The sequence below is a fragment of the Cutibacterium sp. KB22876 genome (assembly GCF_059728865.1).
Window position 1 is genome coordinate 2527505 of the sequence record NZ_AP040858.1, and the last position, 57671, is coordinate 2585175.

General features: G+C 64.5%; 47 protein-coding genes, 3 pseudogenes and 1 riboswitch (2 of these 51 running past the window's edge). Of the genes and pseudogenes, 16 read left to right on the plus strand and 34 right to left on the minus strand.

Annotated elements, in window-relative coordinates:
- Positions 1–92, minus strand: partial view of a hypothetical protein gene (locus AC6I1W_RS11485; protein WP_063279507.1) — the 5' end (the start) only. It extends 328 nt beyond the left edge of the window; the window shows 92 of its 420 coding nt (coding positions 1–92); the start codon lies at positions 90–92; its stop codon lies beyond the left edge, outside the window.
- 27 nt (positions 93–119) lie between these two features.
- On the minus strand, positions 120–1331 hold the full coding sequence (locus AC6I1W_RS11490; protein ID WP_036975433.1) for an arginine deiminase: 1212 nt from the start codon (positions 1329–1331) through the stop codon (positions 120–122).
- Between the two features lie 57 nt (positions 1332–1388).
- On the opposite strand from AC6I1W_RS11490, the gene AC6I1W_RS11495 reads away from it, so the two are divergent.
- The gene (locus AC6I1W_RS11495) at positions 1389–2123 is read left to right on the plus strand and encodes an SDR family oxidoreductase (RefSeq protein ID WP_117189665.1); all 735 of its coding nucleotides are present in this window, start codon (positions 1389–1391) and stop codon (positions 2121–2123) included.
- Positions 2124–2202: 79 nt separating this feature from the next.
- On the opposite strand, the gene AC6I1W_RS11500 is transcribed toward AC6I1W_RS11495, so the two are convergent.
- From AC6I1W_RS11500 to AC6I1W_RS11515, 4 genes are all read right to left on the minus strand, one after another.
- Positions 2203–3006, minus strand: coding sequence for a hydroxymethylpyrimidine/phosphomethylpyrimidine kinase (locus AC6I1W_RS11500; protein ID WP_016665956.1), 804 nt, complete (start codon positions 3004–3006; stop codon positions 2203–2205).
- Positions 3003–3317 carry a hypothetical protein gene (locus AC6I1W_RS11505; protein WP_065673796.1) on the minus strand — a complete coding sequence of 105 codons (315 nt, stop codon included), beginning with the start codon at positions 3315–3317 and terminating at the stop codon, positions 3003–3005. The genes AC6I1W_RS11500 and AC6I1W_RS11505 overlap by 4 nt, the downstream gene beginning before the upstream one ends.
- A gap of 172 nt (positions 3318–3489) precedes the next feature.
- A complete protein-coding gene (locus tag AC6I1W_RS11510) occupies positions 3490–4488 on the minus strand; it encodes a magnesium transporter CorA family protein (RefSeq protein WP_004808887.1) in 999 nt (332 codons plus the stop codon).
- Positions 4485–5003: an NUDIX hydrolase gene (locus AC6I1W_RS11515; protein ID WP_036902000.1), complete on the minus strand. Its 519-nt coding sequence runs from the start codon at positions 5001–5003 to the stop codon at positions 4485–4487. Before AC6I1W_RS11515 ends, AC6I1W_RS11510 begins: the two co-directional genes overlap by 4 nt.
- 247 nt (positions 5004–5250) lie before the next feature.
- Here AC6I1W_RS11515 and AC6I1W_RS11520 point away from each other — a divergent pair, with 247 nt between their 5' ends.
- Both AC6I1W_RS11520 and AC6I1W_RS11525 read left to right on the plus strand, forming a co-directional pair.
- Positions 5251–7020: an acetyl/propionyl/methylcrotonyl-CoA carboxylase subunit alpha gene (locus AC6I1W_RS11520; protein ID WP_063279512.1), complete on the plus strand. Its 1770-nt coding sequence runs from the start codon at positions 5251–5253 to the stop codon at positions 7018–7020.
- 56 nt (positions 7021–7076) lie between these two features.
- A complete protein-coding gene (locus tag AC6I1W_RS11525) occupies positions 7077–7799 on the plus strand; it encodes a hypothetical protein (RefSeq protein WP_171023531.1) in 723 nt (240 codons plus the stop codon).
- Between the two features lie 88 nt (positions 7800–7887).
- Here AC6I1W_RS11525 and AC6I1W_RS11530 read toward each other — a convergent pair whose 3' ends face one another.
- Complete coding sequence (locus tag AC6I1W_RS11530) at positions 7888–9267, minus strand: NAD(P)H-quinone dehydrogenase (protein WP_138237684.1); 1380 nt, start codon at positions 9265–9267, stop codon at positions 7888–7890.
- A 177-nt stretch (positions 9268–9444) separates the two neighbouring features.
- On the opposite strand from AC6I1W_RS11530, the gene AC6I1W_RS11535 reads away from it, so the two are divergent.
- From AC6I1W_RS11535 to AC6I1W_RS11565, 7 genes are all read left to right on the plus strand, one after another.
- A complete protein-coding gene (locus AC6I1W_RS11535) occupies positions 9445–10257 on the plus strand; it encodes a purine-nucleoside phosphorylase (RefSeq protein ID WP_138237683.1) in 813 nt (270 codons plus the stop codon).
- Positions 10258–10282: 25 nt separating this feature from the next.
- Positions 10283–11959: a phospho-sugar mutase gene (locus AC6I1W_RS11540; protein ID WP_497743566.1), complete on the plus strand. Its 1677-nt coding sequence runs from the start codon at positions 10283–10285 to the stop codon at positions 11957–11959.
- Positions 11960–12317: 358 nt separating this feature from the next.
- Positions 12318–12491 carry a hypothetical protein gene (locus tag AC6I1W_RS11545; protein ID WP_171048658.1) on the plus strand — a complete coding sequence of 58 codons (174 nt, stop codon included), beginning with the start codon at positions 12318–12320 and terminating at the stop codon, positions 12489–12491.
- Between the two features lie 80 nt (positions 12492–12571).
- Entirely contained in the window at positions 12572–14416 is a 1845-nt protein-coding gene (locus AC6I1W_RS11550; protein WP_117189686.1) for a DUF2207 domain-containing protein, read from the plus strand.
- Positions 14417–14682: 266 nt separating this feature from the next.
- A complete protein-coding gene (locus AC6I1W_RS11555; protein ID WP_117189663.1) occupies positions 14683–15201 on the plus strand; it encodes a nucleoside/nucleotide kinase family protein in 519 nt (172 codons plus the stop codon).
- A 94-nt stretch (positions 15202–15295) separates the two neighbouring features.
- Complete coding sequence (locus AC6I1W_RS11560) at positions 15296–16948, plus strand: MFS transporter (RefSeq protein ID WP_171048657.1); 1653 nt, start codon at positions 15296–15298, stop codon at positions 16946–16948.
- A 729-nt stretch (positions 16949–17677) separates the two neighbouring features.
- On the plus strand, positions 17678–18199 hold the full coding sequence (locus AC6I1W_RS11565; RefSeq protein ID WP_429830924.1) for a 3'-5' exonuclease: 522 nt from the start codon (positions 17678–17680) through the stop codon (positions 18197–18199).
- Between the two features lie 107 nt (positions 18200–18306).
- Here the strand turns inward: AC6I1W_RS11565 and metG are convergent, their stop codons facing one another.
- The 13 genes and pseudogenes from metG to AC6I1W_RS11630 form a co-directional block, all read right to left on the minus strand.
- Positions 18307–20091: a methionine--tRNA ligase gene (metG, locus tag AC6I1W_RS11570; protein WP_117189660.1), complete on the minus strand. Its 1785-nt coding sequence runs from the start codon at positions 20089–20091 to the stop codon at positions 18307–18309.
- Between the two features lie 85 nt (positions 20092–20176).
- Positions 20177–20398 (minus strand): hypothetical protein, encoded by a 222-nt coding sequence (locus tag AC6I1W_RS11575; RefSeq protein ID WP_249361315.1) that lies wholly within the window; start codon positions 20396–20398, stop codon positions 20177–20179.
- On the minus strand, positions 20395–21237 hold the full coding sequence (locus AC6I1W_RS11580) for a polysaccharide deacetylase family protein (protein ID WP_249361313.1): 843 nt from the start codon (positions 21235–21237) through the stop codon (positions 20395–20397). The genes AC6I1W_RS11575 and AC6I1W_RS11580 overlap by 4 nt, the downstream gene beginning before the upstream one ends.
- A gap of 228 nt (positions 21238–21465) precedes the next feature.
- A complete protein-coding gene (locus AC6I1W_RS11585; protein ID WP_065673804.1) occupies positions 21466–22386 on the minus strand; it encodes an RNase H family protein in 921 nt (306 codons plus the stop codon).
- On the minus strand, positions 22383–22796 hold the full coding sequence (locus tag AC6I1W_RS11590) for a cytidine deaminase (RefSeq protein WP_063279522.1): 414 nt from the start codon (positions 22794–22796) through the stop codon (positions 22383–22385). Before AC6I1W_RS11590 ends, AC6I1W_RS11585 begins: the two co-directional genes overlap by 4 nt.
- Before the next feature lies 1 nt (position 22797).
- On the minus strand, positions 22798–24156 hold the full coding sequence (locus tag AC6I1W_RS11595; RefSeq protein ID WP_117189659.1) for an ABC transporter permease: 1359 nt from the start codon (positions 24154–24156) through the stop codon (positions 22798–22800).
- Entirely contained in the window at positions 24153–25415 is a 1263-nt protein-coding gene (locus AC6I1W_RS11600) for an ABC transporter permease (RefSeq protein WP_117189658.1), read from the minus strand. Before AC6I1W_RS11600 ends, AC6I1W_RS11595 begins: the two co-directional genes overlap by 4 nt.
- Entirely contained in the window at positions 25412–27001 is a 1590-nt protein-coding gene (locus AC6I1W_RS11605) for an ABC transporter ATP-binding protein (protein WP_063279525.1), read from the minus strand. The genes AC6I1W_RS11600 and AC6I1W_RS11605 overlap by 4 nt, the downstream gene beginning before the upstream one ends.
- A gap of 139 nt (positions 27002–27140) precedes the next feature.
- Positions 27141–28262 carry a BMP family lipoprotein gene (locus AC6I1W_RS11610; protein WP_171048656.1) on the minus strand — a complete coding sequence of 374 codons (1122 nt, stop codon included), beginning with the start codon at positions 28260–28262 and terminating at the stop codon, positions 27141–27143.
- A gap of 192 nt (positions 28263–28454) precedes the next feature.
- On the minus strand, positions 28455–29693 hold the full coding sequence (locus AC6I1W_RS11615; protein ID WP_117189656.1) for an aminoglycoside phosphotransferase family protein: 1239 nt from the start codon (positions 29691–29693) through the stop codon (positions 28455–28457).
- Positions 29690–31096, minus strand: a complete 1407-nt coding sequence (locus tag AC6I1W_RS11620) for a hemolysin family protein (protein WP_117189655.1) — start codon at positions 31094–31096, stop codon at positions 29690–29692. Before AC6I1W_RS11620 ends, AC6I1W_RS11615 begins: the two co-directional genes overlap by 4 nt.
- A 128-nt stretch (positions 31097–31224) precedes the next feature.
- Positions 31225–32373, minus strand: a pseudogene (locus AC6I1W_RS11625) (hypothetical protein).
- The gene (locus tag AC6I1W_RS11630) at positions 32370–34580 is read right to left on the minus strand and encodes an NADP-dependent isocitrate dehydrogenase (RefSeq protein WP_117189653.1); all 2211 of its coding nucleotides are present in this window, start codon (positions 34578–34580) and stop codon (positions 32370–32372) included. The pseudogene AC6I1W_RS11625 and the gene AC6I1W_RS11630 overlap by 4 nt, the downstream one beginning before the upstream one ends.
- A gap of 206 nt (positions 34581–34786) precedes the next feature.
- Between AC6I1W_RS11630 and AC6I1W_RS11635 the strand changes: the two genes are divergently transcribed.
- The 3 genes from AC6I1W_RS11635 (at position 34787) to AC6I1W_RS11645 (ending at position 38558) form a co-directional block, all read left to right on the plus strand.
- Positions 34787–35638, plus strand: a complete 852-nt coding sequence (locus AC6I1W_RS11635; protein ID WP_065673810.1) for a formyltetrahydrofolate deformylase — start codon at positions 34787–34789, stop codon at positions 35636–35638.
- 152 nt (positions 35639–35790) lie between these two features.
- On the plus strand, positions 35791–36774 hold the full coding sequence (locus AC6I1W_RS11640; protein WP_117189652.1) for a malate dehydrogenase: 984 nt from the start codon (positions 35791–35793) through the stop codon (positions 36772–36774).
- A gap of 428 nt (positions 36775–37202) precedes the next feature.
- Positions 37203–38558, plus strand: a complete 1356-nt coding sequence (locus tag AC6I1W_RS11645) for an aldehyde dehydrogenase family protein (RefSeq protein WP_117189651.1) — start codon at positions 37203–37205, stop codon at positions 38556–38558.
- A 135-nt stretch (positions 38559–38693) separates the two neighbouring features.
- On the opposite strand, the gene AC6I1W_RS11650 is transcribed toward AC6I1W_RS11645, so the two are convergent.
- From AC6I1W_RS11650 to AC6I1W_RS11660, 3 genes and pseudogenes are all read right to left on the minus strand, one after another.
- Positions 38694–39026, minus strand: a complete 333-nt coding sequence (locus AC6I1W_RS11650) for a DUF3017 domain-containing protein (RefSeq protein ID WP_117189650.1) — start codon at positions 39024–39026, stop codon at positions 38694–38696.
- Positions 39023–39886, minus strand: a complete 864-nt coding sequence (locus tag AC6I1W_RS11655) for a bifunctional methylenetetrahydrofolate dehydrogenase/methenyltetrahydrofolate cyclohydrolase (RefSeq protein WP_016665972.1) — start codon at positions 39884–39886, stop codon at positions 39023–39025. The genes AC6I1W_RS11650 and AC6I1W_RS11655 overlap by 4 nt, the downstream gene beginning before the upstream one ends.
- A 14-nt stretch (positions 39887–39900) precedes the next feature.
- Positions 39901–40907 (minus strand): annotated as a pseudogene (locus tag AC6I1W_RS11660) (hypothetical protein).
- Between the two features lie 85 nt (positions 40908–40992).
- Between AC6I1W_RS11660 and AC6I1W_RS11665 the strand changes: the two are divergent.
- Complete coding sequence (locus tag AC6I1W_RS11665) at positions 40993–43554, plus strand: alkaline phosphatase family protein (protein ID WP_249361311.1); 2562 nt, start codon at positions 40993–40995, stop codon at positions 43552–43554.
- A gap of 307 nt (positions 43555–43861) precedes the next feature.
- Complete coding sequence (locus AC6I1W_RS11670) at positions 43862–44182, plus strand: hypothetical protein (protein WP_171048660.1); 321 nt, start codon at positions 43862–43864, stop codon at positions 44180–44182.
- Between the two features lie 77 nt (positions 44183–44259).
- On the opposite strand, the gene purH is transcribed toward AC6I1W_RS11670, so the two are convergent.
- The 11 genes and pseudogenes from purH to AC6I1W_RS11725 form a co-directional block, all read right to left on the minus strand.
- The gene (gene purH / locus AC6I1W_RS11675) at positions 44260–45810 is read right to left on the minus strand and encodes a bifunctional phosphoribosylaminoimidazolecarboxamide formyltransferase/IMP cyclohydrolase (protein ID WP_117189647.1); all 1551 of its coding nucleotides are present in this window, start codon (positions 45808–45810) and stop codon (positions 44260–44262) included.
- The gene (purN, locus tag AC6I1W_RS11680) at positions 45807–46436 is read right to left on the minus strand and encodes a phosphoribosylglycinamide formyltransferase (protein WP_016665977.1); all 630 of its coding nucleotides are present in this window, start codon (positions 46434–46436) and stop codon (positions 45807–45809) included. Before purN ends, purH begins: the two co-directional genes overlap by 4 nt.
- Positions 46437–46445: 9 nt before the next feature.
- The gene (gene ribH, locus AC6I1W_RS11685) at positions 46446–46961 is read right to left on the minus strand and encodes a 6,7-dimethyl-8-ribityllumazine synthase (RefSeq protein WP_016665978.1); all 516 of its coding nucleotides are present in this window, start codon (positions 46959–46961) and stop codon (positions 46446–46448) included.
- A 2-nt stretch (positions 46962–46963) separates the two neighbouring features.
- Positions 46964–48259, minus strand: coding sequence for a 3,4-dihydroxy-2-butanone-4-phosphate synthase (gene ribB, locus AC6I1W_RS11690; RefSeq protein WP_016665979.1), 1296 nt, complete (start codon positions 48257–48259; stop codon positions 46964–46966).
- The gene (locus tag AC6I1W_RS11695) at positions 48253–48852 is read right to left on the minus strand and encodes a riboflavin synthase (protein WP_016665980.1); all 600 of its coding nucleotides are present in this window, start codon (positions 48850–48852) and stop codon (positions 48253–48255) included. The genes ribB and AC6I1W_RS11695 overlap by 7 nt, the downstream gene beginning before the upstream one ends.
- 8 nt (positions 48853–48860) lie before the next feature.
- Positions 48861–49856, minus strand: coding sequence for a bifunctional diaminohydroxyphosphoribosylaminopyrimidine deaminase/5-amino-6-(5-phosphoribosylamino)uracil reductase RibD (gene ribD / locus AC6I1W_RS11700; RefSeq protein ID WP_065673817.1), 996 nt, complete (start codon positions 49854–49856; stop codon positions 48861–48863).
- 71 nt (positions 49857–49927) lie between these two features.
- A riboswitch (FMN riboswitch) is annotated at positions 49928–50062 on the minus strand.
- A 105-nt stretch (positions 50063–50167) separates the two neighbouring features.
- Positions 50168–51751: a cell division protein PerM gene (locus AC6I1W_RS11705; RefSeq protein ID WP_117189646.1), complete on the minus strand. Its 1584-nt coding sequence runs from the start codon at positions 51749–51751 to the stop codon at positions 50168–50170.
- A gap of 154 nt (positions 51752–51905) precedes the next feature.
- Positions 51906–52799 carry a succinate--CoA ligase subunit alpha gene (gene sucD, locus AC6I1W_RS11710; RefSeq protein WP_063279532.1) on the minus strand — a complete coding sequence of 298 codons (894 nt, stop codon included), beginning with the start codon at positions 52797–52799 and terminating at the stop codon, positions 51906–51908.
- 3 nt (positions 52800–52802) lie between these two features.
- Positions 52803–53978, minus strand: a complete 1176-nt coding sequence (sucC, locus tag AC6I1W_RS11715) for an ADP-forming succinate--CoA ligase subunit beta (RefSeq protein WP_117189645.1) — start codon at positions 53976–53978, stop codon at positions 52803–52805.
- Positions 53979–54189: 211 nt separating this feature from the next.
- Positions 54190–56622 carry a DNA helicase PcrA gene (gene pcrA / locus AC6I1W_RS11720; protein WP_462552823.1) on the minus strand — a complete coding sequence of 811 codons (2433 nt, stop codon included), beginning with the start codon at positions 56620–56622 and terminating at the stop codon, positions 54190–54192.
- 68 nt (positions 56623–56690) lie between these two features.
- A pseudogene (locus AC6I1W_RS11725) lies at positions 56691–56921 on the minus strand (hypothetical protein).
- A gap of 139 nt (positions 56922–57060) precedes the next feature.
- Here AC6I1W_RS11725 and AC6I1W_RS11730 point away from each other — a divergent pair.
- Positions 57061–57671, plus strand: the 5' portion of a protein-coding gene (locus tag AC6I1W_RS11730) for a MetQ/NlpA family ABC transporter substrate-binding protein (protein WP_117189643.1). It continues 352 nt past the right edge of the window; only the first 611 of its 963 coding nucleotides appear in the window; it begins with the start codon at positions 57061–57063; the stop codon falls past the right edge of the window.

Sequence of the window (57671 nt, forward strand, 5' to 3'; positions counted from 1 at the left end):
ATGGCCGGGGTGGGCACGGCTCCCTCGTGCGAGGGAGCGCACCCTGCCACGACGAGCAGTGCCGTCGCTACGATCGCTGCTCTGGACCTCATGCCGGTGATGCTATCGCTGATGTCACCTCACAGCTCGTCGCGCAGCACCGGGCACGACATGCACCGTGGGCCACCACGTCCTGACCCCAGCTCCGAGCTCGGAATCGTCAGTACCTCGATGCCGGCGGCCTCCAGACGAGCATTGGTGTTCGTGTTACGCTCATAAGCCACCACCACACGTGGCGCCAGGGCGAGGGTGTTGTTGCCGTCATCCCACTGCTCACGCTCAGCGGTCACGGGGTCGAGGCCAGTGTCGATGACGCGCATTCGCTCGATCCCCAGAGCGTCGGCGGCGGCCGTCAGGAACGGTGTCGGCTCACCGATACGAATGTCGTCACCGACAGGAGTGAGCGGAACAGCCGTCAGACTGTCGGCAATCTGCGGGTACATGACGACGGCGTCGACGTCGACCATGGTGCACACGGTGTCCAGGTGCATGGTGGCGCGCTGCTGATGGATCGGCACGGCCAGCACGGTGTGAGCCACTCCCAGCTCGAAGGCGGTACGCGCCAGACGCTCGGCCCCGGACGGGGTGGTGCGCTCCCCCACGCCGATCGCCATGACCTGCTCACCCAGATGCATGACGTCCCCACCTTCAAGGTTCTCCAGCCGCCAGCCGTAACAGTCACCGTGCCCCCGGAACCTCGGATGGTGACGATAGATGAGGTCGGTCAGTTGGGTTTCGCGGCGCCGTGCTGGCATCGTCAGGGATGTCACGGCCGGATGGTTACCCACCCAGACGCTGGAGTCGCGGGTGAAGAGCAGGTTCGGAAGCGGGTCGATGATGAAGTCCTCGGGAGCCAGCAGGCTCGTGACCAAGCTGCGGGGTGCAGCGGGTTCGACGGTGGCCAGTTCACCATTGGACAGACCGGCCATGAGCACCTTCGTCAACATCTCGCTGGACAGCTCTGACAGACGCTGGCGCAGGTATCTGCGCAGCCCGTCGCCATATCTCAAATCGGTGAGCAGATCGTCAAGGGCCTGCCGCCGAGCAACCTCGTCGTCGAGGGTTTCGCGCAGGAGCTCTCCGAGCAGGAGGACCTCGACGCCGCGGTCCTCAAGGATCGAGGCGAAAATGTCGTGGTCACGCTGGGCCTGGTCGACCCACGGCATTGCATCGAAGAGGAGCTTGTCATTGTTGCGAGGAGTCAGTCTGCGCAATTCGTCGCCAGGGCGATGCAGGATGACTGTCCGTAACCGCCCGACTTCGGATCTGACATCGCACGTGCTTTCTGCCATGACGGTAGCCAACCACAACCCGGGATTGCTCGCTGGCAAGACGAGTACGGTTGCGTCATGGAAAACCCCACGACGTCGGAAACTTCACACAACGACCAGCACACCAAGAAAGTCCTCGTGACCGGGGCGACGCGCGGCATCGGACGGGCGATCGCCGAGGAGCTGGGGCGAGACCACCACATCATCGTGGGAGGACGCCACCGCGAGGCCGTCGAGAAGGTGGTCTCTGAACTGCCTGACGCCTCCCCCTTCGTCGTCGATCTGGCTGACGAGGAGGCCACTGCGGCGGCCGTGTCTCAGCTGGACAGTCTCGATGTTCTCGTCAACAGCGCCGGGGTGAGTGCCGCGTCTCCCGGTGAGATCGCAGCTCAGAGCCGTGAGGAGTGGCGTCGAGTGCTGGAGATCAATGTCGTCGCCGTCGCCGACCTCGCTCACCTCGTGCTGCCCCTGCTGAGGGCCAGCCATGGCGACATCGTCATGATCAATTCAGGATCTGGTTTCTTGCGGACCCCGGCTGGCGGCGGCGTCTACGCGGCCTCGAAGTACGCCTTGCGGGCCCTCACACATGCCCTGCGTGAGGAGGAGCGTGGTGTCGTACGGGTGACGTCAATCCACCCCGGTCGTGTCGACACCGACATGCAGGTGGAACTGCAGGCCCAAGCCGGACGTCCCTACGACGCCTCCGAGCACCTGCGGCCACAGTCCGTCGCCGTCACCGTCCGCGCGGCCCTGGAGGCCAGCCCCGAGGCCATGATCGAGGAGCTGTCAGTGCGTCCGGTCTTCCGACGCTGACCCCCAACTTCTGTGATCATGACGGATCGAGACATGACTTGACCCCGGCGGATATCCGCCGGGGTCAAGTCATGAATGATCAGGCTCGGTAATTACCTTGGTAGACGCAGTCGAACGGGGCGTTGCCGTGCATCCGGTTCTCGATGGCCGAGACGACGACCTGCTTGGCAGTGCGAGCGGCGTCCAGCGGACTGGCTCCCTTGGCGATCTCCGCGGTGATCGCGGCAGCCAGCGTGCAGCCAGCACCGGAGACGCGCTCCTGACCGACGGCGGGAACCTCGAGGACCTCGCAGTCGTGGCCGTCGTAGTAGACGTCCAGAGCGGTGCCGGTGTTCAACAGGGTGCCGGCCTTGGCGATGACGACCGGAACTCCCTGGTCACCGATCTTCTTGGCAGCGTCCTTGAGGGCCTCGACCGAGGTGATCTCGTCCACGCCGGCGAGGGTCTGCGTCTCGAAGAGGTTCGGCGTGATGACGTCGGCATGCGGCAGGATCTGCTCGCGCAGGGCGTTGTCGGTGTCGAGGGCGGCACCCGTCTCCTGGCCCTTGCAGATGAGGACGGGGTCGAGGATAACCTTGGGGAACTTGTAGGCCTCCAAGGCCTCGGCGACGACGCCGATGGTCGTCGGGGTACCGAGCATGCCGATCTTGACGGCGTCGATCTGGCCGTGGACGGCTGCAGCGGCCTCGATCTGATCATGAATGACCTGCGGATCGACCGGCACGAATCGGTGTCCCCAGTCGTTGTCGGGATCGAAGGAGACGATGCAGGTCAGGGACGTGCATCCGAACACCCCGAGTTGGTGGAAGGTCTTGAGGTCGGTCTGGGCTCCGGCGCCACCGGAGGCCTCGGACCCGGCAATGGCTAGTGCAATCTTCGTCACGTCGGCCAGTCTAGGAGTCTTGCCCGGTGATGTCGGGAGTTGCCGGGGAGTGACCACGACACCGTCTGAAATTGACGGAACCGCCCATGGCGGCGTCGCCAAGACTCGTCCTTGACCGTCGCCTCAGGTGGGATGAAGTAGTACGCGGCAACCAGCGTGTCGTCGATCCGGCTGACCGGTATGCGCATGTCGCGGGGAGCGGCCAGTTGCTCTATCGACAGTGACCTGGCCGTCGACATGGCTTCGTCAGCAGGTCCCTTCTTGGGTCGTCCGCGGTCCTTTCCGGTGGGCAGCAGGGCCAGGAGGAGCATCCCCGCTACACAATTCGATGACGATGGACAGGGACGACCCGAGGTCAACCTGGCGCAGCACGATCTGTCCGGCCTCGGGGTGTCTCACATGTGCCGATACGGTAAGCGGCCTTACCCAATTGATGCAATCTGAGGACAAGAGTTCTGCACTGTCAGGCGCCTATTGGTCTCCTCAGATCCAGTCTTCCTTACGGAAAACCAGGTACAGCACGAGGCTCGACACGATGATGAGCCCGACCGAGATCCACAACCCCAACGGTCGGCCATCACCCAGGAAGGGAACGTTCTGTCCGAACCACCCCGTGATGAGGGTTGGGACGGCGATGATGGCAGCCCACCCGGCCAACTTCTTCATGACGGTGTTGAGTTTGGCGTCCTGGATGGACAGATTCGTCTCGAAGATCGTCGCGACGAGGTCCCGCAGGGAATCGGACCATTCCGAGACGCGCATGGAGTGGTCGTACAGATCGTTGAAGTACGGCTCGAGGACCCGGGGAACAGCCATGGCTTCCCTGCTCGGACGGCTGATTGTCGAGACGATCTCGCGCATCGGGAGCACGACTCGACGAAACTGCACCAACTCCTTGCGCAGCCGATACACCCGCAACTGCACTTTCTGGGTGTCAATCGAGTCGTCGAAGAGTTGATCCTCGACGAGCTCCACGACGTCGTCCAGGTGCTGGACGACGTCGAAATGACCGTCGACGAGGACGTCGAGAATGGCATGGACGATGCCCATCGGGCCGTTCGAGACCAGATCGGGGTTGGCGTCGAGGCGGTTGAGCATCTCCTTGACCTCGGGCAGGTCGTCGCGATGGACACTGACGACGCCATGTTCGAACACCCACACCGAGACCCGTGACACGATGAGGCGACTGTTGGGGTCATTCGTCTCGCCGATCGTCGCGGCATAGGTCGTCAGGAAGAGATGGTCGGGATAGCGGGTGACCTTCGGACGCTCGCCGGGGGCCTCGGCATCCTCGACGGTGTGGAACTCCAGATCGAGTTCGTCGGCAAGGGTGTCGATGGCCTCGCGATCGGGAGCGGTGAGGTCATACCAGCTCAGTGTCTGATCATCGGCGAGTTCGTCGCTCAGAGTTTCCAGGGGGACTGATTCGGCAACGACCTTCCCGTGCTGCCACACCCGGGAGGAGAGGTGGGAAAGACTCATGGGGTCTCCTCACGTAGAGCGCCGTCGTCATCCCCATCCGAGCTGAAGATGACGTGGTCAGACGAGTGCAGCGCGGTCTCGATGCGACGGCGATGACGCGGGGCCATCTCGGGCAGGTCGTCGACGTCGAAGAAACCGGTCTGGCTGGACTCGTCGTCACCCACTCGCGGCTGCCCGCTGATCCATCGGCACAGGAAGTCGTGATCGAGGAACTGGCAGCGGTCGCCATTGGGGTAGGTGATGGGGGCCGCGACATTGACACGGACCAGGCGGACGATCTCCGCCGTCACCCCGGTCTCTTCCCGAATCTCTCGAAGGATGGCCTCGTCAGGTCTCTCCCCCGGCTCGATGATTCCGCAGACCGGTGTCCATGCTCCGGTGTCGGCACGTTTGACGAGCAGAACCTGGGGTCCGCGTGGCCCCTGGCGCAGCACGACCGCGCTACTACCGGACAGCCACAACGGGTCATGACCGATGTGACGTCTGAGGTCCACGATGAACTGCGGTGTCGCCATGACCGTCAGGCTAGCGGCCGAGTGAGCCGTCACGACGGCCTCGCGGCGCATTCGCGATGGCAATCCCGGTAATCCGAGCAGGAGCTGCCACCACACCTGGCCGTTGCCATCGGATCTTCCGGGTGTACCACGCGACGTCGATACGGCACTTTCGGAGCCAGAAGACGTGGACAGTGACCATGGACGAACGCTGACCCTTTAGACTCACCGTGAGGGGCACCCGCCCCGAGAGCCGATCGGAGGAACCGTGGACAGGACCATCAAGCGGGTACTCGTCGCAAACCGTGGCGAGATCGCGGTGCGCGTCATCCGTGCCGCCGAGGACGCCGGTATTACGAGCGTGGCTGTCTACGCGGACTCCGACTCCGAGGGTTTGTTCGTCAAGCTTGCCGACGAAGCCTTCGCCCTCAACGGTGTGACCCCTGCTCAGACCTACCTTGACGTGGACAAGATCCTCGACATTGCCCGTCGGGCCGAGGTCGACGCGATCCACCCCGGGTACGGGTTCCTCTCCGAGAACGCCGACTTCGCCCAGGCTGTCATCGACGCCGGGTTCGTCTGGATCGGCCCGCCGCCGGAGGCCATTCGGGCCCTCGGCGACAAGGTTCAGGCCCGTCACATCGCCCAGAAGGTCGGCGCCCCGCTCGTTCCCGGCACCGCCGACCCGGTCAACGGCCCGGAGGAGGTCGTCGAGTTTGCCAAGGAACACGGCCTGCCGATCGCCATCAAGGCCGCCTTCGGAGGCGGCGGTCGCGGCCTCAAGGTCGCCCGCTCGATGGACGAGGTCATCCATCTCTACGAGTCTGCGGTGCGCGAGGCCGTCACTGCTTTCGGACGCGGCGAGTGTTTCGTGGAGCGCTACCTCGACAAGCCGCGTCACGTCGAGACCCAGTGCGTCGCCGACCAGTACGGCACCGTGCAGATCATCTCGACCCGTGACTGCTCCCTGCAACGTCGCCACCAGAAGCTCGTCGAGGAGGCCCCGGCGCCGTTCCTCAGTGACGAGCAGCTGACCCGTCTCTACGAGTCCTCCCGAGCCATCCTCAAGGAGGCCGGATATGTCGGTGCCGGAACCTGCGAATTCCTCGTCGGCCTGGACGGGACCATCAGCTTCCTCGAGGTCAACACCCGTCTGCAGGTGGAGCACCCGGTCTCCGAGGAGGTTGCCGGAGTCGACCTGGTGCAGATGATGTTCCACGTGGCCCAGGGCGGCCACCTCGAGCCCGAGGATCCGAAACTGCGCGGCCACTCCTTCGAGTTCCGCATCAACGCCGAGGATCCCGGCATGGGGTTCATGCCTGCGCCTGGCACCCTGACCTCGTGGCAGCCGCCGTGTGGCCCCGGTATCCGCGTTGACGAGGGCTACCACTCCGGCATGACTGTTCCGGGAGCCTTCGACTCCCTCGTCGGAAAGCTCATCGTCACGGGGGACTCCCGCGAGCAGGCTCTGGCCCGCGCCGCCCGGGCCCTCGACGAGATCGTCATCGACGGTATGCCGACTGTCGTCCCCTTCCACCGTGCGGTCGTCAAGGACCCTGCCTTCACCGCAACCGACGGTCACTTCGGCGTTTTCACCGACTGGATCGAGACCGAGTTCGACAACAAGATCGAGCCCTACACCGGATCTTTGGGGGAGTCCGCCGACACCGAGCCCCCTCACGAGGTTGTCGTGGAGGTCAACGGCAAGCGGGTCGAGGTGCGCATCCCGGCATCCCTGCACGGCGCCCGTCAGGCCCCCAGCACGAAGTCTCGTCGCCCCACCCGTCGCAACCGCGCGGGACGTCACACTGCGGCAACCGGCACCTCGGTGGCATCCCCGATGCAGGGAACCATCGTCAAGGTCAATGTCGTCGAGGGCGAGCAGGTCAACGAGGGCGACCAGATCGTCGTCATGGAAGCCATGAAGATGGAGCAGCCTCTGGCCGCCCATCGCTCAGGCGTCATCCGTGACCTCAATGCCACGGTCGGCTCGACGGTCGCCTCGGGCGAGGTCATCTGTGAGATCGTCGATGAGTGAGGTTTGCAGCGTGATTTTTCTTGTGAGTGTCCATTTCAGAGAGCATTCTGGTGATCATGTCCGGTGACCTCCTGCTCTTCCTGCTGTTCTTCGTGGGGCTTGTGGCAACGACGGCATCACTGATGCGTGCCCAGCGTCAGTCCCGCGAGATGGAGGCCCGACGCGCCAAAGCCATCGAGGCCAAGGTCTCGCAGATGCGCCAGGAGACTGAGGAGGACGTCACCACCTTTGGCGAGGCCCTGCGCGATCTCGACATGGAGATGATCGGCAAGGAGGTGTCGGCCGAGGGTCGCAAGGACTGGAACACGGCCTTGGACTGCTACGACCGCGCCAAGACACTCATGGCCCAGGACAAGGGCACCCGCTCGATCCCGCTCGTCACCGAGACCCTCGAGGAGGGTCGTCACTCCATCGCCTGCGTGCAGGCCCGCGCCAATGGCGAGCCGATTCCCGAGGTGCGTCCGCCGTGCTTCTTCGACCCGGCTCACGGCCCGTCGACCACTGACGTCATGTACTCCCCCGACGGCGGAGTCGCGCGCAAGGTTCCGGCCTGCGCCGCCGACGCCCAGCGCATCCAGCAGGGGCGCTCCCCGTGGATCCGCACCGTCGACGTCAATGGCGCCCAGCTGCCCTACTGGCAGGCTGGCCCGGACTACGCGCCGTGGGTGCAGGGCTACTACCGCCGGTATGAGTCCGACCCAGTCATCAGCGGACTGGCCGTCGGTGGTCTCGGCCTTGTTGGTCTGGGGCTCTTCTCAGCCCTCTTTGACGACTTCTGATCCATTGTCGACCCCCAGAAGGCCCCCTCGACGATTCGTCGAGGGGGCCTTCTCACGGTGTGTCTCGTGGCAGGTTCACACCACGACGTCACTCCACAAAGTTCTGCAACCGTCGGGCAGCCTCTGACACCGATCCCGACAGGGACGGGTAGACGGTGAAGTCGTGCTGGAAGGCGTCGACGGGGATCCGCTCGCCCACCGCGACCGAGATCGGATGGATGAGTTCGCTGGCCCGCGGGGAGACGACGACGCCACCAATGATGTTGCCGGTAGCAGGACGGCAGAAGAGCTTGACGAAACCGTCTTGGATTCCCTGCATCTTGGCCCTCGGGTTAGTCGACAGGTCGAGTCGGGTGGATCGGGCCTGGACCTTTCCGGAGTCGACGTCGGTCTGCGTCACACCCACCGTGGCGATCTCGGGAGAGGCGAAGACATTCGAGCACACCAAGGACAGGTCGAGGGGCTGGAGGGCCTGGCCCAGGGCATGCCACACGGCGATGCGCCCCTGCATGGCTGCCACGGATGCCAGGGCGAAGACACCGGTGCAGTCTCCGGCAGCATAGATGCCCGGCACACTGGTGCGCGAGACCTTGTCAACGGTGATGTGACCACGCGGACCGACGGCAACACCGACCTCCTCCAAGCCGAGGTCCGAGCTGTTCGGCGTTGACCCGACGGCCATCAGAACGTGGGATCCGCGCACGGTCCGGCCGTCCTCGAGACCGACAACGACACCATCACCGTCACGCACCGCAGAGACCGCGCGAGAGCGGGACAGGATCTGCATGCCGCGAGACTCGAAGACCTGCTGCAACACACGAGCTGCGTCGGGGTCCTCGCCGGGGAGCACCTGGTCACGCGAGGACACCAGGGTCACCCGGCATCCCAATGAGTCGTAGGCCGACGCGAACTCAGCACCTGTCACACCCGATCCCACCACGACGAGGTGCTCGGGGATCTCCGTCATCGAGTACACCTGCTTCCAGGTGAGGATGCGGTCCCCGTCGCAGCGAGCCGCCGGGAGCTCACGCGGGGTCGTGCCGGTGGCGAGCAGGACGATGTCGGCGTCGATGATCTCGTCATCATTGATGATGACCCGGTGCAGGTGGCCCGGGGCACCCGCGGCCAGACGGGCACGACCACTGACGAGGCGCACTCCCTTGCGCTCCAGGCCTCGACCAATGTCGTCGGACTGGGCCTGAGCCAGACGGCGTACGCGGGAATTGACGGCGTCGAGATCGACCTCGAACTTGTGGGTCTGGCGAAGGCCGAGCTCGGGTGCGCGCCGCAGGGCCGCGGTGACCTCGGCAGTGGCAATGAGGGTTTTCGAGGGAACACAGTCGGTGAGGACGGCAGCTCCTCCGATGCCGGTTTCTTCCACGACGGTGACGTCAACGCCACCTGCCGCCGCTACGTTGGCGGCCTCATAGCCCCCGGGCCCAGCTCCAATGATCACCATGGACGTCATGGCCGCATTCTTTCAGCCATGGCGAGATTTCTGTTGACATCGAGAGAAATTGCTTGCCCCGACAATGAGGTTGCTCCAACACACGTATCGACGCTGCTCCTCCGGACTCGGAAGACGGCTGCGAATGGGCCGGGGGTTCGCGCGCCCGGATCGGCGAAAACCTCTAGGGTTGACCCCATGACGACACCGGATTTCACCGATCCCCAGGCCATCGCCCGCGATGCTGCCGATGCCATCCGTTCCCGCCTCTCGCTCACCAGCGTCGATGTGGGCCTCGTGCTCGGCTCGGGCTGGTCCGCCGGAGTTAATCGCCTTGGCGAGATGATTGGACGGATCCCGCTCGGCGAACTGCCTGGATTCTCGACACCGGTCGTTGCCGGGCATGGCGGCGACCTGGTTGCTGTCAAGCTGCCCACCGGCAGGACCGCCGTCGTTCTGACCGGACGCACCCACTTCTACGAGGGACGTGGAGTCGAACCGGTTGTCCATGGAGTGCGCACCGCCGCGGCTCTTGGCGCCAGCACGATGATCCTCACCAATGGCTGCGGAGGCCTCGACCCGTCCTGGGGCCCGGGAACCGTCGTCGCCATTCGCGACCACATCAACCTCACAGGTGCCACCCCGCTGCGTGGCGCCACTTTCATCGACATGTCGAGGGCATGGACCCCGACACTGCTCGAGGTCGTCGAGAAGGTCGCCCCAGGCACCCCGACCGGCGTCTACGCCCAGTTCCGCGGCCCCCAGTACGAGACTCCTGCCGAGGTACGCATGGCTCGCACCATCGGCGCCGACCTCGTCGGCATGTCGACCGCACTTGAGGCCATCGCCGCCCGGGAAGCCGGACTCGACCTGCTCGGCCTGTCCCTGGTCACCAATCACGCTGCTGGTGTCACCGACGCCCCGCTGGACCACGCCGAGGTCATTGCCGCCGGTAAGGAGGCCGCCCCCCGGCTGGCGGGTCTGCTCGCTGACATCACGGCTGCCATCTGATCCACCCCACACCCATCGAGGAACCATGACCACCACACAATCCGAGGGGCTGTCCCCCGAACTCGTCACCCAGGTTCAGTCCTGGCTCGACCAGGACCCTGATGAGGCCACCCGCACCGAACTGTCCGACCTGCTCACCCGTGCCCAGCACGGTGACTCCGAGGCCGTCGCGGCCGTTGAGTCGGCCTTCTCCGGCCCGTTGACCTTCGGTACCGCTGGCCTGCGTGCCGCTCTCGGACCCGGACCGTCCCGGATGAACAGAGTCGTCGTCCAGCATGCAGCTGCCGGATTCGCAGCCTGGCTGCGTGCCCACGGCGAGAAGGAGGGGTCGGTGATCATCGGCTTCGATGCCCGGCACAACTCCGACGTCTTCGCCCGCGACACAGCCGAGATCATGGCGGGGGCCGGGTTCCACGCCCTGCTGGCCGACTCCCCCATCCCGACCCCGGTAACCGCCTTCGCCATCAAGCATTACGGCGCAGTTGCCGGCGTCATGGTGACCGCCTCCCACAACCCGCCGGCCGACAACGGCTACAAGGTGTACCTGGGCGACGGCTCCCAGATCGTGCCTCCCACCGACACCGAGATCGCCCACGAGATCGAGGTCGTGTCGGCCGATCCTGTCGGGGCGATCCCGCGTGGTGACGACATCGAGCTCATCGGCGACGAACTCATCGACGCCTACGTCGCCCGTGCTGCCGAACTGACCACGGCCAATCCGGACGTCACCTGGGTCTACACCGCCATGCACGGTGTCGGAACCCGCGTCGTGCGTCACCTCGTCGAGACAGCCGGTCTGCCGGAGTTCGTCGGTGTCGCTGAGCAGCTCGACCCAGACCCGGACTTCCCCACCGTGGCCTTCCCGAACCCCGAGGAGCCGGGCGCCATCGACCTGGCCATCGCCCAGGCTCGCAAACATGACGCTGACGTCGTCATCGCCTCTGACCCTGACGCCGACCGTTGTGCCGTTGCCGCCGTCATCGACGGTGACTGGCGGATGCTCACCGGTGACGAGCTCGGAACCCTGCTGGGTGACGATGCCCTGCGTCGTGGTCTGGACGGGGTCTACGCCAATTCGGTGGTCTCGTCGACCTGTCTGGGACGCATGGCCAAGGCAGCAGGACGCGAGCACCGGATGACCCTGACCGGTTTCAAGTGGATTGGCCGCGTTCCCGGCCTCGTCTTCGGTTATGAGGAGGCCATCGGCTACTGCTGCGACCCCTCCCATGTGCCGGACAAGGACGGCATCACTGCCCTGGCGACGATCATGCGTCTGGTGGGTGAGCTCAAGGCCTCCGGCACCACGATCTCGGAGCGGCTCGACGAGATCTGGGCCACCCATGGTCTGCACCGCACCAGTCAGCTGGCCGTGCGCGTCACCGACATGTCGATCATCTCCGACGCCATGGACCGTCTGCGCAGCCAGCCTCCGGCCACCCTGCTGGGCGACCCCGTCGACGTCTGCGACCTCGACGACCCCAGCAATGGGTCCGGGCTGCCCGAGCAGAACGCCATCGAGCTGGCTGGACCTCGCGTCCACGTCGTTGCTCGTCCCTCCGGCACCGAGCCCAAGCTCAAGTGTTACCTCGAGGTGCGGGCAACTCCTGAGGAGTCGTCGACCGACCTGCCGGCTGCCAAGTCCAAGCTGGACGCCGAAATGGTCGCCCTGCGCGGGGAGATGGCCAAGGCGCTCGGGATCTGACGCGATTCTGACAAGGAATTCCGACCCAGTGTCACCGCCCCGAATCGAGTCCGGGGCGGCCTCCCCGTCCGGATCAGCCATCGCCGGATGGTCGAAGGGGCGCAGGCCGGTGTTCCAGACGGTATCGGTGGTGCCGTATCCGTTGGAGATGCTCGACGTATGGGCGCAATGGCTCCGGATCAGAACCCATGAAAAGGGTCCTTCCGCATAAGCCGTAATAGCCACCGGTAGATTCCCCTTTCTCACCGTGTGAGGTCACTTGTACGCGGCGAATGAACCCTTTGCTCCTACATCGTCGATCGTGCGACATCCCCGGTGTGCCGTGATAGCTCGCCTTCCTACCGACCGTCTGCCTCCGATGACCCATTCCGTCGAGCTGTCACGCATCACCGAATATGACGCCGGTACCGTTCTCGACGCTGGTGGGGATGCCCAGGTCAGTCTCGACGAGGATGCTTCCGAAGGGCCACGGGAAATGGTCATCAGGTCAGCGGCACCACCTCACCTGGGAGACGAAAAACATCTCGGATAGCGATCCCCAAGTCCACTCACTGACCACCACTCCTCTTCAGAAAGGGTGTCGGTCGAATTAGGGTGCCTCACACTGATTCCATGCGACGTACCCCATTCGCCGTATTAACAGCATTCCTGCTGACGCTTTTTGTCGCTGTGGTCCCGGCCGTTCCGGCCCATGCCCAGGGCGACGAACGCATCACGGCTTACAACGTCAACGCCACCCTCGATCGAGACGGCGACGCTCGAGTCACCCTTGACCTCACCTACGACTTCGCTGACGCGGACAGACACGGGCCTTACCTGACCTTCGTCACGAGACAGTCACTCACCGACAATCCCGGCCACGTCCGCCATGTCACCTACAGTGACATTCATGCCTCGAGCCCGTCGGGAGCTCCGGCCAACCTCCACAAGGAGAATGGCGGCGCACTACAGCTGCGCATGGGGTCTAAGGACCAGACCGTCACCGGTATGCAGAAATACCGGATCACCTACATGGTTCACGGTCTCATCGGTCGGGACAACAAGGAATCTCACCTCGACGAGATCAACTGGCGCATCTTCACCAATGTGGGCGTTCTCGTCGGCAACTCCAAGGTGACCATCACGGCACCCGCCAATGTAACGAAGGTCTACTGTGAGGTCGAGGACGGCGAGTGCGACACCTCCTCAACGGGCACGAAAACCGTTACCTTCTCGGCCCGCAAGATTGATGCCAACAAGACCTGGCGGGTGGTGGCCGGTGTCCCTGCCGGTACCTTCACCTCCGCTGCTGACGCCACGGTGACCGAGGCCACATCGGGCTCCCGGGCCGACCTCCCGCAGTACCTCACCGTCATCCCCTACGTTGTCGCCGTTGTTGTACTAGGCCTCATCGGCCTCGGGGCGTCCCTGTTCCGCAAGCGCGACATGGAATTTGCCGACGAAGCCCCTGGGTTCATTCCGGCACCTGATTTGCAGCAGGTCCGGCGTCGACGAGGAAAGGTCGAGGCGCCCATCCTCGTCCATCCGCCGGCTGGCATCACCCCGGCACAAGCAGGAGCCCTCCTCAACGGCAATGCCGACACCAATACCGTAACCGCCGGCATGCTCGACCTTGTCGCTCGGCACCATCTGTCAATCAACCAGGAAGAGCCTTCCGGCCTGGTGTTCAAGAAGCCGGAGTGGCGGTTCAACTGGCTGCGCGGGGAGGACTCGTTGGCGCCTTGGGAAGCTCGTCTCCTCGGTTCCCTCATCGGCAGCGGCAACAGCATCACCACCAGAGAACTGCGTCGCCAGAATGGCAACATTGCTCTGCCGAACGCCAAGAAGGATCTCGACGAGCTCAACGACCAGGCCGGCTACTTCACGAAGTCCCATCGCCAGGCACGGCTCGGGATCGTCGCCATCGGGGTCGCCCTGATCATCCTCGGCATACTCGGGTTCGTCTCCGGATTCCCCTTCCTTCTCGGAGGCGGAAGCACCATTGTCTACTTCGTCCTGACCTTCGTCACATTCGTGGCCGGCATCCTCTTCCTCGGCCTGTCCCGGAAAGTCCGACCACCTCGCAGCGCTCTGGGCACCGCGGTAACCGATCAGGTGCGGGGATTCCGCGACTACTTGGCTACCATCGAGGCGGAGCAGATCCAGATCGAGGAGGACCTCGACATCTTCTCGGCCTACCTTTCTTGGGCCGCGGCCTTCGGCATCGTCGACCGCTGGGTCACCCTGTTCGAACGGCTCGAGGCTGAGGGACGCTGGTCCCCCGACCCGATGTGGTACCCGCTGTACGGCTACGGCTATCACCGCAACCAGTCATTCACCTCGGCCTTCAACGACATGACCGAAGCGATGTCGTCGTCCATGACGGCAGCAGCGTCGTCCAGCACCTCGAGCTCCAGCTCCGGATTCTCCTCGGGATCCTCCGGCGGCTTCGGCGGTGGGGGCGGTGGAAGCTGGTGACACTCTAGACTCCCATGGTGGTCGAGGGCGACGACACCGTGCCACCGGGATCAGCGAATTCACCAGGAAACTGAGCCACGCCATGCGGTTGGCAGCGAGCGCCCTGCGAGACCAACCCCCTGAGGCGGTGCTGCCTCTTCCATCGTCGGCAGATTCGTGGGCGCTCCATGGTCATGATGGGCCTACCGATAGACTGATCAGCCGTGGCGCGCACGATCATCCTGTTGGCAGGACCCTCTGGGGCCGGGAAATCCCGTCTGACCCATATGGCTAAGCTGCCTGAACTGCGCCTTGACGACTTCTACCACGATCATGACGAGCCCGGCCTCCCCCGGGTGCGCGGCATGGTCGACTGGGACGACGTCGCCTCCTGGAACCTTCCAGCGGCTGTGGACGCCCTCGGTGAACTCGCGGCCGACGGGCAGACCGTCGTTCCCTGCTACGACATCTCGAGGTCTCGGGCCGATGGCACCCACCTCGTCGATGTGGGAGATGCGACAGCCGTCGTCGCCGAGGGGATCTTCGCCCTCGACCTGCTCGATCCGTGCCTGCGAGCCGGCATGGAGGTCCTGCCCATCTGGTTGGATCGTCCCCGCTGGTTCAACTTCGCCCGTCGTCTCATCCGCGATCTGCGACAGCACCGCAAGTCCCCACCCGTGCTGATTCGTCGTGGTCTGGCCCTGTGCCAGGCAGAGCCTGCACTGCGATCACGGGCCATCGTCATGGGATTCCAGCCGATGAGCATGAGGCGGGCGAGTGCCACCGTCGCGTCCCTCATGGACTAGTCACCATGGGTTGAGTGCCGGAGGGTTTTCAACCTTTTGATCGATGCTGAGGAGCCTCGTGCTCCGTAGTGTCGGTGGGGTCGAAAGGAATGCCGTGACAGACAGATCCTCCGCCGCCACCGCGGCCCAACGCGTCCCCGGACGCTGGAAGGCCCTCGCCGTCCTCGCCGCCGGGCTCTCACTCATCATCCTGGACGGGACGATTGTCGGTGTCGCCCTGCCGACGATGATCTCGGCCCTCGACCTGGACCTCACTGACGCACAGTGGGTCAACGCCATCTACAACGTCATCTTCGCCGCTCTGCTGCTTGGCGCCGGGCGTCTCGGTGACCGGGTTGGCCGTCGTACCACCTTCGCCGCCGGTGTCGTGCTTTTCGTCGGAGGCTCCTTGCTCGCCGCGATGGCGTCAGGTTCTGGTTCACTCATCGCCTCGCGTGCCGTCCAGGGTGTTGGTGGTGCGCTGGTGCTGCCGTCCACCCTGTCCTCGGTGAACTCGCTGTTCCAGGGCAAGGACCGCGCCGCGGCTTTCGGCATCTGGGGCGCCGTCATGAGCGGTATGGCCGCTCTCGGCCCGCTGCTCGGTGGAGTCCTGACCGAGTACGCCTCCTGGCGCTGGATCTTCTGGGTCAACCTGCCCTTGGGTCTGCTCGTGCTGGCGGGAATCGCCGCATGGGTGCCACAGACTCGTGGCAAGCAGGCCGAGAAGGGCGTTGACGTCGACGGTCTGCTCACCTCGGCCATCGGCTTCGGCCTGCTCGTCTTCGGCCTCATCGAGGCCACCTCGCTCGGCTGGTGGACCAAGAAGGAGCCCCTCAAGGTCTTCGGCTGGTCGTGGCCGGAGAGCTGGTCGATGTCCCCGGTGCCGTGGGCGATCGCCATCGGTCTGGTCTTCATCGCACTGTTCATCGTGTGGAAAAGCCACCGCGCCAAGATCGGCCGTGACGCCCTGATCGACCTCACCCTGTTCCGTGTCGGCACCTTCTCCTGGGGCAACCTGACCGCAGCGACGGTGGCCATCGGTGAGTTCTCGCTGATGTTCGTACTGCCCCTGTTCCTGGTGAACTCGGTCGGTCTGTCGACGGTGCGCACTGGTGTCGTGCTGGCCGCGATGGCCCTGGGTGCCTTCTTCTCCGGGGCCTCGGCCCGTCACCTGGCAGCCCGTGTGGGAGCTCCTGGCGTCGTCGTCCTCGGGCTGGCCCTGGAAGTCGTCGGCGTCGGACTGCTGGCCTGGACGGTCGGCGCCCAGGCATCGACGTGGTTCGTCATGCTGACTCTGGTGGTCTACGGCATTGGCCTCGGCCTGGCATCGGCTCAGCTCACCTCGACGGTGTTGCATGACATTCCCCAGGAGCACTCGGGAGCGGGCTCGGCCAGCCAGTCGACGGTGCGTCAGCTCGGCTCGGCCTTCGGTGCTGCGATCGCCGGGTCTGCCCTTGGCTCTGCGATGAGCCACACCATTCCTGACGAGGTGTCCTCGACCAGCGGTGTGCCGACCAAGGTGCTCGACAAGCTGGTCCGGGCCACCCAGGACTCGGCTGGATCCGCCATCACCGGACTGCGCAACGCCTCTCCTGACAGCCCGTTCATCCGTTCACTGGGTGACGCCCGGAACGCCGTCATCCACGGCCTCGAGACTGGTTTTGCACACGCGGCGGCATGGTCGATCGGGTTCTCCGCACTCTTCCTGGTGCTCGGCCTGCTCGGATCCTTCATGGTCATGCGTCAGGCCCGAAGGCAGGAGGCGTGACAACGCACGGGGACGCTGTCGGCCCCGAGGAATACCCTGAGCGGAATCCTTGGTCGCACCTGACCGGTGATGGTTTCTGGAAGGGCGTTCAGCATGGCATCAAGCATGACAGTGCCGCAGTGGCTGCGCAGGCTGTTGCGTCATCCCGAGCGTGCGACACCGAAAGACCTTCGCGATCTCTTCGCGATGGTGGACGACTCCGACCGGATTGTCCCGATGTACCGAGGCCGAGACAATGGCCGGTGGCGTCAGGAGATCGCGGCCCTCAAGCGTGAGGGTGACTACGAACAGGCGTTGATCCTGGCATCCGGATGCATGTTCTCGATGATCTCGATGGCACGGGAGGCCCCTGACACCGCCGACGAGTCCTGGGTCATCGAGGTGGCGAAGATCCTCCACAGGATGAGGTGCTACCCCGAGGAGGCGCGGACGATCGAGTTCTGGCTCAACCTGGGTATCGAGTCCTATCGGATCGACGAACACCTAGACCTGCGGAAACGTCGGGCCAAGGCCCAGGAACTGTGGGCCAAGGTGGAGGAACGCGACGCCACGGAATACCACGAGGAATGGAAACGTCTAGTGGAAGCCGGCAAGCGGACGAAGGACACCATGTCCTTGGACTGGCCCGTCGTTAGTCAGCCCCCGGCGCCGCACACCGTGGCCCCCATCCGGAAGGGCCGCGCGACACGAACGCCTCGGCATTCCAGACTGATTCCCTCACCGGAACAGATGGCCTGCGACACCTTCGTCGCCGTGGACTTCGAGACGGCCAACCGGCAGGGCGGGGTGTCCGCATGTCAGCTCGCCATGGTCAGGGTGAGTGAAGGCCGAATCGTCGACCGATTCAACTCCCTGCTGCGTCCTCCTCCCGGATGGGACGCTTTCCAGTTCACCTACCTGCACGGCATCTCCGCAGCAGATGTCCAGCACTCCCCGATGTGGCCTGCGGTGGCCGACGAGATTTCGGAATTTGTCGCCGGCTCCCCCGTCTACGCTCACAATGCCATGTTCGACTCTCGGGTGTGGCGCCAGCTCGACGAGTACTTCGGCACTGTCACCCTGCCGTCCCCGTTCTTCTGCTCCTACCGGACGGCCCAACGCCTCATCCGTGGTCTGCCCAATTACAAGCTTCCGACGGTACTTCAGGCCTGTGAACCGAATTACCACCTGAATCACCACCGGGCGGACTCCGACGCCGAGGCGTGCGCCCTCATCGTCTGCCAATTGCAGCGACTGGCCAGCCAACTCTGACCTCTTGCCCCAGCCGGTACCCGCCGGGTACTACACGGAGCTGCCAAAAACTGCCCGGAACCGGCGATGGTGACGTTGCCATCGCCGGTTTTTGGCAGCTCCGTGTATCAGGACTGCGGGTTGACCGGGGCCCACTCCGGACCAGTCTCGGCAAGCTTGGCGTCCAGCTTCCGGAAGATCGGGCTGGGCTTGACCAGCAGGGTTCCGACCGCGATCTCGCGACGTCCCCACGAAGCCTTCTCCGAAGCGTAGTCACCCATGAGGATGGGGGCAGCACCGTCGGTCTCGACGAGCTCGGGCTGGGCCGCCCACACGCCTTCGCCACCCAGCGCCTCGTAGATCTTCTGGGCCGAGTGCGGCATGAACGGGGTGAGCATGGTGTTGACGTCACTGACGACCTGAAGGGCCACGTGCAGCACGGTGTTGCGGCGCTCCAGGTTGTCCTTGAGCTTCCAAGGCTCCTGGGCGGAGATGTAGGCGTTGGCCAGTCCGACGATCCTCATGGCCTCGGTGATGGCGGCCTTGAACTTGGCGTGGGCCAGCAGGTCCCCAACGGTGTCGAATCCGCCAGCCGAGGCGTCCAACAGTTCGCGATCGGCGTCGGTCAGCTCACCGGCAGCCGGGATCTCGCCACAGTTCTTGAAGGCCATCGAGATGGACCGGTTGACGAGGTTGCCCCACTCATTGGCCAGCTCGAAGTTCACCCGCCGGACGAACTCCTCCCAGGTGAAGTCGGTGTCCTGATTCTCCGGGCCGGCCACCGCGATGAAGTAACGCAGGGCGTCTGGTCCGAACTCACGCAGGAAGTCCCCGACGAAGATGGTGGCACCACGCGAGTTCGAGACCTTCGAACCACTCATCGTGAGGAACTCACTGGAGACGATCTCGGTCGGCAGGTCGAGGATGCCGAGCTCCGCGGAAGGCTCGCCTCCCTTGTCACCACGTCCGTTGGTGCCCAACAGAATGCCGGGCCAGATGACGGAGTGAAAGACGATGTTGTCCTTGCCCATGAAGTAGTAGGAGCGGGCATCATCGTCGTTCCAGAACTCGCGCCAAGCATCTGGCTTGCCGATGCGCCGGGCCCACTCGATGGAGGACGACAGGTAGCCGATGACAGCGTCGAACCACACATAGATGCGCTTCATGGGCTCGTTCTCCCAGCCCTCGACCGGCACTTTGACGCCCCAGTCAAGATCACGGGTGATGGCGCGCGGGCGCAGCTCCTCGAGGAGGTTGTGGGAGAACTTGAGAACGTTGGGACGCCAATCGGTGCGGGTGTCGATCCAGGCCGTCAAGGACTCGGCGAGGGCGGGGAGATCGAGGAAGAAGTGCTCGGTCTCGCGGAACTCGGGAGTGGCCCCGGTGGTCTTGGAACGCGGGTTCAGCAGATCGGCCGGGTCGAGCTGACGGCCACAGTCGTCACACTGGTCACCGCGGGCGTCGTCGTACCCACAGATCGGGCAGGTGCCCTCGATGTAACGGTCTGGCAGGGTGCGGCCGGTGGACGGCTCGAAAGCACCCATCTCGGTCTTCTTGACGACGTAGCCGTTGTCGTGGAGGCGGGTGAAGATCTCCTGGGTGACGTGAGCGTGGTTGTCCGTCATCGTCGAGGTGTACAGGTCGTAGGACAGGCCAAGGCCCTGCAGGTCAGAGGCGATGATGCGGTGATACTTCTCGGCGCACTCCTGGGCCGTGAGACCCTCCTGATCAGCCTTGACCGAGATGGCGGTGCCGTGGCAATCCGAGCCGGAGACCATGAGAACTCGGTGGCCCGACATTCGCATGTACCGGGCAAAGACGTCAGAGGGGACACCGAATCCGGACACATGGCCGATATGTCGAGGCCCATTGGCGTAGGGCCACGCGACGGCGGCAAGAATGTTGGCACACATGGTGCGAAGTCTATCGGAACGCACCCTAGCGGCCGCATCGTCCCGCGGCCGGCGTCACCGCGACGTCACCAGCGTCGGTGGGCCGTCACAAGTGGTGGTGGCCCCACCTGGCCAGCCGGTGACGGTGGTCGAAGACCTTGTCGACATCGAAGAAGCCCCGGTAGATGTGGGGGGTGTGACGCATCCCGTATCCGTCGACGTGCACTCTGCTCTGCACGACGAGGCCGAGGTCGGGCCACTGGTCCACCGTCGTGCCGTCGGACACGTCGCAGATGACGTCGAAACCAGCCTCGCGGATGACCTTCATGAGGGGCCATCCAAGGCGGCCAGGGAACCGAACGGGGTGATGTACAGGGACGTGGGGCCCAGGAGTTCGCCGACTTCCCGCTTCCATTTGGCGGTGTCATCGGTAACCCACTCCCGGGTCATCCGTTTCGAACCCAGGTCGATGTGTCCGTAGGAGTGACTGGCGAAGGTCCACCCCCGTTTCCTCATGAGGGCGATGATGGGCTTGACGGCCTCCTGTTGGGCGGCCCGGTTGCGCTCGTGACGGTCGGTTCGGTAACCCATGATGCCTTCGTACCCAGTGAGAGCCAGGGTCGCGGCCGCCCCGTTGAGGCTGAATTCAGGATGGGCACGCAGGTACCCGTCGAGCAGTCCGACGATGCAGTTCGTGGGTTCTTTGACCTGTCTGCCGGTCGACGGGTCCTTGCCGATACTCGACAGGTGCCCGGTCGAGTCGATGATGATCCGGTCCATGAACCCCTTGCCCAGGAGGAAACGGTTGAAGCTGAGGTCGTCGATCGACAGGACGGGGGCTTGTGACCGCGAGGCACGCGCAGCTCGGGGTTGGGCACCACGGCGTGACCGCGATGCACGAAGCAGTCGGCCAGCGACACGAGGACGTAGTGACGGGCGCGCAGCTCGTCGAGCAGGGCGACGGCCTCCGACCTGGTGATGTACCAGTCGTCGAAGTCCTGCCCCTCCTCGCTGGCGAACGCCACGTGGGGGAAGGGGGATGATCTGGTGGATGAACAGATGCTGGACGGTGCCGTGGAAGGGTTCCAGGTCGGACTCGGCCCAGTGCTCGCGCACCGGTTGCCAGTCGTCGACATGGGCGGGCGAGGTCGCGGAGGTCGGCGACACGGGAGCCGCCCCTCGGCGGGTCGGCGTCCCATTCGGGGCGGTCGACGCCCCGGACTCCTCGCCGGACGAGCCGCTCGCGGCCCCTCACTGGAATTCTCCGCGCATCCGGTGAGAGCCATGAGGGTGGCCCCCATGAACCAGTCACGCCTCGAGAACCGCTTGTGCACCATGCCCACGCTTTCCCCGACCAAAGACAGGACAGTCACCTCATGGCGGCAGATATGTGTATTACCGGTATCCCCCACCATCTCGTACGACCGTACCCTGATGGAAGATCAGCTTCCACCCATGAGGGCCGCGCCGCCACAGCGACGCGCGCAACGACTCCCGCGCCCCGGACCGGTGGCGCCAGCGCAGCAGGACGGTCTGCTCGGACAGCCTCACCACGCCCAGCGCCTCGATGCCGACACGGCTTCCGAGTGTCTGACTTCGGGCCTCGGCCAGCACACGGCCCCTCGTCCAGATCCTCCCGCTCACCCCGTGTTCGACGAAGTCCTCGTCGAGCAGCTCGGTCAACGCCCTCTGACGCCGGTAGGGGTCGGGGTCGACGAGTCGGCGCTCCAAGGCGACGAGTTCGGCAGTGAGCACCTGGTCGGGATTGGCGGGGGCGGGCGGAAGGTCGAACAGCTCTGACTGGGCTTCGACGGCCTCCTGGGACCGGTCCGATCCGGGCGAGAGGGAATCGTCGGCAACTGTCATCCCCGGTCCGTGGTCGACCGGGGTGCCGTCCCGGAAAGCGGTGGCAGCGGCCCGGGCTCGCATGTCCGCGGCCTCGTTGAGGGCATGGCCCGCATGCCCCTTGACCCACTCGAAGGTGACGTCACGCCCACGCAGCTGGACGTCGATCTGCTCGAGCAGGTCACGGTTGAGGACGGGTTTTCCGTCGGCCTTGCGCCACCCCTTGCGCTTCCATCCTGGCATCCACTTGGTGCAGCAATTGATGGCGTACTGGGAGTCACACAGGATTGTCAGCGACTCGCCGAGGCCGCCGGTGGACCGTAGCAGGTCGAGGACGGCCATGAGCTCGCCCATGTTGTTCGTGCCGCGCGGCCAACCGCCCGCAGCCCAGGTGTCGTCGTCGATGTACCAGGCCCAGCCGGCTGGTCCCGGGTTGTCGAGGGAGGACCCATCGGCGGCGGCCACGATCATGACTTCTCCTGTTGGTTGGTTACTCGGTCCAGGTCGTCGATGCCGAATGCCTGCGGCAGCACCTCGGCCATCGTCTGCACCCCTGCCGGGGTGTCGATGAGCATCGTCGGACCGCCATGTTCCCACAGCAGCTGACGACACCGTCCGCACGGCATGATCGTCGCACCCATCGCATCGACGCAGCAGAAGGCGAGGAGATGTCCCCCTCCCCCGGCCACCAGATCGCTGATCAACCCGCACTCGGCACACAGGGTGACGCCGTAGCCAGCGTTCTCGACATTGCACCCGACGACGACGCGACCATCCTCGGCAAGTCCGGCCGCGCCTACAGGGAAGTGGGAGTACGGCGCATAGGCACGCTTGGTCAGTTCACGGGCGCGACGGCGCAGCGCCTCCCAGTTGACGTCCACGTCACTCCTTGATGTACGGGGTGCCGTCGGCTGCTGGCGACCTCACCTTGCCCACTAGCCCGGCGACGGCGACGATCGTCGCGATGTACGGCAGGATGAGCAGGAACTGCGAGGGCATCGGGGCGCTGATCGTCGACAGCTCGGTGGACAGCTGTGTCACGAAGCTGAAGAACAGTGCCATGACGGCAGCCAGGCCCGGACGCCAGCGGCCCATGATGAGGGCCGCCAGGGCAATGAAGCCATTACCCACCGTGATGTCCTTCGAGAAGGATCCGACGGTACCGATGGTGAAGTAAGCACCGCCCAGACCGGCGAAGACGCCACCGACAAGCACGGCCGACCAACGAACACTGGCGACGGAGATACCGACGGTGTCGGCAGCCTCGGGATGCTCACCCACGGAACGCACCCGCAGACCCCACTTGGTGCGCCACAGCAGGAACCACACCAGCGGGATGCAGAGGAAGCCGATGTACACCAAGATCGTCTGGTCGAAGAAGATGGGGCCGAAGAACGGGATCTTGGACAGCACCGGAATCGGCACCGCCTCCATAATCGGCGCAGTGTTGTACTTCTCGGCCTCGGGCGAGAGCAGCTGAGTGTAGAGGAAGCCTGTCAGGCCGGATGCGAAGAGGTTCACCACCACGCCCATGACGACCTGGTCGACGAAGTACTTGATGGTGAAGACGGCGAGCAGGGCGGCAGTCAGCACCGAGGCGATGATCGCCGCGACGATGGCCGCGAAGACCGAGTGGGTCATCGATCCGACCAGGGCCGCAGCGAAGGCTGCAGTGAGCATCTGACCCTCGATGGCGACATTGACGACGCCGGCACGCTCGCACATGACACCGCAGAGGGCGCCGAGGACCAGCGGGGTGGCCACCGACAAGGTGCCCTGCAACTGGCCGGCCACCTGGAAGGGCAGTTCACGGCCGGCGGCCGCCCAGCTCAGGAATCCGATGATGATCGCGACGCCGGCCACCACACCGGCGGTGACGGTGAGGGTGTGACGGCTACGGCCCATGAAGAAGGCAGCGGACGCCAACAGACACGCGATGGCGCTGACGAGGGCGATCGGGAAACCGGAGACGGTCAGGGTTCCCAGTTCCTTGCCGGCCAGGGCATCCGTGAAGGCGAAGTGGGCCTTGCCGGAGGTCTTGCTCAGCAGGAAGAACAGGATCACCGCCATGATGGCGATGAGCACGCCCGCCGACAGACGGTGGGTGCGACCCTCGCGGGATTCCACCCGCTCGAACTCCAGCTCCTTGTCGAGGCCCTCGCTGGCCTCGGGGGGCAGCTCCACACCAGTCTTGGTGATGTCGGACGTGGTGGGACGAGGAAAACGCGATGCCGGGCTCATGCCAGGGCCCCCTTCGTGGTGGTGTCAGCCGGGACCGGACCGCGGTCACGGTTCCTGCCTCGCTTTTCCTTGCGCGTCTTGAGGAAGGGCAGGATCGTCTTGACCAGCATCGGCGCTGCCACGAACATGACGATGACGGCCTGGATTACTCGGACGAGGTCCAGAGAGGTCTGGGTCATGGCCTGCATGCGCAGACCACCCTGGTTCATGGCTCCCCAGAACAGACCGGCCAGCACGATGCCGAGCGGCTTGGAGCGGCCCAGCAGGGCCACCGTGATGGCGTCGAAGCCGATGGTTCCGACCAGGCCGATGGACAGCTGGGTCGGGGTGGCTCCCGAGATCGGGCCCAGGGCGACCTCGACCCCGGCCATACCTGCCAGGCCACCGGAGATGACCATGGTCCAGGCGATGATCGAGTTGGTGTTCATACCGGCAGTGGCCGAGGCATTCGGGTTGGCACCGACTGCGCGGATCTGGAAGCCCAGATGGGTGCGATCCAGCAGCCACCAGGTGCCCACGGCCAGCAGCAGAGCCAGGAAGAATCCCAGGTGCAACTGGGACCCGGCCAGCCGTGGGAAGGTGGCGTTCCAGTCGACGATCGGGGCGATCGGGTCGGTACGACCAGGCATCTGGAAGGCCTTCGTCGTCAACAACCACGCCAACAGACCACTGGCGATGTAGTTGAGCATGATCGTCACGATGACCTCGTTGGCGCCAGCGCGGGCCTTGAGGACGCCGGCGATGGCACCCCAGATGGCTCCGCCCACGAAACCGGCAATCACGGCGAACAGCAGGTGGATGGGCAGCGGCAGGGAGTGGAAGTTGAATCCCACCCAGGCAGCCAGCGTCGCTCCGGCAATGGCCTGGCCCTGACCACCGATATTGAACAGGCCAGCCTTGAAGCCCAGACCGATGGCAAGACCACCACAGATGAGCGGCGCGGACTGGGCCGTCGTCGCAGTGAGGGCCTGCCAGGACCCGAAGGCTCCCTGGAACAGGGCGGCGTAGGCCGAGGAGACCTGAGCCCAGGAATCGGTCAGGGCGTCAGGACGGGAGAAGAGATAGCTCCACTCCTTGTTGATCTCCGGATCCGCAGCGACCATGACGATGGCCGAGACGATGAAGGCCAGCACGAACGCGGCAATCGTCACCCACAGGTCATTCCACCGGAAGGAGCGAGGCGGCTTGGGCTCCACCTTGGTCGCGGCAGGCGCCGTCGTCTCCTTCGACGGGGTGGGCTTCGGGGATTCGGTACTCATTCCGAGACCTCCTTGTGTCCCTTGGCGACGCTGTCACACGCCTCGTCATAACTGAATCCGGCCATCATGAGGCCGAGGACGTCGCGGGGAGTTCCCGTCGGGGCGATGCCGACGATACGACCGCGGTACATCACCGCGATGCGGTCCGACAACGCCTCGATCTCGTCGAGCTCGGTGGAAACGATGAGCACGGCGGTGCCGTTGTCCCGTTCCTCGACGATCCGCTGGTGCAGGAACTCGATGGCGCCAACGTCCACCCCACGGGTCGGCTGTGATGCCACGAGCACACTCAGCGGACGCGACAGCTCGCGAGCCAGGACGACCTTCTGCTGGTTACCACCCGACAGGGAGGACACCGGAAGCGATGCCGAGGGAGTACGGATGTCGAACTCCTCGACGCGGTCGCGGGCGTTGTCAGCGATGCGCCTGAGCTGAAGGTTGCCGTGCTTGGAGTAGGCACCCACCTGGTTCAGGATGAGGTTCTCCGCGATGGAGAACTCCCCGACGAAACCGTCACGCTGACGATCCTCAGGCACGAATCCCAGGCCAGCTCCGATGGTCTTGATCGGGGCCGCGCCGGTGGTGTCCTTGCCGTCGATGCGGATGGACCCTGAGGTCGGCTTGATGAGACCGAGCAGGGACGACGCAAGTTCGGTCTGGCCGTTGCCCTGCACACCGGCGACACCAAGGATCTCCCCGCCCTCGACGGTGAGAGAGACATTGTCGACGACGACAGATCCGAGGTCATCGGCCACCGTGAGGTTCTCGACCTCGAGACGTGGCCCGGTCGGTCTGGCCTCGTCCTTGTCGACGACCAGCTTGACGGCTCGACCCACCATCATCTCGGCAAGCTCGGCCTCGGACTGATCGGCAGAGGCCTCGCCGACGATCTTGCCGCGACGAACCACCGTGATGTCGTCAGCAATGGCACGGACCTCGCGCAGCTTGTGGGTGATGAAGACGATGGCTCGGCCCTCGTCGCGCAGCGTCTTCATGACCGCCATGAGCTCGTCGATCTCCTGCGGGGTGAGCACGGCGGTGGGCTCGTCCAAGATGAGGTACTTGGCGTCATTGGCCAGGGACTTGAGGATCTCGACGCGCTGCTGGACGCCGACCGGCAGGTTCTCGATCACCGAGTCCGGGTTGACGTCGAAGTGATAGCGATCAGACAGCTCGCGCACCTTCGAGCGGGCTCGTCCCATCGACAGCACACCGGCAGTCGATTCCTCTCGTCCGAGCACGATGTTCTCGGCCACCGTGAACACGTTGACGAGCATGAAATGCTGGTGGACCATCCCGATACCGGCCGCCATGGCCTGCTTGGGATTGTCGAAGTGCTGCTCCACGCCATCGATGTAGACCGATCCCTCGTCCGAGGGCAGCAGCCCGTACAGGATGTTCATGAGGGTCGACTTGCCGGCACCGTTCTCACCGAGCAGGCAATGGATGCGCCCGGGAACGATGTCGAGGTCGATGTGGTCGTTGGCCGTAAGCGTCCCGAATCTCTTCGTGACTCCGCGCAGACTCAGTCCTTCCTTGACTGGAGCGCGGTCGCCGGGTGGGACAGCGGTGGTGTTCATTGTCACGGGGCAGATCCTTCCACGTCTGTTCCCTGATGTCGTGTGAACCGACGACGACGCGCCGACCTCCCGTGGAGATCGGCGCGTCGTCGGCTCACGTGGTTGGCAACTCAGGAGCTGCGCGAACCGAGTTCGCGCTTCACGCTCACTTGGGCTGAGCCTTCGAGGTGATCTTGATCTTGCCGGAGGTGATGTCGGCCTTGATCGTCTTCAGCTCGTCCTTGACCTCAGCGGGGATCTTGGAGTCGAACTCGTGGAACGGGGACAGGCCGGTGCCATTGTCTTCGAGGGAGCCGATGTACGGCTTGCTGTCGAAGCTTCCGTCCTTGGCAGCCTTGATGGCGTCGAACACGGCGACGTCCATGCCCTTGTACACCGAGGTGATGATGTTGGAGCAGTAGGAGGGCTGGGTCTTGCAGCCGTCGCCGTCGACCCAGATGGCGTTGGCCTTGCCGCCGGAGGACTTCACGGCCTGCAGAGCGCCGTTGCCAGCGTTACCAGCGACCGGGAGGATGATGTCCGCACCCTGGTTGAGCAGAGCCTGAGCGGTTGTCTTACCACCAGAGACGTTCTGGAACGGGTTGGGCTGCGGAACGAACTGGCCGTCCTGCTTCTCGGCGTTCCAGCCGATGACCTGCACCGACTTGCTCTTCTGCTTGTTGTAGTAATCGACACCCTGGGCGAAGCCGTCCATGAAGATGGTCACGGTCGGGATCTTCATGCCGCCGAAGGTGGCCACCTTGCCGGTCTTGGTCAGCGAGGCGGCCAGGTAGCCGGCCTCGAAGGAGGACTGAGCGGTGTTGAAGATCAGCGGCTTGAAGTTCGACGGGGCGCCCTGAGGGTTGTCGTCGACAATGGCGAACTCGACGTTCGGGTTGGCCTTGGCAGCAGCCACGGTGGGCTTCTCGAGCAGGAATCCGACGGAGACGATGATCGAGCACTTGGCGTCAACCATGGACTGCAGGTTGGTGGCGTAGTCCTTGTCGTCCTTCGACTCCACCTTGGCGGTCTTGACACCGAGGTCGCTGGCGGCCTTGCTGAGGCCCTGCATAGAGGTCTCGTTGAAGGACTTGTCGTTGAAACCGGCGGAATCGGAGACCATGCAGGCCTTGAACTCACCAGAGTTCGAGTTGTCCTTTGCGGTCGCCGAGGTGGCGGTGGAACTCGACGAGGACCCCGAGGACGCGTCCGGAGCCTGCGCGCACGCCGACAGCGACAGCGCTGCGGCTGCAAGAACAGCGGGAATAGCGAGGTGTGACTTCTTCACGGACTGCCTCCTGGAGCAGACGATGATCCGACGAATGGGGAGCCCATGTGGCAGGTTTCGCCGATCGGGCCATCAAACTGTAACCCTTCCGTAGCGGAATCGACACCTCAACGGACAAACTGAGCCCAGGAAGTGGGAAAATGCCACCCCACTTCTCGCCGGTGCGTCCAATTCATGGGACGAATGAGGCCATCACGCGACCTGATTGACCAGGGCCTCCGCCGCGTCGATGATCGACAGCGTCTCAGGGCCCCAGTTCGCCTCCTGGCTGCGATAAGGACCGGTGGCCAGTGATATCGCCACCGCGGCGGAGCGCAATCTCAGCTCCACCGGGTCAACTCGGGAATCGAAGACGGGCACCCAGGCCGCCAAGATCTGCCGCACCCGGTCGGCCTGGACGGCATTCATGTGTTGCACCGTCGACAGATGGGCCACCAGGCAGGCGAGATCGTCGGCACGACGGCCCGGTCCGATGGTGTCGACGTCGAGAATCCCGCACACCTGACCATTCCAGACATGGATCTGACCTTCATGGAAGTCACCATGGGTGGGTTCGTTGCCCTGTGGCACACCCATCAACCCCTGGGAAATGATCCGCGCCATCCTGTCCAGGCGAGCTTGTTGATCGGGCATTGCGGCAGCGACCATGCGACAGTAATGGTCCACCGAGTCACTCCACGAGGATCGTCGGGGCAGGTCGCACACCTGCGGAGGGAGCTGGTCGAGCAGCCCGACAAGACTCTCGGCGGTGCAAGGATTCCCGAGTTCGAAGAGGGCCTTGCTGAGAGGGTGCCCCGGCAATTCGGTCAGGAAGAGCAGATTGTCGTCAGTGATCCCGGCGACGCGGGGACTCGGCACGGAAGCACGCGTGAGGAGATCATGTCGGGCCACGGTCGCCTGGAAGATGCCATCGCGTAGCACCTTGACGTAGAGGCGTCGGTTGGCGACCTCCACGCATAACACCGCGCGACGCCTGGGCCGGTACCCGATCATCCGAAGGTTGATCTGATCGGCACTGACGCGACCGTCGACCAACCCCAGGTCCGAGATGATGGCCGCCATCTGTTCGGGATAGGCGGCCCGGGACAACCCCGGCAGGTCGGGATCGTCGGGGTACCGCCACACGGCGACCTCCCGCGAGCCGTCAACGTAGATGTCCGCGCGAGAATCGGTCATCGCAGGACCACTGGCACGAGCACTCATACCAAAGAGCTCCTGCCGCTCCCCCGTCGGCCAGTGCACACGCGCCTGGTAGGTCGCTGTGGTGGACTGGCCGGGGTTGGCGTCGACATGGTCGAGGTGCCATTCCAGCAGGATCCCGCCGGCGTGCTCGACGGCCGCCTTCAGCAGTTCTTCGGCTTCCGGGCTGGTGAGCAGAACCGCCCCGTCAGCGTCCTTCCCAGGACCGCCGAGCCACGCAGGTCGTCTCACGCGCTTGCCGCCTCCCGCTGGGGGCGCGGGGCAGCAGAGGCTCCAGCGGTCACGATCGGAGCAGCCGGCGCGTCGAGCCTACGAATCCTCAGCCATGCAGCACGAAGGCCGTCGGCCTCGGTCACCGTCAGTTCGACATTGGGAGTGGGTTCCTCGTCCTCGTTCTCCTCCTCGGCCACGAAACCGACCGGGTAGAGGTGGACGTCGACCTGGGCCCCCTTGACAGGAACCTGTCCGGTCTGGGCCATGAAGTATCCGGCGACGGTGTCGTAGGGCCCCTCGGGCAGTACCAGACCGACCTTCTCCGCGAACTCCTCGATGGTCGTCAGACCGTCGATGTCACGCTGTCGGACGTGGGCCAAATCGGAGGGCTCGACGGTGTCGTACTCGTCAGTGATGTCGCCGACGATCTCCTCGACGAGGTCCTCCAAGGTGACGATGCCGGCCGTGCCGCCGTACTCGTCAAGGACGATGGCCAGGTGGGCATGGGCTCGACGCATCTCCGTGAGGGCCTTGAGCACCTTCACGGTGTCGGGCAGGGAGACGACGGTGCGCACGAGCTGGGACACCCGGCTGTTACGGATCTGGGGATCGAGCTCGAGCAGGTCACGTACGTGGACGAATCCGAGCACTCGGTCCGCCGAGCCGTCGATGACCGGGTAGCGGGAGTGGGATCCGTCCCGGACCACCTGGGCCCCCTGAACGGCCTTCATCGACCCCTGCAGGAAGTCCACCTCGGTTCGGGGCACCATGACCTCACGCAGGGACTTCTCCCCGACGGCGAAGACCTCGTCGAGGATGGTGCGCTCCTCGTCACCCAAGGTGGCCGACGAGACGACCATCGAGCGGATCTCCTCGTCGGTGACCTCCTCGCGGGCAGCTGCGGGGTCACCACCAAGGATCTTGACGACGAAATCGGTCGAGACACCCAGGAACCAGATGATCGGGCGGAACAGGGTCGCAATGCCGTTGACCATCGGGCCCAGCACCAGGGAGAACCCCTCGGCTCGTTGCATGGCCAGCCGCTTGGCGACCAGCTCTCCCAACACGATCGAGAAATAAGAAATGATGATCGTGATGATGACGAGGGCGACGGTGCCGGCAACGGAGGCCGACATTCCCCAGGACTCAAAAACCGGCGCGAGCTCATTCGCCAGTGTGGCACCACCGAATGCCGAGGCCAGGAAACCCGACAGGGTGACGCCAATCTGGACAGCAGACAGGAAGCGGTTGGGATCTGATTGCAGCTGCTGGATCGAGCGGCCGCGCGATCCACGGGTGGCCGCCAATTGCTTGACCTGGGAATCGCGGAGGCTCACCAGCGCCATCTCGGCAGCCGAGAACACTCCTCCCAGGAGGATGAACAGCAGAATGATGGCGGCGTTCTCAAGGACGTCAGCCACGGACCTTCACCATTCCTCTCGTCATGGAGGCAAGGATGAAGGTGTCGGGACTATCGCCCTCCCGGTCATCGTTGTGCATAGGACCAAGAATAAGGGTTCTGCGCGGCAAAACTCCAAGGAAGAAGTGGTCAGGGCGAAATATTGCCGCTCAGAACGTCCAAGCTCCACCACGTCGAGATCCCCGTCACAGCAAAGACGAAAACCACCTGGACCCATCGCGGACAGCTGGCCAACAGTCTCGCCACCGGCAGAAATGCCGGGAACGCGGGCAGGAGAAACCGAGCCTTCGCATTGAAGAATCCTTGCATGAGCCCCACGAAGACCACGGTGACGAGAACGTAGACCGTCAGCCAGACATTCTCCTGGCGAACCGCCGTGACGAGGCCGAGGAGGAGGTACAGGCACCATGACAGTGCGACGAGACCAAAATACCGCCAGTCACATGGCGGTTGTGACAGCTTCCCCTGAATGAATGTCCAGGTATCGGCTGGGGTACCCATCTCGCTCCCCCAGGCCTTCTGGACCAGTAGGTAGCCATTCCACTTGCCAGTTCGACAGGCGACGATGAGGAACCATGTCAGCAATCCGAGTGGGCTGAGCGCCATTCCCACGAAGCGACGCCACCGCTGGTCGCGCTGCACCGTGGAGAACACGCTCGTCAACCATGCCAGTCCAAAGACGATGCACACCGGGGCCACGGATGCCCGGAAAAGCCCCGCGGCTCCGACGCAGGCTCCAGCAAGGAGCCACCGTTCCGACAGGATGGCCAACAATCCCAGCCCGACGAGAGCGATGAACCACCCCTCGGTGTACCCCATCGACTCGACAACGGCTCGCGGCGCGGCTCCCCAGCACACCACCAGCATGACGGCCGCCGTCGGCCCCGCGATCCGTAGACCGATGGCGGTGACGACCCCGGCGGCCAGCAAGAACCCCATCTGTCCGGCGACGAAGACGGCCGGTCGAGCGGACAGACCCGTCGTCAGCATGACGGCTCGGCCCAGTGCTGGCAGGCCTGGTAGGAAGGCGAGATCGGACGACCACGGGTCAGTGTGCCCGAAGACGGTGTGTGGCCAGTGGTATCCGCCCACAGCAATGATCGAGTACCACTTCCCGTCCCATCAGGTCAGGCGCGAAATGACCTCACCGTCCGGCGCCAGGGCCGCAACAAGGACGAGGCGTTGGGTCACCCACACGAGAAGACCGACGCCGATAGTGATAAACCACCGGCATCGGTCGACGTCGTCAGGCACGGCCGGAGTCCGGCCAGTGCTCACAGGGAGTCAATGATGGCGTTGAGGGTGGTGCTGGGGCGCATGGCATCCTCCACGAGTTCCTCGTCGGGGTGGTAGTAACCGCCCATGTCCACCGGATTGCCCTGGACACCGTTGAGCTCGTCAAGGATCTGGGCCTCGCGGGCGGCCAGCTCGGTGGCCACGTCGGAGAACCGGTCGGCGAGCTCGGGGTCATCCTTTTGGGCAGCCAACTCGCTAGCCCAGTATCGGGCCAGCCAGTAGTGCGAGCCACGGTTGTCGATCTGACCGAGTTTGCGTGCGGGAGAGCGGTCGTTCTCCAGGAAGGCACCGATGGCCTTGTCCAGGGTGGCGGCGAGAACTCCGGCCTTGGTGCCATCGGTGGTCTGGTCGATGTGTTCGAGGCAGGCGCCCAGGGCGCAGAACTCGCCCAGTGAATCCCAGCGCAGGTAGTCCTCAGCGACGAACTGGGCGACGTGCTTGGGAGCCGAGCCGCCAGCACCGGTCTCGAACAGGCCGCCACCGGCCAGCAGTGGGACGACCGAGAGCATCTTGGCGCTGGTGCCGATCTCAAGGATCGGGAAGAGGTCCGTGAGGTAGTCACGCAGCACGTTGCCGGTGACCGAGATGGTGTCCTCTCCGCGACGGATGCGTTCCAGGGTGAACTTCATGGCCTCGGCGGGGGCGAGGATTCGGATGTCCAGACCCTCGGTATCGTGCTCGGGCAGGTATGCCTTGACCTTCTCGATGACCCGGGCGTCGTGGGCGCGATTCTCGTCGAGCCAGAAGACGGCCGGGGTGTTGGTGATGCGGGCTCGCTCGACGGCCAGACGCACCCAGTCACGCACCGGGACGTCTCGCACCCGGCTCATGCGCCAGATGTCGCCCGTCTCAACCTGCTGGCTCGTCAGCACCTCGTCTCCGGACCGCACCTCGACGCGGCCATCGTGGACGACCGTGAAGGTCGTCGGGTGGGAGCCGTACTCCTCGGCCTTCTGGGCCATCAGGCCGACGTTCGGGACATCGCCCATGGTGGCAGGGTCGAGGGCGCCGTTCTGACGGCAGTCGTCCATGATCGCGGCGTACATCGTCGCGTAGCTGCGGTCGGGGATGCAGGCGAGGGTCTCCTGACGCTTACCCTCGGCATTCCACATGCAGCCGGAGTCGCGGACCACGACCGGCATCGAGGCGTCGATGATGACGAGGTTGCCGGCGTGCAGGTTGGTGATGCCGTGGTCGGAATCGACCATGGCCAGGGCCGGACGGGCCTGGAAGGCGGAATCAATGGCAGCCCTGACCTCTGCGGCGCGGTCGGTCGGGAGCTTCTCCAGACGGGCGTAGAGATCGCCCAGGCCGAGATCCGGGTTGACCCCGACGGAGTCGAGATCATCGCCGTACCTGTCGAAGACGTTGGCCAGGAAGGTACGCACCGCGTGTCCGAAGAGGACCGGGTCGGAGACCTTCATCATCGTCGCCTTGAGGTGGACCGACCACAGCAGGTCCTCCTCCTTGGCCAGGGCCAAGGAGGAGGCATAGAACTCGTCGAGGGCATCGACGGACATGTAGGTGGCGTCGACGACCTCTCCCTCGAGGGTCTTGATGCCATTGGCGAGGGTGGTCTCGGAGCCGTCAGCCCCGACGAGAACGATGTCGAGGTCCTGGCCCTTGGAGACGAAGGACTCCTCGTGGTCGAAGAAGTCCCCATGATCCATGTGGGCGACGCGAGCCTTGACCTGATCGGACCACTTACCCATGCGGTGCGGATGGGCCTTGGCGTACGCCTTGACGGCGGCGGGGGCACGACGGTCAGAGTTACCCTGACGCAGCACCGGGTTGACGGCCGAGCCGAGCACGGCGGCGTAGCGGGCGGCTGTCTCCTTCTCCTCGTCGGTGGAGGGCTTGTCCGGGAAATCCGGCAGGTCGTATCCCCGGGACTGCAGCTCAGCGATCGCGGCCTTGAGCTGTGGGACGGAGGCGGAGATGTTCGGCAGCTTGATGATGTTGGCGTCAGGGGAGCCAGTGAGCTCGCCGAGCTCGGCCAGATGGTCGGCCACCTTCTGACCCTCGGCCAGACGATCCGGGAACTGAGCCAGGATTCGCCCGGCCAGGGAGATGTCCGAGGTCGTGATGTCGATACCTGATTCGTCGAGGAATCCCTCCACGATGGGCAGCAGGGAATACGACGCGAGGGCGGGGGCCTCGTCGATCTTGGTCCAGACGATGGTGGGCATGCACGAACTCCTGTGGTCGAGGGAACGCCGCGATGCGGCCGTCGAAGGCCCGGTGCGGCACTGTTCATCACAATAGTGGAGGAAGTGGGCAAAACAGCCCGAGCAGCGATGAAACATTGCGGAACACCCCGAAGGCCGCAGCCGTCCCTCAATCCGCTCCTCGAAACTACACTCCCCATGGGGTTGGGCCGACTACCGTACCGGTCATGTCGGAACCCCACGAGCTCGTCGTCACCTGGACCAGCCCCGATCAGCCAGGACTCGTCCATGCCGTCACCGGGGCGTGTGCTCAGGTTGGCGGAAACCTGACCGAATGCCAGCAATTCACCAGCGCCGACACCGGAAACTTCTTCATCCGGTTGCAGGTCGAGTCGGTGAGCAGCCGAGCTGACCTGGAATCCGCTGTGGCGGAACTGGCTCAGCGCTACCACGCGACATTCCGCATCGACGAGCTGGGACGTCCGGTCCGCACCCTCGTCCTCGCGTCCACGGCACCTCACTGTCTGTCGCACCTGCTGTTCAACCGAGATACCGGACGGTTACCCATAGACGTCGTGCAGGTGATGGCCAACCATCCTGATCTCGCGAACCTGGCGGAGTTCCACAGGGTGCCGTTCCGGTGGCAGGAGGTCGACAAGGAGTCCAAGCCGGCCTTCGAGGAGGAGGTACTGCGCACCGTCGACGATCTCGACGTCGAGTTGGTGGTCCTGGCCCGCTACATGCAAATCCTCTCACCCGAGCTCTGCGAGCAGCTGTCGGGCCGATGCATCAACATCCACCACTCGTTCCTGCCCGGCTTCAAGGGGGCCAGCCCCTACCGCCAGGCCCATTCCCGCGGGGTCAAACTCATCGGCGCCACGGCCCATTTCGTTACCGTCGACCTCGACGAGGGGCCCATCATCGAGCAGCGGGTCCAGCGCGTCGATCATTCCCAGACCGTCGCCCAACTGACGGCCGTCGGACAGGACACCGAGTCGGCGACCCTCAACGAGGCGGTGCGCCTCTTCGCCGAACATCGCACCTTCCTGGATGGCATGCGTACCGTCATCCTCAGCTGAGGGCCCGCGCAACCGCTGGGCGCACGACGGGAGAATTCTCACCACAGCGACCTGTTCCTGATGCGAATGACTCCCCCGACCAATCTCGCGCTGCCGCCGCGAGTAGGCTTTGAAATAGCCAAGTGTCATCGAGGACTTTCAAGGAGAGATCCATGACCCAGACCCCAGTCAAGATTGCCGTCACCGGTGCTGCCGGCCAGATTTGCTACAGCCTGCTGTTCCGCATCGCCTCCGGTTCGCTGCTCGGGGACACTCCCATCGAGCTTCGTCTTCTCGAGATCACCCCGGCCCTCAAGGCCCTCGAGGGTGTCGTCATGGAGCTTGACGACTGCGCCTTCGGCAACCTCGTGAACATCGAGATCGGCGACGACCCGAAGAAGGTCTTCGACGGAGCCAACGCCGCCTTCCTCGTCGGCGCCATGCCCCGTAAGGCCGGTATGGAGCGTTCCGACCTGCTCACCAAGAACGGTGCCATCTTCACCGCCCAGGGCAAGGCCCTGAACGAGGTCGCCGCCGACGACGTTCGCGTTCTCGTCACCGGCAACCCCGCCAACACCAACGCCCTCATTGCCGCCACCAACGCGGCCGACATCCCGAACGATCACTTCGCCGCCCTGACCCGTCTGGATCACAACCGCGCCAAGACGCAGCTGGCCCGTAAGACCGGCAAGACCGTCAACGACGTGCGCCACATGACCATCTGGGGCAACCACTCCTCCACCCAGTACCCCGACGTCTTCCACGCCGAGGTCGCCGGCCAGAAGGCCACCGAGCTGGTGGATGAGGCCTGGATCGAGAACGAGTTCATCCCGACCGTCGCCAAGCGCGGCGCTGCCATCATCGACGCACGTGGCGCCTCCTCGGCTGCTTCAGCTGCCAATGCCACCGTCGAGTGCATGCGCGACTGGATGGGCTCCACCCCCGAGGGTGACTGGGTCTCCATGGCCATCCCGTCCGACGGCTCCTACGGAGTGCCGGAAGGCCTCATCTCCTCCTTCCCCGTGACCATCAAGGACGGCAAGGTCGAGATCGTCCAGGGTCTCGAGATCGACGACTTCTCGCGCGCCAAGATCGACGCCTCCGTCAAGGAGCTCTCCGACGAGCGCGACGCCGTCAAGGAGCTCGGCCTCATCTGATCGACTGACTACTGACGAACGGGCCCGGGAACTTCGGTTCCGGGCCCGTTCTGCGCGTTGTGACGCCATTTTCGGAATTATGAGCAGGTTGTCGTCCGTCTGGAGAGATGCACCACACCCCTGCACGAATGTGCAGTGATTCAGACCACCGAGACCGCTCGCAATGATGCTTGTCATCCTGTTACAACAGGATTTGACGAGGTTCTACCGCCTTCGGAGAACAGTGGCAAAGACCACAACTGATTCTTCCTTTGAAATGCACATCAGTGCACACACAGGTTTGCCTCCACTGCACCTCGGACCCGTTCTTGGTTTAGCTCTGGACGAACGAGATTGGCCATTCCTATGGTCGAGGCATCAGATGTCCTGATGTCCACCGCAAGGAGGCGGATCTCCCCAGGACTCCACACCCGAAGGAGCCAACAGCCATGACCATCACAGCCGAACGTCCCGTCACCGAACCCAGCGTCGAGGACCTCGCCGGAGTCTTCAACGATGTCAATTCTGCAGTGGGCGCCGCCCGTAGGGCCTTCGTCGCCTTCTCGGAATGCTCCCTGGCCCAGCGTCGCGCCTTCGTCGATGCCGTCCGCGAGGCCGCGACCCAGCAGGACCGCCTGGAGTACATGGCCAGTGCGGCCGTCGAGGAGACCAGGATGGGCAACGCCCATCACAAGGTACTCAAGAACCGCTACGCTGCGACTCGCACTCCCGGTGTGGAGGACCTCGTCATGGAGGCCCATCAGGGTGATGACGGACTCACCACCCTCGAGTACAGCCCCTACGGGGTCATCGGCGCCGTCACCCCGACGACCAACCCCACCGAGACCATCATCTGCAACACCATCGGCATGCTCTCGGCAGGTAACACCGTCGTCTTCAGCCCCCACCCGAGGGCCCGACACCTCAGCGCCTGGTTGGTCGACGTCCTCAACCGCGCGATGATGGCAACCGGCGCCCCCGCCAACCTCATCACCCTCATCGCGAACCCGACCCCGAAGACCACCAAGAAGCTCATCAGCCACCCGGACATCACGATGTTGGTGGCGACCGGTGGGCCGCAGATCGTCAACATGGTGCTCTCGAGCGGCAAGAAGGCCATCGGAGCCGGGTCGGGCAACCCGCCTGTCGTCGTCGACGAGACCGCCAACATTGCCAAGGCCGCTGCTGACATCGTCCAGGGAGCCAGTTTCGACAACAACCTGCCGTGCACCGCCGAGAAGGAGATGATCGTCGTCGCCTCGGTGCTGCCAGAGTTCATGGCCGCGCTGCAGGCCAATGGCGCCCAGGTCATCAGCGATCGTGAGGACCTCGTCAAGCTGCGGTCCTTGCTGCTCGATCCCTCAGGCACCAAGCCCAACACCGCGTGGGTGGGCCAGGATGCTCAGAAGATCCTGCGCGCAGCAGGCATCGAGCCCGAGCAGGACACCCGACTCATCACCATGATCACCGACCCGCTGGACCCCTTCGTCCAGGTCGAGATGCTCATGCCGGTCGTCCCGGTGGTGCCCGCCACCGATTATCTCGCCGCCATCGACCTGGCCGTGGAGCTGGAGCACGGCAACCGCCACACCGCGATCATGCACTCCAAGGACGTGTCGCGCCTCGACCTCATGGCCCGCCGCATCCAGACCACGATCTTCGTCAAGAATGGACCGTCCTTCGCCGGCATCGGCATCAACGGCGAGGGGTTCGCCACCTTCACCATCGCCGGGCCGACCGGTGAGGGATTGACCTCGGCCCGCAGTTTCGCCCGTCGGCGTCGTTGCGTCTTGGACGCACATTGAGCTGAGCGTCTTGGACGCACATTGAGCTGAGTGTCCTGGACGCACATTGATCCAACAGTCACCTGCGCCACTACTCCCAGGTGGAGCAGAGCTGGCGCAGGTGCGTTTCTGGTGACATGTACGTTGTCGGAACTGTCACCTCGTCAGGATGACGACGACCATGAGGGATCCCAGCCCTAGCAGAAACACCGAATCCACCCACCGTGCCCGTACTGCCAGCAGTCCGGCGAGATTGTCAGGCAACACAGCCCTCAACACGCCTCCCAGCAGCACCGAGGCAGCGAAGACCACCGCCCCGCGCCTCCAGTGCCCCGTCCCCATGACGATTGCGGACGCGGCGACCCCCAGCAGGCACACGGTCAGCGCCCACCAGGACTCCAGGTGCCTCTTTGACGCGGCACGACGGTCATTGCGTCGCGGTCGTCGGGTGGCACGTCCGGTGGGCGCTTCAGGCGTCAGTCGGCTCATGAAGGATCCGCAGCGAGCCGCTCAGCCCTGTCGACGACGTTGGACAGCAGCATGGCGCGGGTCATCGGACCGACTCCGCCCGGGTTTGGCGAAACCCACGCGGCCTTGTCCCACACGTCAGGGGCGAAGTCTCCCTGGATCTTCCCCTCCGCCGACCGCGACACCCCGACGTCGACGAGCACAGCTCCTTCGCGGATCATGCTCGCATCAATGAGTCCCGGAGACCCGGCCGCGCCGACGATGATGTCGGCCTGCCGGGTGTGGTCAGCGAGGTTGCGGGTACCGGTGTGGCACAGGGTGACGGTGCAGTTCTCGGTACGCCGGGTCAACAGCAGTCCCAGCGGCCGACCAACCGTCGTTCCGCGACCCACCACGCAGACATTGGCTCCCGGCAGCTCGATCCCGTGCCGGGTCAACAGCTCGACGATCCCACGCGGAGTGCACGGCAACGGAGCCGGCTCGTTGAGCACCAGACGCCCCAGGGAGGCGGGGGTCAGACCGTCAGCGTCCTTGTTGGGATCAATGAGGTTGAGAGCCCAGTTGGTGTCGATGTGGCGAGGCAGCGGCAGCTGGACGATGTACCCGGTGCAGCGCGGATTGGCGTTGAGCCCACGAATCTCCTGAGCAAGATCCTCCGCCGTGACATCTCCCGGTAGGTCGACCCGAATCGACTCGATGCCCACCTGGGCACAGTCACGATGCTTACCGGCAACGTATTGATGCGACGCCGGATCATCCCCGACGAGCACCGTTCCCAGCCCCGGGACAACTCCCTTGTCGCGTAGGACTGCCACAGTTTCGGCAAGCTCGGACTTGATGGCGGCGGCGGTGGCCTTGCCGTCGAGTTTCTGAGCGGTCATGGATCCTCCTTGTGTCACGGCCTCAACGGGCCACCATCTTTCCACGAGACACGGTCCCTCACCTGTCGACGACCGTGGTGACAACGTCAATGACCCGATCAATGGTGTTCACGTCCATCACCGGCGGAAGGCTGACGAGATCGTCGGGCCACTCGACGTCCAGGTGACGCGGGCGATCCCAGTGCAACGGGCCGACGACACCGACACCTCGCAATCTGTCAGCGATCTCCCCGGCATCCGGATGTTGAAAGACGACTGGACAGGAGGCTCCCGGATTGACCACACGGATCGCCCCCGTCCCGGACAGCCCGGCCACCACGTCGTCCCTGGTCCTTTCGACGAGCCGGGCGTACCCGGCCAGATCACACGCCTCGAACTCTCGACGTGCGTCGTCATTGGGTGGTACTGGGGCCCAGCACTCGTCGGCAAGGTCCTCCGCCGCCTCAAAGGCGGCCAGTCCCCGTCTGGCCAGGAACTGTCGTCGCGCGGCCGTGAGAAGCTCATCCCTCTCATCGCGTGCTCCCACCAGACCCGACAGGTCGTGAGCGGCTTTGACCCACGCGGTCTCGGGCAGGGGCAGGAGCTTTCGGGTGCTGACGACGTCGACGTCAGCCGGTGACGACGATGGCCCCAGGAAGGAGTGGGTGCGATCGACGACCACGGGAATGTGGTTTCGTCGGGTTTCTTCGAAGACCTCAGTCAAGGCCGAACCGGGCTGGATGCCAAAGGTCTCGCAGCTCAGCACCACCGGGTGTTCACGTCGTTGTCGACATGACGCGATGGTTGCGGCCACGGAGTCAGCGTCGGCCAGGAAATCGTCCCCGATCTCCACCCGTCGCACCCGGTACCCCTCCAATTGCCACGGAGTGACCATCGTCTGACAGCAGAACCATGGCACGACGAGGGTGTCCGCAGGAATCCACTGGAACGGTGCGCCACCGAGACAGTAACCGTCACGAAGCCATCTGGCGGCCACGGCAGAGGCTTGACGTCCCAGTGCCACCCACGTCGTCACTGGCATGTCATCACCACACATTCACCAGCACTTCCCTCACTGTTTACCGGCTACTCTCTCATCCTCCGACTCCTGCAGGTAGACCGGTGCCATGCACACACCGCATTCTCGCCTCACCCGATTGGTGAGCGCCTCAGTTGCTGCCGGCATGGCTGCCTTCGGGTTCGTCGCGCCGATCGCAAGCCATGCCCAGCCCGAAAACAAAGCCACACCTGGCGCATCCAGCAGCGCCAAGAAACACACCACCATCACCTCGACGAACGTTGCCAGCGGCAAGATCAAGCACGTCTGGCTCATCATCCTGGAGAACAAGTCCTACGACGCCACTTTCTCCGGACTCAACCAGAACTCCTACCTGTGGAAGGAGCTGCCGAAGCAGGGCGCTCTGCTCCCCCACTACTTCGGCACCGGCCACTACTCGCAGGACAACTACACCTCGATGGTCTCCGGACAGTCCGCCGAGATGGACCTCCAGTCCGACTGCGACGTCGCCAACACCAGTTTCGGCTCGAACGCGTCGATCATCGACCGTCACACCGGCAAGGAGTTCGGGCGCGACGACAACTACGGTCAGGTTCTCTCGTTGGCTGGTCCGAACGCAGCCGACGGCAAGAACGGTTGCACCTACCCCAAGGACGTCCCCACCCTCTTCAACCAGTTCGATGCCGCCGGCGTCACGTGGAAGGGATACGCCCAGGACCTGCGCAACCACTCCGGACGCGAGGACGGCCTGGCTGGCTCTCCCGGCACCCTGGAGAACACCCCGGACAAGAACCCCAAGGCCATGAAGCCGACCGAGGAGGACAAGGCCAAGGGCATCACCTCCTTCACCGGCGCTCAGCCTGACGACCAATACGTCGCCAAACACTTCCCCTTCCCGTGGTTCCACTCCATCATCGGCAATGACGGCACTGGCAAGGACTCCTTGACCAAGCCGACCGACGGTGGCATTCCGTCGGACTCCAAGCACATTGCCAACGCCGACGACCCGTCCAACGGACTTCTCGCCGATCTGGCCAAGCCCGCGGACGAGGTGCCTGCCTTCAGCTGGATCACCCCGAACAACTGCTCGGACGCCCACGACGCCACCTGTAAGGGCAACAACCTTTCCGGTCTCTTCGACGCCGACGGCAAGCCGGACTACTCCAAGCCGCTGAGCACCCCGCCGAAGAACCACACTGGTGGCCTCTACGCCGCTGATCTGTGGCTGCGCTACTACATCCCGCTCATCGAGAAGTCGGATGCCTTCAAGGACGGTGGACTCATCGACGTCACCTTCGACGAGGCCAACCCACCCTTCACGAACATGTCGTTCAACAACGCCACCGATGACACCGACGTTGCGAAGGCCGCTCGCAAGGAGGAGCTGTACAACTACTCCCCGCAGACCATCAAGGATCTCGCGGAGGGGTACAAGAAGTACGATGCCAACACCTTCCCGAAGCCGTCCAAGATGTCGAAGAACTACGTCAAGGCCGACCTCGCCGGGCAGAACATCAACGGTGAGAACGTCGACTGGGAGCCGACCGGCCCGAACTCGACCCTCGAGACCGACGAGCACGGCAACCAGTTGTTCCCAGGACCGGGTGACAACGGTTACATCACCCGCCCGCCGTCCTGTGAACAGGACACCGATCTGGTGAACGCCGACAAGTCCAACTGCGTACACGGTGCCAAGAACACCGGTGCCGGCTGGGGCTACTCCAAGGCCAAGACGATTGACGTCAGCAACACTGCTGGCACCTCCAAGCTGACCGGCAAGGTCACCGTCACTGATCTAGGTCGCAAGGTCACCGGCGAAGGCATCCCCGAGGGTGCCCACGTCGGCAAGGTCGCCAACCAGGGCCCGAACATGGTCGCCGATCCCAAGGATGATGTGACGAACTCCTCCTTCGTCATCGTCGATGCCAACGACAAGCCTCTGAAGACCACCGCCGACGTCACCTCAGTGACCTTGTCGGCAACTGGTGTCCCCGGCCATCTGGCTAACGACGAGTCCCCGCTGGCCACCTTCAACGCCCAGGACGCCACCCCTGGCGGCGGCGCCACCGGTTCCGTGCTCATCTCCCCGTACATCAAGCCGGGAACCGTCTCGAACACCTACTACAACCACTTCTCATGGCTGCGCACCATGGAGGATCTCTTCGAGGTCTCCAAGGGCAATGACACCCGCGAGCTTGAGGCTGGCACCGTCTCCACCGGTCTCGATGGAGACGGCCACCTCGGTTTCGCTGCTCAGGCTGGTCTGGGGACCTTCGGCAAGGACGTCTTCAACAACCTACCGACTGAGCCGAACCCGTCCGCCTCGGCCAGTGCATCCACGCCCGCCTCCGCTGCCCCGACTGCCACCGCCACCTCGAGCACCTCGGCCAGTGCATCCACGCCCGCCTCCGCTGCCCCGACTGCCACCGCCACCTCGAGCACCTCGGCCAGTGCATCCACGCCCGCCTCCGCTGCCCCGACTGCCACCGCCACCAGGAGCACTGCCCCCGGCGCTGCTCCTGGTGACGACGGCAACGGTTCGCGCCCCAGCCTGCCGCGCACCGGTAATGGTGAGGTTTCCGACCCGGCTGCCGCGGAGTCCGCAATTGCCGGTCTGGTCGTCGTCGGTGCCGCCGTCTCCGCCTGGGCTATCCGCCGCAAACGACGCTGAGAGGTGGGGAATGAGTAATCGTCACGCAATCGCCACGGGCCTTCGCAGGGCTGTCGTCGTCGGTCTGTGCTCAGGTGTCGTCCTGATCTCGGGATGCTCGGCGTCTGGTCACGACGCTGCCTCGCCCGCGCCGTCGGCCTCGGCCGAGGCTGGCAGCCCCGCCGAGCAGCTGGCTACCCAGTCCATGCCTTCCTGGTTACCCTCGCAGAGCGCCCCGGGAACCGTCGTCGGAACCCTCCAGAAGCCGGCCCTCTCCTATCAGGGAGTCGAGGTCAAGGTGAACCTTGATCGTGGCAACTCGGTGGTCATGAACGTCAACGGTCCTACTGCCCCGCCTGGAACGAAGGTTGGCGCGGAGGAAGCAGACCTCACGTGGACGGTGACGGTCTCCGAGGCAACCGGGACGGTTCCGCTGTCGGTCAAGCAGTTCAACGTCCAGGACGAAGCCGGTGAGTACCACTGGGCTCAGCCGGTCAAGGGATCGACGATTCCCACCAAGATTGACAAGGGCCAGAAGGTGACCTTCAAGATCCACACCATTGCCTCCTCGGGCGAGGGCATGGTTCGCTGGGCACCTGACGGCAAGCGCGTCGTCGCCCTGTGGGATTACATCGCTGAGCTCGACTGACCTTCCCGAAGAACCACGAGGGGCCCGGACCATCATGGTCCGGGCCCCTTCACGTGTCGTTGGTCCTCGAGCCGGGATCAGTGGAAGAAGTGCCTCGTTTCAGTGAGATAGAGAGCGACGCCAGCCTTGCGGCAGGCCTCGATGGTCTCGTCGTCACGAATCGATCCGCCCGGCTCGACGATGGCCTTGACGTTGGCATCGATGAGAACCTGAGGACCGTCGGCAAAGGGGAAGAAGGCGTCGGATGCGGCCACCGATCCGGCGGCGCGATCGCCGGCCCGCTCCACGGCCAGACGGCATGAGTCGACGCGGTTGACCTGACCCATGCCGACGCCGACCGAGGCTCCGCCATGGGCCAGGAGGATGGCGTTGGACTTCACCGAGCGGCAGGCCTTCCACGCGAAGAGTAGATCGGCCAGGGTGGCATCGTCGACGGCCTCACCAGCTGCGAGGGTCCACTGGCTCGGGTCGTCGCCCTCGGCCTGGAAGACGTCCGCCTCCATGGCCAGCAGCCCACCGTCGATCTGGCGCAGCTCCCAGCCGGCCACCTCGGGCGCGGGTGCCTCCAGCAGGCGGATGTTCTTCTTGCGGGACAGGATCTCCACGGCCCCGTCCTCGTATCCGGGAGCGACGACAACCTCGGTGAAGATCTCAGCGACCTGCTCGGCCATCGCGACACTGACCGGGCGGTTGGTGGCGATGACGCCGCCGAAGGCGCTCAGCGAGTCACAGGCGTGGGCCTTGCGATGGGCCTCGGCAATGTCCGAACCGGTGGCGATGCCGCAGGGATTGGAGTGCTTTATGACGGCGACGCACGGCTCCTCGAAGTCGAAAGCGGCGCGACGGGCCGAGTTGGTGTCAACGTAGTTGTTGTAGCTCATGGCCTTGCCATGCAGCTGCCGAGCTCCGGCCAGACCGGGCTCGCCGGGGCTCTGGTAGACCGCAGCAGCTTGGTGGGAGTTCTCGCCGTAGCGCAGCGGATGGATGAGCTCACCAGTCATGCCGACAAAGGCAGGCACTCCCTCGCCGGAGACCCCGTTGCGAGTGGTGAACCAGGTGGCCACCGCGACGTCGTAGGCAGCGGTGTGGGCGAATGCTCGGGCTGCCAGGACGCGACGCTCCTCGCCGGTGTAGCCGCCCTCGGACAGGGCTCGGGCAAGGTCCTCGTACTGGTCAGGGTTGGTGACGACGGCAACGCTCGCGTGGTTCTTGGCGGCCGCGCGGACCATCGACGGGCCACCGATGTCGATCTTCTCGATGCACTCGTCGAAATCTCCCCCGCGCGCCACGGTCTCGGAGAAGGGGTAGAGGTTGCACACCACGAGGTCGAAGGGTTTGACGTCGAGCTCGGCCAACTGATCACGGTGGGACTCCAGTCGGCGATCAGCAAGGATGCCGGCGTGAATCTTCGGGTGGAGGGTCTTGACGCGACCGTCGAGGCACTCCGGGAAGCCGGTGACCTCACTGACCTCGGTCACCGTCACCCCGTGGGAGGCCAGCTCCTTGGCGGTCGAGCCGGTCGAGACGACCTCGACCTTGGCGTCGATGAGGGCCTCGGCCAACTGGCCAAGGCCAGACTTGTCATAGACGGAGACGAGGGCTCGACGGATGGGTTGACGTTCACTCACTGTGGATCCTTCCGGGACGGTTCGGTGCCGAGTTCTTGTGTACCGGGGCGAGCCCCGGCAAGTTCTGTGACGACTTCGACGAGCATCTCTCGTTCCTCCACCTTGATACGTTCGTGGAGGGACTCGACGGTGTCGTCGGTCAGGACGGGCACGGCCCGCTGGGCGAGGATCCGACCAGTGTCGACCCCGGCGTCGACTATGAAGACGGTGGCACCGGTGATCTTGACTCCGTAGTCCAGGGCATCGCGGGGGCCGTGTATCCCGGGGAAGGACGGCAGCAGGGCCGGGTGGGAATTGATGGTGCGTCCCCCGAAACGATCCAGGAAGGTCGTCCCGAGCAGCTTCATGAAGCCAGCACAGACGACCAGGTCAGGATCGAACCGGGAGACGTCATCGGTCAGTCGCGCATCCCAGGCCGCCCTCATGGTGACCCGCTGGTCGGCGTCGGCCCTGGGGAGGGGCTCGGCAAAGGTGGGGATGCCGGCCTTCTCGGCTCGTTGCAGGGCGACGGCGCCAGGCTGGTCGGAGCCGACGGCGACGATGGTCACCTCTTCGGGCAGGTTGTCGATGAGGGATTGCAACAGGGTTCCGGTGCCCGAGACGAGCACGACAACACGAACGGTCACGCCCCCACCCTAAGCCCTCAAGGCCTGTGTGGGGCGCGAGGCTGTGACGGCGGACAGGGTCGTGAAGGTGGCGACTGCGGCTTGAGCGGCCTCATGTCCCTTGTCCTCGTGGGACCCTTCCAGCCCCGCGCGGTCGAGAGCCTGAGCATCATCATCGCAGGTCAGGACGCCAAAACCGATGGGGGTCCTGGTGCGTACGGCGACATCCGTGATGCCCCGCGTGGCGGCGTCGCAGACGTAGTCGAAGTGCGGTGTTCCTCCCCTGATGACCACGCCGAGGGCAACGAGGGCGTCGAAGTGGTCGGCGAGGGCGGCACAGGCCACCGGGAGTTCGAAGGACCCCGGCACCCTGACGACGACGGGATCGGCCACCCCTGCGTCGGCCAGGCCACGCAGGGCACCGGCAAGCAGGCCATTCATGACCTTGTCATGCCATTGCGATGCGACGACGGCGACCTGAAGGCCACTGCCGTCAAGGTTGCTGAAATCAGGGGCGGCGGGCCCCGCATTAGTACGAGAGCTCATGATCATTCTCCTTGGGTGCTCAAGGTGGGTTCAGGGTGATTCGGGTCGGGCGTGGTGATCTCGGGCATGTCGTGGTCAAGTGCCAGCAGATGTCCCATCCGATCGCGTTTCGTACGCAGGTACCGCTCGTCCTCGGGACGGGCCGGAATCTCGAGAGGCGACATCGTCACCTCAAGTCCTCCTTCACGCAGGGCGTCCACCTTGGCAGGGTTGTTCGTGAGCAGGCGGACGGCAGAAACACCGGCATCAGCCAGAATCGCCACCGCCGCGCCGTACTCACGAGCGTCGATGGGTAGGCCAAGGTGAGTCTGGGCATCGACGGTGTCGAGTCCACCATCCTGGGCCCGGTATGCCGCGATCTTGTTGAGCAGACCAGTCGCCCGTCCCTCGTGGCCACGCAGCAGGATAATGGCCCCACCATGCTCATTGACGTGGGCCTGTGCGGCTGTCAGCTGGTCGCCGCAGTCGCAACGCAGGGATCCCAGAGCATCACCGGTGAGGCATTCCGAGTGCACCCTCACCCAGGCTGGGCCACCGTCGTCGGGGTGGATCCCCTTGTCAGACATGAGTAGGACGTGTTCTGCCCCGGTGAGGTTGTCGCGGTAACCGGTCATCGTGAATTGGCCGTGCCGGGTCGGCAATTCCGCGCTGGCAAGGGCCGTCACGCGAGGTGCCGCAGTGGTGTCAGCCGGATCATGGGAGAGCCGCCACTGCGCCAGTTGATCGATGGTGACGAAGGCCAGATCCTCGGTGCGAGCCAGCTCGGCTATGGAGTCGGTACGCAGACACATACCGTCATCCCCCACGAGTTCGCCGATGAGACCGACGGGTTCCAAGCCGGCCAGCCGGGCGAGGTCGACGGCGGCCTCGGTGTGACCGCGCCTCTCCAGCACTCCCCCGGCGCGGGCCCGCAGCGGCAGGACGTGACCGGGGCGGACGAGGTCAGCGGAGGTCGAGGTGGCGCTTGCGAGTACTCGGGCGGTGCGAGCACGCTGGGCGGCATCGATACCGGTCGTTATCCCGGACGCCGCGTCAACGGCGACGGTGTAGCGGGTTCGCAGCGGGTCCTGGTTGGCGGGCCACATGAGGGGCAGACCGAGTTGGTCAGCGTGCTCGTCGGTCATGGGTGCGCACAGGTACCCGGAAGTGTGGCGGACCATCCATCCGACCCAGCGTGGATCAGCCAGCTCAGCGGCGAGGATGGCGTCTCCCTCGTTCTCCCGGTCGGCGTCGTCGGCAACCAGCACCGGACGTCCGGAGCGCAGCTCGGCCAGCGCCTCCTCGATGGTGTTCAGCATGACTTCTCCTTGTTCACGAGGGATTCCAGATACTTCGCGATGACGTCGACCTCGATGTTCACGGGTTCGCCAGGTTCGAGACCACCGAGGACCGTGCCGGTGAGGGTGGTCGGGATGAGGCTCACCTCGAACCACTCGGAACTGACCTCGCAGACCGTCAGAGATGTGCCGTTGATCGCGATCGACCCCTTTTCGACGACGTACCTGGCCAGCGTGGTGGGAAGGCTGAATCGGAATACCTCCCAGTGGTCGCCGGGAGTACGGGAGACAAGTTCGGCGACCCCATCGACATGCCCCTGGACGATGTGCCCACCGAGGCGTCCCGCCACAGCCACCGGGCGCTCCAGATTGACCCTGCTCCCTGGGGCCAGCCGCCCCAGGGCAGTGCGGTTGAGGGTCTCGGCCATGACGTCACAGCCGAAGGTCACCTCGTCGAGATCGGTGACCGTCAGGCAGGTGCCGTTGACGGCGACGGACGACCCGAGCCGGGCGTCGGAACAGACCACGGGTCCGCGGATGGACAGTCGAGCCGACTCCTGTCCCTTGTCGATGGCGACGACCTCGCCAATCTCCTCGATGATTCCGGTGAACATGGGTCTCCTCACTCGTGGTGTGCGCGGATTTGGATGTCAGGGCCCAGCCGGCGCACGTCGTCGATGACGAAGTGGTGGGCCAAGGTCAAGGTGGTGACGGTGGGATCGATGACGGCTGCCCGACCGTCTCCCAATACCGTCGGCGCGATGTGGGCGACGACCTCGTCAACGAGGCCGGCGGCCAGGAATGCTCCGGCCAGGCGTGGACCGCCCTCGAGCCAGACCCGGTGGATGCCGCGATGCCACAACACGTCAAGCACCTCGACGGGGTCGTGGCTGCGAATCTGCAAGGTCTCGGCGGAATCGTCGTGGAGATGGCAACCAGCAGGCAGGTCCCTCATCCCCACCACGACGCGCAGCGGCTGACAGGTGACCTCGGACAGCCGGACAGTCAGTCGAGGATCGTCAGCCAGAGCTGTTCCGGTACCGACGACGATCGCCCCGCACCGGGAGCGGCCGATCTGCACTTGGTGACGCGCCTCTTCCCCGGTGATCCACTGACTTGTGCCGTCGGGAGCGGCGCTGCGTCCGTCGAGGGTGGCGGCGTACTTCCAGCACACCCGGGGGCGTCGGTGGATCTGGCTGAACGTCCAGTCGGCGTTGAGAGCCATGGCAGCCTCGGAAAGAACACCCGTGACGACCTCGACCCCGTTGGTGCGCAGGAACTGTTCTCCCCCAACTGCCACCGGATTGGGGTCGGACTGGGCGATGACGACGCGGGAAACCCCGGCCTCGCGCAGGGCATGGCTGCATGGACCGGTGCGTCCGGTGTGATTGCACGGTTCCAGGGTGACGACGGCAGTGGCTCCCCGGGCAGCGTCGCCAGCCTGATGCAGTGCCTCTACCTCGGCGTGTGAGGTTCCCGCCCCGTGATGCCATCCCTGTCCGACAACCTGACCATCGGCGACGATGACGCAGCCGACACGCGGATTCGGGTCAGGGCATGGCGAGTTCGTTGCCAAGTTCAGGGCGAGCGTCATGGCGTCGTCCCACCGCTGGTCCATCTGTCCTCCCGGGCCGTTGCGACTCCGGGGGTGCGCAGGGACGACACACGGGGCTGACGACGCCAGCCACCTGCCGTGCTGCCTCCCATCCGGACTTTAACCGTCGGTACCGGAATTCCACCGGTTCAACCTCACCGTCACGAGGACGGCTCGGGTCGCGGACTGTCACCGCCGGTTCGGACTTTCACCGACCCCGGAGCACGTGTGCTTGAGGACAAGTATGCACCCATTTGCCACGGCGTGTGGCGTCATCCCAGGAGTTCATGTCGGCAGGGGGGGCGACGCCACCCCTGAAGGCGGTCTCGCCCGGCTCAGGAATGGTGGGTGGTGTCCCCGTTGTCGGGGTTCCCGTGATCGTTCTGAATGGAGTCGTAGATGCCGTGGCCGATGGTCTCTTCCTCGACCGCCTTGATGTCCTTGGACGCAGCCGTGGGACGGGTGGTCCTCCTCGACCCGGTGTCCTTCCACGACGACTCATTTTCGACCGAGGTCGCACCCTCACCAGCATCTAGGTCCTCGGCCTGAACGGCGCGGGTCTCCTCCGCGTCAGCTGCTTTCGCAGCAGCTTTCTTCTCGGCCTTAGCCTGTTTCCTGGCAGCCCGGCTCCGGGCCCTCTCCTCGGACTTGGCTGCGTGGGCTTCCTTGTGTGCCTCGCGACGCTCTGCACGCCCCTGACGCGACTCCTCGGATTGCAGCTGGCGAGTCATACCGACGGCGAACCCGCACAGCATCGTCACCAGGGTGAGGATACCGACCGCGCATCCAGCCATAGCCGGCATGATCGTACCGACCTCACTAAGGCGTCCATCACCCAGGCTGCCACGACTCAGCAGGCCCAGGATGGCCAACACGAGCCCGGACAACAGACCAGAAAGAGCACCGATACCCGCTCCTATCTCAAACCCGGCCTCCGGCAGGGACTTCATGACAAGAATGCCACCGACGATTCCGGCAACCACCGGGACGGCAAACCAGGCACAGGCAGCCGGGCTCAACGGACCGTTGGAGGGCAAGGCCCCAAGCACTGGCAATGCCGGGACGATCCCGAGGTGTGTTCCGAGCGGGGAGACGAAGGTCTCGGTTCCAAGGGCAAACCCCGGGCCGACCGTCCATGAGGTTCCCCACAGTGCCATGGTGGGCAGCCAGGCCAGTTGCAGCAGGATGAGGCAGACTCCCCCCCATCCGGTGGCTCCGATCTGTTGGTGCAGGTGGACCACGTTGCTCGCATGAACGAGCAGGGCGACGGCTAGTGCGGCTGATCCGCCTGCCAGGCAGATGGCAACGGTCGACCCAACAGCCTTCGGCAGTCCACGAGCCCAGTGGGGCAAGCCGCCGAACGGGTTGACGCGTGCACCGCGACTAGCCCCGACGAGACCTGAGCACAGTCCAATGAGAAGGGCACCAACCATGGCCGTCACCCAGTGGGACGTACCGGCGGCAGCCGTCATGATGATTGCCGCGAGAAGCTCGATGGTGGCGTGGAGGGCAATCGCCTCACCGATATGTCGACGTGGCGGGTGTCCGTCGTGGCGATGCCACAAGACGCGGGTGCCATAGCGGCAGGCTTCCTCACCGAGCAGCAGGCTGACGCAGGTGAGCCCCAGCGGGATGAGGCCGACGTGGATCCCGATGATGTCGATGGGCACACCGTGGCCACTCAGCCAGAGGCTCGACGCCGCAACAAGGATGCTCGGGAAGGACCGACCGTTACTGGACAACCACTCCGGGACGATGATCCCGGCCAAGGCGAGCCATTGGGCCAGGATGGCTGCTGCTGCGGCCGCCAGGACGACGACCGGCCATGGCCACGGGACGCGAGGCTCACGAGGTCCGTCAGCCTCGGAGGACTCAACGACGAACCTCGCCGAGGTCGATGTCGAGCCAGATGTGCCCATGTGGGAGTCCTGTTCGGTTCGGGGAAGAAGATCATCTGGAACCCTACCGTCCACCGGCGACGATTCTGAGTCACCACACCTGTGAGCACGACACAACGCACGGAACCCGGCTCCACAATGGGGCCGGGTTCCGTGCGAACACAGGATCAGGGCGTCACTTCTTGAGCGAGTCCATCGCCTCGTGAGCCAGCTTGGCGGTCTCGGTCGGGGTCTTGCCGACGCGAACGCCAACAGCCTCGAGAGCCTCCTTCTTGGCGGCCGCGGTGCCCGAGGAACCGGACACGATAGCGCCGGCGTGACCCATCGTCTTTCCCTCAGGAGCGGTGAAGCCAGCCACGTAAGCCACAACCGGCTTCGTGACGTGCTCAGAGATGTACTTGGCTGCGCGCTCCTCTGCGTCGCCACCGATCTCACCGATCATGACGATGATGTCGGTCTCCGGGTCGTCCTCGAAGGCCTGCAGGGCATCGATGTGGGTGGTCCCAATGATCGGGTCGCCGCCGATGCCGATGGCCGTCGAGATGCCCAGGTCGCGCACCTCGTACATGAGCTGGTAGGTCAGGGTGCCGGACTTGGAGACCAGGCCCACGCGTCCCGGGCCGGAGATGTCGGCGGGAATGATGCCGGCGTTGGACTTTCCGGGGCTGATGATGCCCGGGCAGTTCGGGCCGATGATGCGGGTCTTGCCGGAACGCTGGGCGGCGGTGAAGAACTCCGCGGTGTCCTTGACGGCGACACCCTCGGTGATGCAGACAACCAGCGGGACCTCGGCCTCGATGGCCTCCATGACGGCCGACTTGGTGAACTTGGCCGGGACAAAGATCACGGACACATTGGCGCCGGTGGCCTCGACGGCCTCCTTGACGCTGCCGTAGACCGGGACGGTAACGCCACCGTTGAAGGACACGGTAGTGCCCGCCTTGCGCGGGTTGACGCCACCGACGACGGCGGTGCCGGAGTCGAGCATGCGCTGGGTGTGCTTCATGCCCTCCGAGCCGGTCATGCCCTGGACGATGATCTTGGAGTTCTGGTCGAGAATGATCGCCATGTCTCAGGCCTCCTTGGATGCGAGCTCGGCGGCCTTGCTGGCGGCCTCGTCCATGGTCGGGACCATGGTCACGAGCGGGTGGTTGAATTCCTCGAGAATCTTGCGGCCCTCGGCCACGTTGTTGCCGTCAAGACGGACGACGAGCGGCTTGGAGGCCTTCTCGCCCAGCTTCTCGAGAGCGCCCTTGATTCCCAGCGCCACCTGATCGCAGGCGGTGATGCCGCCGAAAACGTTGACGAAGACGGAACGGACCTGCTCGTCGCCCATGATGAGGTCAAGGCCGTTGGCCATGATCTCGGCCGAGGCGCCACCGCCGATGTCGAGGAAGTTGGCAGGCTTCGGGGATCCCGGAAACTCCTCGCCGGCGTAGGCGACGCAGTCCAGGGTGCTCATGACGAGGCCGGCGCCGTTTCCGATGACGCCGACGTTGCCGTCGAGCTTGACGTAGTTGAGGCCGAGCTCACCGGCGCGCAGCTCCAGTGGGTCGGTGGTGGCGCGGTCCACCAGGGCTGCATGCTCCGGCTGACGGAAGGAGGCGTTGTTGTCGACGGTCATCTTGCCGTCGATGGCGAGGATGCGTCCGTCACCGGTCTTGATCATCGGGTTGACCTCGACGAGGGTGGCGTCCTCGTCCCGGTAGGTCTCCCACAGCTTGACGACAGCCGGGACGATGGCGTCCTGCTCCCCCTCGGGGAAGCCAGCCTCAGTAAGGATCTCACGAGCCTTAGCCTCGTCGATACCGTCGATCGGGTCGACCGGCACCTTGGCCAGGGCCTCGGGCCGCTCCTTGGCGAGGGTCTCGATGTCCATGCCACCCTCTCGAGAGCACATCGCCAGGTAGCGACGCTCACCACGGTCGAGCAGGATCGAGAAGTAGTACTCCTCGGCAATGTCAGCTCCCTCGGCGATCATCACCTTGTGAACGGTGTGACCCTTGATGTCCATGCCCAGGATGGCCTTGGCGTGCTCGGCCGCCTCCTGAGGGGACTTGGCGATCTTGACGCCGCCAGCCTTGCCACGGCCACCCACCTTGACCTGCGCCTTGACGGCGACGACGGGGGTGCCGAGCTTCGCTGCGGCCTCGGACGCCTGCTCGGGAATCTCCGCGACGACGCCTCGAAGCACAGGCACACCGTGCTTCTCAAACAGGTCGCGGGCTTGGTATTCGTACAGGTCCACAATCTCTCCACTCTGCGAGTCGACCGGCCGTTGCCTGGCCGGGAACGGGGCTGACGGCAACCTGCCATCTCGAACACAAGAATGTTCACAATGAGGTCGACGCGGTTGGTCGTTTGCCCACCGAGAACAGATTAACAACCCCGACGGTCCAGTGCCCACCCGGTGTCACGACGTCGAGCGATCCGACGTGGGAAAACTCCCGAGGCCGTGCTCACAGCTTCTCGAGCGGAGCGAACTTCAGCGCCAATCTCTTGAGACCAGCCGACCCGAAATCGACGTCAGCCTTGGCGTTCTCACCTTGACCAGAAGTGGCTTTGACGGTGCCGAGTCCGAAGGTGGAGTGCAGCACCTTGTCCCCCACGGACAGCGAGAGGGACTTGCTCCTGGGCGCATTCGCGGGTCCCCGTCCGGACCCGAAGGCAGGGGTGCCGTCATTCAAGGATCCGCGTGCCGAGTGTGAGCGACCACTCGCGGAGGTCGACCATCCCACCGAGACCTGGCCGAGCCTCTCCCACTCGATGAGGCGCTCGGGAATCTCGTCGACGAATCGGCTCGGCGGGTTGTACTGGGCCTGCCCCCACATCGTCCGCACCGCGGCCCGGGACAGGAACAACCGTTTGCGAGCACGGGTGATGCCCACATAGGCCAGCCGTCTCTCCTCCGCCAGTTCGGTGGCGTCTGCCAGCGACCTCATGTGGGGAAAGACGCCGTCCTCGAATCCAGTGATGAAGACGGTGTCGAACTCCAAGCCCTTGGCGGTGTGCAGGGTCATCAGGGTGACGACCCCGTCGGAACCGGTCGGTAACTGGTCCGAATCGGCGACCAGGGCGATCTGTTCAAGGAAGGCCGGCAGGGAGTCGTCGGCCGACAACTCGAGGTCCTCGACGTCGCCTTCCTCTGCGGCATCGATGTCGATGGCGTGGACCCTGGCCACGAATTCCTGGGCCACCGAGACCAGCTCGACGAGGTTCTCCAGCCGCGTCTCGTCCTGGGGGTCCTTGGAGTTCTCGAGCTCGGCGATGTAGCCGGATTCCTTGAGGATGGAGCTGGCGATCTCATCAGCTCGCCTGCCCTGCTCGACCATCGCGATGTGGTCCTCCATCAGGCTGACGAAGGTTCGGATCTGGTTGACCGATCTCGTTGCCAGTCCATTGATCTCGTCGATCCGCCTGAGGGCCTCCCAGAAGCTGATCCGTCGAGCAGTGGCGAACATCTCGACGGCGGCCTCGGCCCGCGCACCAATGCCGCGGCGTGGAGTGTTGAGGATGCGTCGCAGCGAGACGTCGTCGGAGGGGTTGGCGATGGCGCGCAGGTAACTCACCGCGTCACGAACCTCCTTGCGCTCGTAGAACTTCACGCCTCCGACGACCCGGTACGGCAGACCGGTACGAATGAAGACATCCTCAAAAGCTCGCGACTGGGCGTTGGTGCGGTAGAACACCGCGACCTGTCCGTAACTGGTGCGCCCCTCGTCCACGAGCTCGTCGGTGCGTCGCGCCACCCAGGCCGCTTCGTCATGTTCGGTATCAGCGACATATCCGACGATCTTGTCGCCGTCACCCTGATCGGTCCACAGATTCTTGGCCGGACGGTTTGGGTTGACCTTGATGAGATTGTTCGCGGCAGTGAGGATCGTCTGCGTGGAACGGTAATTCTGTTCCAACAGGATCGTCCGAGCGCCGGGGAAATCCTTCTCGAAATCAAGGATGTTACGAATCGTCGCGCCACGGAAGGCGTAAATCGACTGGTCCGAGTCACCCACGACCATGAGTTCGGGCGAATCGACGCTGCGCGCTCCGTCAGCCAATGGCACCGGATCATCCCCGCACAGCTCCCGGATGAACTGATATTGAGCAGTGTTGGTGTCCTGGTACTCATCGACGAGGACGTGGCAGAAACGGCGGCGGTACTGCTCACGCACGTCCGGGAACCGCCTCAACAGGGTGACGGTGCACATGATGAGGTCGTCGAAGTCCAGGGCGTTCGCAGCACGAAGGCGACGCTGGTACTCGACATAGACCTCAGCATTCGTTCGATCGTTTCCGCTACTGGCATTCTCGAGAGCCTGATCGGGAGTGATAAGCTCGTTCTTCTGGTTCGAGATCCAGTTCATGATCGCCCGTGGCTGGAACTTCTTCGGGTCCAGATTCTGATCGCGGGTCACCAGGGTGATGAGTCGTTTCGCGTCGGTGTCGTCATAAATGGAGAAATTGCGCGAGATGTCCAGACGATCAATGTCGGTCCGCAGCATTCTCACCGCAGCGGAATGGAAGGTCGACACCCACATCGGCTTGGCCCGGTTGCCCACCAGATCGACGACGCGCGCCTTCATCTCAGCCGCAGCCTTGTTGGTGAAGGTGATGGCCAGAATGGAACCGGGATGGACACCGCGCTCCCCCACTAGGTGCGCGATACGACGGGTCAGGACACGGGTCTTGCCCGAACCAGCACCGGCCACCACGAGGACCGGGGCCCCCGCATGCAGGACGGCCTCACGCTGGGGCGGGTTGAGGTCGGCCAGCAGGTCGACGGAAGAGACTCCTGCCGTAGTCATCGCGGCATGCGTCGGCAAGACCCCCGGTTCGACCGGGTGGCGCCTCTCATTGGTCGACTCGAAGAACGAAAACAGATCCGGTGTCGTCATGGCGGCTCACAGCCTACCGGTCCGTCAGGGCCCTCCACAGGGCGCTGATCCCCATGACTCACTGGTGTTCATCCAGTGAAACAGACGCTCACGCATTGACAGCATCGGATGAATGGCCGTAAGTTCAAGGAAAGCTCGACCCGATCAGGGTCGCCACCAGAATTCAGGAGCACTGCTATGACTGCGGCCTTCAGCCACACCGTCGACGCCGACCTTCGCGCGGCCTCGATGATGATGTGCCGCTCGTGCTACCTGCGAATGCTCGGCACCTGCTGACGGCGGACTGGTTCCGCCGGCAGGACTTCCGGCCCCTCTCTCCCACTGGTTCATGCTAGTGGTCGGTCTATGCCCACATCTGCACACTCATGCAGACCGACGTGCCATACCCGATCGCATCTTCACCCGAATCCACCCAAGACATATCCAGGAGACCAACTCATGAGCGCATCCACCCCCTCGGCGTCGACCCCTGAGGCTCTTCCCGAAAAGCCCGGTGGCCACCACACTGGCCTCATCGTCGGCATCATCATCGTCGTGCTGGCGATCATCGCCGGCATCATCTTCGCGGTGAACAAGAACAAGGGTGACGACTCAGCAGCTGGCGGCACGACGACCGTCAAGATCGGCACCACCGAGGCCGCCAACGACTACTGGAAGGTCCTCAAGAAGAAGGCCTCCGCCGAGGGCATCAACATCGAGGTCGTCAACTTCAACGATTACACCCAGCCCAACGTCGCCCTTTCCCAGGGGCAGGTCGACCTCAACGTCTTCCAGCACCTGCTCTTCCTGGCTGACTACAACGTCAAGAACCACGACAACCTCACCGCGATCTCCGCGACCTACGTCGTCCCGTTGAACATCTACTCCAAGAAGTACCAGCAGGTCTCCCAGCTTCCTGCCGGGGTCACCGTTGCCATTCCGAACGACGCCACCAATCAGGGACGTGCCCTTCTCGTGCTGCAGAAGGCCGGACTGCTCAAGCTACGCAACGGCGGGTCTGCCCTGTCGACCCCTGCCGACGTCATTGCCAACCAGTCCAAGGTGAAGGT

Bases quoted from the DNA above. Each gene is read 5' to 3' on its own strand.
- AC6I1W_RS11490 (WP_036975433.1), bottom strand. From the start codon at position 1,331: ATGGCAGAAAGCACGTGCGATGTCAGATCCGAAGTCGGGCGGTTACGG.
- AC6I1W_RS11495 (WP_117189665.1), top strand. From the start codon at position 1,389: ATGGAAAACCCCACGACGTCGGAAACTTCACACAACGACCAGCACACC.
- AC6I1W_RS11505 (WP_065673796.1), bottom strand. From the start codon at position 3,317: ATGCTCCTCCTGGCCCTGCTGCCCACCGGAAAGGACCGCGGACGACCC.
- AC6I1W_RS11510 (WP_004808887.1), bottom strand. From the start codon at position 4,488: ATGAGTCTTTCCCACCTCTCCTCCCGGGTGTGGCAGCACGGGAAGGTC.
- AC6I1W_RS11515 (WP_036902000.1), bottom strand. From the start codon at position 5,003: ATGGCGACACCGCAGTTCATCGTGGACCTCAGACGTCACATCGGTCAT.
- AC6I1W_RS11525 (WP_171023531.1), top strand. From the start codon at position 7,077: ATGTCCGGTGACCTCCTGCTCTTCCTGCTGTTCTTCGTGGGGCTTGTG.
- AC6I1W_RS11530 (WP_138237684.1), bottom strand. From the start codon at position 9,267: ATGACGTCCATGGTGATCATTGGAGCTGGGCCCGGGGGCTATGAGGCC.
- AC6I1W_RS11535 (WP_138237683.1), top strand. From the start codon at position 9,445: ATGACGACACCGGATTTCACCGATCCCCAGGCCATCGCCCGCGATGCT.
- AC6I1W_RS11540 (WP_497743566.1), top strand. From the start codon at position 10,283: ATGACCACCACACAATCCGAGGGGCTGTCCCCCGAACTCGTCACCCAG.
- AC6I1W_RS11545 (WP_171048658.1), top strand. From the start codon at position 12,318: ATGACCCATTCCGTCGAGCTGTCACGCATCACCGAATATGACGCCGGT.
- AC6I1W_RS11550 (WP_117189686.1), top strand. From the start codon at position 12,572: ATGCGACGTACCCCATTCGCCGTATTAACAGCATTCCTGCTGACGCTT.
- AC6I1W_RS11555 (WP_117189663.1), top strand. From the start codon at position 14,683: ATGGCTAAGCTGCCTGAACTGCGCCTTGACGACTTCTACCACGATCAT.
- AC6I1W_RS11565 (WP_429830924.1), top strand. From the start codon at position 17,678: ATGGCCTGCGACACCTTCGTCGCCGTGGACTTCGAGACGGCCAACCGG.
- metG (WP_117189660.1), bottom strand. From the start codon at position 20,091: ATGTGTGCCAACATTCTTGCCGCCGTCGCGTGGCCCTACGCCAATGGG.
- AC6I1W_RS11575 (WP_249361315.1), bottom strand. From the start codon at position 20,398: ATGAAGGTCATCCGCGAGGCTGGTTTCGACGTCATCTGCGACGTGTCC.
- AC6I1W_RS11585 (WP_065673804.1), bottom strand. From the start codon at position 22,386: ATGATCGTGGCCGCCGCCGATGGGTCCTCCCTCGACAACCCGGGACCA.
- AC6I1W_RS11595 (WP_117189659.1), bottom strand. From the start codon at position 24,156: ATGAGCCCGGCATCGCGTTTTCCTCGTCCCACCACGTCCGACATCACC.
- AC6I1W_RS11600 (WP_117189658.1), bottom strand. From the start codon at position 25,415: ATGAGTACCGAATCCCCGAAGCCCACCCCGTCGAAGGAGACGACGGCG.
- AC6I1W_RS11630 (WP_117189653.1), bottom strand. From the start codon at position 34,580: ATGCCCACCATCGTCTGGACCAAGATCGACGAGGCCCCCGCCCTCGCG.
- AC6I1W_RS11635 (WP_065673810.1), top strand. From the start codon at position 34,787: ATGTCGGAACCCCACGAGCTCGTCGTCACCTGGACCAGCCCCGATCAG.
- AC6I1W_RS11640 (WP_117189652.1), top strand. From the start codon at position 35,791: ATGACCCAGACCCCAGTCAAGATTGCCGTCACCGGTGCTGCCGGCCAG.
- AC6I1W_RS11645 (WP_117189651.1), top strand. From the start codon at position 37,203: ATGACCATCACAGCCGAACGTCCCGTCACCGAACCCAGCGTCGAGGAC.
- AC6I1W_RS11650 (WP_117189650.1), bottom strand. From the start codon at position 39,026: ATGAGCCGACTGACGCCTGAAGCGCCCACCGGACGTGCCACCCGACGA.
- AC6I1W_RS11655 (WP_016665972.1), bottom strand. From the start codon at position 39,886: ATGACCGCTCAGAAACTCGACGGCAAGGCCACCGCCGCCGCCATCAAG.
- AC6I1W_RS11665 (WP_249361311.1), top strand. From the start codon at position 40,993: ATGCACACACCGCATTCTCGCCTCACCCGATTGGTGAGCGCCTCAGTT.
- AC6I1W_RS11670 (WP_171048660.1), top strand. From the start codon at position 43,862: ATGAACGTCAACGGTCCTACTGCCCCGCCTGGAACGAAGGTTGGCGCG.
- ribH (WP_016665978.1), bottom strand. From the start codon at position 46,961: ATGAGCTCTCGTACTAATGCGGGGCCCGCCGCCCCTGATTTCAGCAAC.
- ribB (WP_016665979.1), bottom strand. From the start codon at position 48,259: ATGCTGAACACCATCGAGGAGGCGCTGGCCGAGCTGCGCTCCGGACGT.
- AC6I1W_RS11695 (WP_016665980.1), bottom strand. From the start codon at position 48,852: ATGTTCACCGGAATCATCGAGGAGATTGGCGAGGTCGTCGCCATCGAC.
- ribD (WP_065673817.1), bottom strand. From the start codon at position 49,856: ATGGACCAGCGGTGGGACGACGCCATGACGCTCGCCCTGAACTTGGCA.
- AC6I1W_RS11705 (WP_117189646.1), bottom strand. From the start codon at position 51,751: ATGGGCACATCTGGCTCGACATCGACCTCGGCGAGGTTCGTCGTTGAG.
- sucD (WP_063279532.1), bottom strand. From the start codon at position 52,799: ATGGCGATCATTCTCGACCAGAACTCCAAGATCATCGTCCAGGGCATG.
- pcrA (WP_462552823.1), bottom strand. From the start codon at position 56,622: ATGACGACACCGGATCTGTTTTCGTTCTTCGAGTCGACCAATGAGAGG.